The 57,671-nt window shown below is 35.9% G+C and carries 54 protein-coding genes, 1 tRNA gene and 1 pseudogene (2 of these 56 cut by a window edge); 7 read left to right on the top strand and 49 right to left on the bottom strand.

The features are described from left to right. The 9 genes from fabF to rimO form a co-directional block, all read right to left on the bottom strand. Window positions 1-355, bottom strand: the start of a protein-coding gene (gene fabF, locus GXX20_12435) for a beta-ketoacyl-ACP synthase II (GenBank protein HHW32454.1). 878 nt of this gene lie to the left of the window's left edge; 355 of the gene's 1,233 nt are visible here — the first part of the coding sequence; the start codon lies at window positions 353-355; its stop codon lies off the left edge, out of view. A gap of 299 nt (window positions 356-654) precedes the next feature. Then, complete coding sequence (gene acpP / locus GXX20_12430; GenBank protein HHW32453.1) at window positions 655-882, bottom strand: acyl carrier protein; 228 nt, start codon at window positions 880-882, stop codon at window positions 655-657. Window positions 883-967: 85 nt separating this feature from the next. After that, window positions 968-1,711: a 3-oxoacyl-[acyl-carrier-protein] reductase gene (gene fabG / locus GXX20_12425; protein HHW32452.1), complete on the bottom strand. Its 744-nt coding sequence runs from the start codon at window positions 1,709-1,711 to the stop codon at window positions 968-970. Between the two features lie 37 nt (window positions 1,712-1,748). Then, window positions 1,749-2,684: an ACP S-malonyltransferase gene (gene fabD, locus GXX20_12420; protein ID HHW32451.1), complete on the bottom strand. Its 936-nt coding sequence runs from the start codon at window positions 2,682-2,684 to the stop codon at window positions 1,749-1,751. 36 nt (window positions 2,685-2,720) lie between these two features. After that, entirely contained in the window at window positions 2,721-3,716 is a 996-nt protein-coding gene (locus tag GXX20_12415) for a ketoacyl-ACP synthase III (protein ID HHW32450.1), read from the bottom strand. Then, window positions 3,706-4,698 carry a phosphate acyltransferase PlsX gene (gene plsX / locus GXX20_12410; GenBank protein HHW32449.1) on the bottom strand — a complete coding sequence of 331 codons (993 nt, stop codon included), beginning with the start codon at window positions 4,696-4,698 and terminating at the stop codon, window positions 3,706-3,708. Before plsX ends, GXX20_12415 begins: the two co-directional genes overlap by 11 nt. Before the next feature lie 97 nt (window positions 4,699-4,795). Then, the gene (gene fapR, locus GXX20_12405) at window positions 4,796-5,356 is read right to left on the bottom strand and encodes a transcription factor FapR (GenBank protein HHW32448.1); all 561 of its coding nucleotides are present in this window, start codon (window positions 5,354-5,356) and stop codon (window positions 4,796-4,798) included. Window positions 5,357-5,611: 255 nt separating this feature from the next. Continuing rightward, window positions 5,612-6,235: a CDP-diacylglycerol--glycerol-3-phosphate 3-phosphatidyltransferase gene (gene pgsA, locus GXX20_12400; GenBank protein ID HHW32447.1), complete on the bottom strand. Its 624-nt coding sequence runs from the start codon at window positions 6,233-6,235 to the stop codon at window positions 5,612-5,614. Continuing rightward, entirely contained in the window at window positions 6,219-7,559 is a 1,341-nt protein-coding gene (gene rimO / locus GXX20_12395; protein HHW32446.1) for a 30S ribosomal protein S12 methylthiotransferase RimO, read from the bottom strand. Before rimO ends, pgsA begins: the two co-directional genes overlap by 17 nt. A gap of 253 nt (window positions 7,560-7,812) precedes the next feature. On the opposite strand from rimO, the gene GXX20_12390 reads away from it, so the two are divergent. From GXX20_12390 to GXX20_12375, 4 genes are all read left to right on the top strand, one after another. Then, window positions 7,813-8,970, top strand: coding sequence for an acyl-CoA dehydrogenase (locus GXX20_12390; GenBank protein ID HHW32445.1), 1,158 nt, complete (start codon window positions 7,813-7,815; stop codon window positions 8,968-8,970). A 21-nt stretch (window positions 8,971-8,991) separates the two neighbouring features. Then, window positions 8,992-9,786, top strand: coding sequence for an electron transfer flavoprotein subunit beta/FixA family protein (locus GXX20_12385; protein HHW32444.1), 795 nt, complete (start codon window positions 8,992-8,994; stop codon window positions 9,784-9,786). Between the two features lie 11 nt (window positions 9,787-9,797). Next, window positions 9,798-10,985, top strand: a complete 1,188-nt coding sequence (locus GXX20_12380; protein HHW32443.1) for an electron transfer flavoprotein subunit alpha — start codon at window positions 9,798-9,800, stop codon at window positions 10,983-10,985. An 87-nt stretch (window positions 10,986-11,072) separates the two neighbouring features. Beyond that, complete coding sequence (locus GXX20_12375) at window positions 11,073-11,516, top strand: cell wall hydrolase (GenBank protein ID HHW32442.1); 444 nt, start codon at window positions 11,073-11,075, stop codon at window positions 11,514-11,516. A gap of 80 nt (window positions 11,517-11,596) precedes the next feature. Here the strand turns inward: GXX20_12375 and GXX20_12370 are convergent, their stop codons facing one another. The 15 genes from GXX20_12370 to GXX20_12300 all read right to left on the bottom strand — a co-directional run bounded on the left by GXX20_12370 (window position 11,597) and on the right by GXX20_12300 (window position 30,240). Beyond that, window positions 11,597-12,208 (bottom strand): regulatory protein RecX, encoded by a 612-nt coding sequence (locus GXX20_12370; protein HHW32441.1) that lies wholly within the window; start codon window positions 12,206-12,208, stop codon window positions 11,597-11,599. Window positions 12,209-12,231: 23 nt separating this feature from the next. After that, the gene (gene recA / locus GXX20_12365; GenBank protein HHW32440.1) at window positions 12,232-13,308 is read right to left on the bottom strand and encodes a recombinase RecA; all 1,077 of its coding nucleotides are present in this window, start codon (window positions 13,306-13,308) and stop codon (window positions 12,232-12,234) included. 137 nt (window positions 13,309-13,445) lie between these two features. Continuing rightward, window positions 13,446-15,083 (bottom strand): murein biosynthesis integral membrane protein MurJ, encoded by a 1,638-nt coding sequence (gene murJ / locus GXX20_12360; protein HHW32439.1) that lies wholly within the window; start codon window positions 15,081-15,083, stop codon window positions 13,446-13,448. A 114-nt stretch (window positions 15,084-15,197) separates the two neighbouring features. Continuing rightward, window positions 15,198-16,445, bottom strand: a complete 1,248-nt coding sequence (locus GXX20_12355; protein ID HHW32438.1) for a competence/damage-inducible protein A — start codon at window positions 16,443-16,445, stop codon at window positions 15,198-15,200. Between the two features lie 351 nt (window positions 16,446-16,796). After that, the gene (locus GXX20_12350) at window positions 16,797-17,228 is read right to left on the bottom strand and encodes an ACT domain-containing protein (protein ID HHW32437.1); all 432 of its coding nucleotides are present in this window, start codon (window positions 17,226-17,228) and stop codon (window positions 16,797-16,799) included. Window positions 17,229-17,249: 21 nt separating this feature from the next. After that, complete coding sequence (locus GXX20_12345) at window positions 17,250-18,557, bottom strand: phenylacetate--CoA ligase (GenBank protein ID HHW32436.1); 1,308 nt, start codon at window positions 18,555-18,557, stop codon at window positions 17,250-17,252. A 151-nt stretch (window positions 18,558-18,708) separates the two neighbouring features. Next, window positions 18,709-19,287, bottom strand: coding sequence for an indolepyruvate oxidoreductase subunit beta (locus tag GXX20_12340; protein ID HHW32435.1), 579 nt, complete (start codon window positions 19,285-19,287; stop codon window positions 18,709-18,711). Beyond that, window positions 19,280-21,025 (bottom strand): indolepyruvate ferredoxin oxidoreductase subunit alpha, encoded by a 1,746-nt coding sequence (gene iorA, locus GXX20_12335; GenBank protein HHW32434.1) that lies wholly within the window; start codon window positions 21,023-21,025, stop codon window positions 19,280-19,282. The genes GXX20_12340 and iorA overlap by 8 nt, the downstream gene beginning before the upstream one ends. 314 nt (window positions 21,026-21,339) lie before the next feature. Next, a complete protein-coding gene (locus tag GXX20_12330; GenBank protein HHW32433.1) occupies window positions 21,340-22,836 on the bottom strand; it encodes a sodium/solute symporter in 1,497 nt (498 codons plus the stop codon). Window positions 22,837-23,051: 215 nt separating this feature from the next. Continuing rightward, window positions 23,052-23,525, bottom strand: a complete 474-nt coding sequence (locus tag GXX20_12325; protein ID HHW32432.1) for a DUF3788 family protein — start codon at window positions 23,523-23,525, stop codon at window positions 23,052-23,054. 304 nt (window positions 23,526-23,829) lie between these two features. Further along, window positions 23,830-25,464: an MBL fold metallo-hydrolase gene (locus GXX20_12320; GenBank protein HHW32431.1), complete on the bottom strand. Its 1,635-nt coding sequence runs from the start codon at window positions 25,462-25,464 to the stop codon at window positions 23,830-23,832. A gap of 94 nt (window positions 25,465-25,558) precedes the next feature. Next, window positions 25,559-26,545 (bottom strand): M42 family metallopeptidase, encoded by a 987-nt coding sequence (locus tag GXX20_12315; GenBank protein HHW32430.1) that lies wholly within the window; start codon window positions 26,543-26,545, stop codon window positions 25,559-25,561. Between the two features lie 135 nt (window positions 26,546-26,680). Next, window positions 26,681-27,721, bottom strand: a complete 1,041-nt coding sequence (locus GXX20_12310) for a M42 family metallopeptidase (protein HHW32429.1) — start codon at window positions 27,719-27,721, stop codon at window positions 26,681-26,683. Continuing rightward, window positions 27,718-28,767, bottom strand: coding sequence for a M42 family metallopeptidase (locus GXX20_12305; protein ID HHW32428.1), 1,050 nt, complete (start codon window positions 28,765-28,767; stop codon window positions 27,718-27,720). Before GXX20_12305 ends, GXX20_12310 begins: the two co-directional genes overlap by 4 nt. A 75-nt stretch (window positions 28,768-28,842) precedes the next feature. After that, on the bottom strand, window positions 28,843-30,240 hold the full coding sequence (locus tag GXX20_12300; protein ID HHW32427.1) for a UDP-N-acetylmuramoyl-L-alanine--D-glutamate ligase: 1,398 nt from the start codon (window positions 30,238-30,240) through the stop codon (window positions 28,843-28,845). Between the two features lie 143 nt (window positions 30,241-30,383). On the opposite strand from GXX20_12300, the gene GXX20_12295 reads away from it, so the two are divergent. Both GXX20_12295 and nifJ read left to right on the top strand, forming a co-directional pair. Then, window positions 30,384-30,470 (top strand) — tRNA-Leu (locus GXX20_12295). Window positions 30,471-30,762: 292 nt separating this feature from the next. Then, complete coding sequence (gene nifJ, locus GXX20_12290; GenBank protein ID HHW32426.1) at window positions 30,763-34,290, top strand: pyruvate:ferredoxin (flavodoxin) oxidoreductase; 3,528 nt, start codon at window positions 30,763-30,765, stop codon at window positions 34,288-34,290. Window positions 34,291-34,391: 101 nt separating this feature from the next. Here the strand turns inward: nifJ and GXX20_12285 are convergent, their stop codons facing one another. The 13 genes and pseudogenes from GXX20_12285 to GXX20_12225 form a co-directional block, all read right to left on the bottom strand. Then, window positions 34,392-35,171 carry a protein-glutamate O-methyltransferase CheR gene (locus tag GXX20_12285; protein ID HHW32425.1) on the bottom strand — a complete coding sequence of 260 codons (780 nt, stop codon included), beginning with the start codon at window positions 35,169-35,171 and terminating at the stop codon, window positions 34,392-34,394. A 23-nt stretch (window positions 35,172-35,194) separates the two neighbouring features. Further along, on the bottom strand, window positions 35,195-37,315 hold the full coding sequence (locus GXX20_12280; GenBank protein HHW32424.1) for a bifunctional 4-hydroxy-3-methylbut-2-enyl diphosphate reductase/30S ribosomal protein S1: 2,121 nt from the start codon (window positions 37,313-37,315) through the stop codon (window positions 35,195-35,197). Window positions 37,316-37,330: 15 nt separating this feature from the next. Continuing rightward, window positions 37,331-37,918: a 1-acyl-sn-glycerol-3-phosphate acyltransferase gene (locus GXX20_12275; protein HHW32423.1), complete on the bottom strand. Its 588-nt coding sequence runs from the start codon at window positions 37,916-37,918 to the stop codon at window positions 37,331-37,333. Window positions 37,919-37,924: 6 nt separating this feature from the next. Then, the gene (locus GXX20_12270) at window positions 37,925-38,605 is read right to left on the bottom strand and encodes a (d)CMP kinase (GenBank protein ID HHW32422.1); all 681 of its coding nucleotides are present in this window, start codon (window positions 38,603-38,605) and stop codon (window positions 37,925-37,927) included. Between the two features lie 36 nt (window positions 38,606-38,641). Then, the gene (aroH, locus tag GXX20_12265) at window positions 38,642-39,007 is read right to left on the bottom strand and encodes a chorismate mutase (GenBank protein ID HHW32421.1); all 366 of its coding nucleotides are present in this window, start codon (window positions 39,005-39,007) and stop codon (window positions 38,642-38,644) included. Between the two features lie 155 nt (window positions 39,008-39,162). Then, a complete protein-coding gene (locus tag GXX20_12260) occupies window positions 39,163-39,585 on the bottom strand; it encodes a hut operon positive regulator HutP (GenBank protein ID HHW32420.1) in 423 nt (140 codons plus the stop codon). 108 nt (window positions 39,586-39,693) lie between these two features. Next, window positions 39,694-40,173, bottom strand: coding sequence for a hypothetical protein (locus tag GXX20_12255; protein ID HHW32419.1), 480 nt, complete (start codon window positions 40,171-40,173; stop codon window positions 39,694-39,696). A 144-nt stretch (window positions 40,174-40,317) separates the two neighbouring features. Then, window positions 40,318-41,547 (bottom strand): annotated as a pseudogene (locus GXX20_12250) (NAD(P)/FAD-dependent oxidoreductase). Continuing rightward, complete coding sequence (locus GXX20_12245) at window positions 41,544-42,449, bottom strand: MurR/RpiR family transcriptional regulator (protein HHW32418.1); 906 nt, start codon at window positions 42,447-42,449, stop codon at window positions 41,544-41,546. The pseudogene GXX20_12250 and the gene GXX20_12245 overlap by 4 nt, the downstream one beginning before the upstream one ends. Window positions 42,450-42,592: 143 nt before the next feature. Further along, a complete protein-coding gene (locus GXX20_12240) occupies window positions 42,593-43,990 on the bottom strand; it encodes an oxaloacetate decarboxylase subunit alpha (protein ID HHW32417.1) in 1,398 nt (465 codons plus the stop codon). Between the two features lie 27 nt (window positions 43,991-44,017). Continuing rightward, window positions 44,018-44,449 carry a biotin/lipoyl-binding protein gene (locus GXX20_12235; GenBank protein ID HHW32416.1) on the bottom strand — a complete coding sequence of 144 codons (432 nt, stop codon included), beginning with the start codon at window positions 44,447-44,449 and terminating at the stop codon, window positions 44,018-44,020. Window positions 44,450-44,490: 41 nt separating this feature from the next. Beyond that, window positions 44,491-46,041 carry a methylmalonyl-CoA carboxyltransferase gene (locus GXX20_12230; protein ID HHW32415.1) on the bottom strand — a complete coding sequence of 517 codons (1,551 nt, stop codon included), beginning with the start codon at window positions 46,039-46,041 and terminating at the stop codon, window positions 44,491-44,493. A gap of 181 nt (window positions 46,042-46,222) precedes the next feature. Continuing rightward, window positions 46,223-46,795, bottom strand: coding sequence for a methyltransferase domain-containing protein (locus tag GXX20_12225; protein ID HHW32414.1), 573 nt, complete (start codon window positions 46,793-46,795; stop codon window positions 46,223-46,225). Between the two features lie 183 nt (window positions 46,796-46,978). Here GXX20_12225 and GXX20_12220 point away from each other — a divergent pair, with 183 nt between their 5' ends. Next, the gene (locus GXX20_12220) at window positions 46,979-47,422 is read left to right on the top strand and encodes a DUF5362 domain-containing protein (GenBank protein ID HHW32413.1); all 444 of its coding nucleotides are present in this window, start codon (window positions 46,979-46,981) and stop codon (window positions 47,420-47,422) included. Here GXX20_12220 and GXX20_12215 read toward each other — a convergent pair. From GXX20_12215 to rnhA, 12 genes are all read right to left on the bottom strand, one after another. Beyond that, on the bottom strand, window positions 47,412-48,131 hold the full coding sequence (locus tag GXX20_12215) for an rRNA pseudouridine synthase (GenBank protein ID HHW32412.1): 720 nt from the start codon (window positions 48,129-48,131) through the stop codon (window positions 47,412-47,414). The genes GXX20_12220 and GXX20_12215 overlap by 11 nt on opposite strands. A gap of 111 nt (window positions 48,132-48,242) precedes the next feature. Next, on the bottom strand, window positions 48,243-48,731 hold the full coding sequence (ytfJ, locus tag GXX20_12210; protein ID HHW32411.1) for a sporulation protein YtfJ: 489 nt from the start codon (window positions 48,729-48,731) through the stop codon (window positions 48,243-48,245). Then, window positions 48,724-49,413, bottom strand: coding sequence for a DUF2953 domain-containing protein (locus GXX20_12205; protein HHW32410.1), 690 nt, complete (start codon window positions 49,411-49,413; stop codon window positions 48,724-48,726). Before GXX20_12205 ends, ytfJ begins: the two co-directional genes overlap by 8 nt. 74 nt (window positions 49,414-49,487) lie before the next feature. Beyond that, complete coding sequence (scpB, locus tag GXX20_12200; protein HHW32409.1) at window positions 49,488-50,018, bottom strand: SMC-Scp complex subunit ScpB; 531 nt, start codon at window positions 50,016-50,018, stop codon at window positions 49,488-49,490. Beyond that, entirely contained in the window at window positions 50,019-50,819 is an 801-nt protein-coding gene (locus GXX20_12195; protein HHW32408.1) for a segregation/condensation protein A, read from the bottom strand. It lies immediately after the preceding gene. Window positions 50,820-50,833: 14 nt separating this feature from the next. Continuing rightward, window positions 50,834-51,820, bottom strand: coding sequence for a tryptophan--tRNA ligase (trpS, locus tag GXX20_12190; GenBank protein ID HHW32407.1), 987 nt, complete (start codon window positions 51,818-51,820; stop codon window positions 50,834-50,836). A 183-nt stretch (window positions 51,821-52,003) separates the two neighbouring features. Next, window positions 52,004-52,681 carry a site-2 protease family protein gene (locus GXX20_12185; GenBank protein HHW32406.1) on the bottom strand — a complete coding sequence of 226 codons (678 nt, stop codon included), beginning with the start codon at window positions 52,679-52,681 and terminating at the stop codon, window positions 52,004-52,006. A 58-nt stretch (window positions 52,682-52,739) separates the two neighbouring features. After that, entirely contained in the window at window positions 52,740-54,053 is a 1,314-nt protein-coding gene (gene lysA, locus GXX20_12180; GenBank protein ID HHW32405.1) for a diaminopimelate decarboxylase, read from the bottom strand. Between the two features lie 146 nt (window positions 54,054-54,199). Then, entirely contained in the window at window positions 54,200-55,417 is a 1,218-nt protein-coding gene (locus GXX20_12175) for a D-alanyl-D-alanine carboxypeptidase (GenBank protein HHW32404.1), read from the bottom strand. Window positions 55,418-55,643: 226 nt separating this feature from the next. Beyond that, entirely contained in the window at window positions 55,644-56,528 is an 885-nt protein-coding gene (gene xerD / locus GXX20_12170; protein HHW32403.1) for a site-specific tyrosine recombinase XerD, read from the bottom strand. Between the two features lie 171 nt (window positions 56,529-56,699). Further along, window positions 56,700-57,341, bottom strand: coding sequence for a stage II sporulation protein M (spoIIM, locus tag GXX20_12165; protein HHW32402.1), 642 nt, complete (start codon window positions 57,339-57,341; stop codon window positions 56,700-56,702). Window positions 57,342-57,410: 69 nt separating this feature from the next. After that, window positions 57,411-57,671, bottom strand: the 3' portion of a protein-coding gene (gene rnhA / locus GXX20_12160; GenBank protein HHW32401.1) for a ribonuclease HI. It continues 183 nt past the right edge of the window; only the last 261 of its 444 coding nucleotides appear in the window; its start codon lies beyond the right edge, outside the window; its stop codon occupies window positions 57,411-57,413.

The following is a 57,671-nucleotide window of genomic DNA, read 5'->3' as shown; positions in this document are numbered from 1 at the left end:
TATATTGTTCTTCCAAAGTTTCAATTCCACCGATGCCTGAACCAACAATTACTCCCATTCTATCATGATCTATACTGTCAAGATCAATGCCTGAGTTCTCTAGAGCCATTATGGCAGCTGCCACGGCATATTGGCAATATCTGTCCATTCTTCTTGCTTCTTTTTTCTCAATATATTTAGTCGGATCAAAATCCTTTATCTCTCCGCCAACTTTTGCTGGGTAATTTGTAACATCAAACCTGGTTAAATGGCTTATTCCTGACTTACCTGCCTTAATTGAATTCCAAAATTCCTCAACTCCTATGCCAACAGGTGAAATTACCCCCATACCAGTAACTACAACTCGTCTTTTCATGGTAACCTCCTGAATAATCTATGGATCTAATGATCTATCTTAAAGGGCATTGAACCACTCCCTCTAACAGAAAGTGGAGATTCTCGCTTCATACGCCTTGTTACCTAGTTACCTACTGCGTCCACCAGTCTCACACCGGGTAGTTCTTACCCTAGTTTATATTTAAAATCCATCTTCTACTTACAGAAGTGAGATTATTTTTGCTGTAATATAAAAAAATGTATATTTATATATTTATTAATTATATTAAATGGATAAAAATGTAAATTACTAAAAAAGTCCCTTTCAAAGGGACTTTTTTAAGTATTATTTTTAATATATTCTACAGCATCACCAACTGTAGTAATCTTTTCAGCCTCGCTATCAGGTATCTCAAGTTCAAACTCCTCTTCAAGGGCCATTATTAATTCAACAATATCTAATGAATCAGCACCTAGATCGTCTATGAAGGAAGATTCCATTGTAATATCGTCTTCATCAACACCTAACTGCTCAACAATGATTTTCTTAACTCTTTCAAAAATCATAATTTCACCTCCTCTCGAAAAGGGTACAATAATATAATGATTATTCCAAGCGTAAAAGTCCGTGCCTTTTACACTAAAGATATTATTACATTACCAGCCCACCGTCAATATGTATTACCTGACCTGTAATATAATTTGAATCATCTGATGCAAGAAAACCAACAACATTAGCCACATCTTCAGGCGTCCCGAACCTTTTGAGCGGAATGCTGTTCAAATAGTTTTCTTTGACCTTATCTGGTAATACATCTGTCATTTTACTTACAATAAGTCCCGGTGCCACAGCATTACATGTAATATTCCTTGAAGCCAGCTCCTTTGCTGTTGATTTAGTAAGCCCAATCAATCCTGCTTTCGATGCTGAATAGTTTGCCTGGCCAGGATTACCCATTACTCCGGCTACTGAGGATATATTGATTATTTTGCCACTTCTTTGCTTTACCATTATTTTTGCAGCTGCTTTTGTGCAAATGAAAGCACCTGTTAAATTAATGCCAATAACATCCTCCCAATCTTTTTCTGTCATTTTAAGTAAAAGAGTATCTCTCGTTATTCCTGCATTATTAACTAAAATATCGAGGCTTCCAAATACTTCAACAGTTTTCTTCATCATATTTTCAACATCTTCAGTGTTTCTTACATCCCCTTTTATTACAATTACATTATAACCTGCCTCAGTAAACTCTTTTGCTGTAGAATCAACAGAATCTGAATTTACAATATCATTCAGGACTATGTTTGCTCCCATTTGTGCAAGTTTCAATGCAATTGCTTTTCCCAAACCTCTTCCTGCTCCTGTAACAAGGGCTGTTTTCCCTTTTAAAGACATAGTATATTACCTCCTTAGGTAAATATTCATTTATCCTTTATATTCCCAGCTCACTAAATGCTTTCTCCAGCGACTCAACATCTCCTACATTTATAGCCTTAACCTTATTATCAATCTTTTTAATAAAGCCACATAAAGCTTTTCCAGGTCCTATTTCAATAAAAGTATCAACGCCCTGGCTAATCATATTAACAACAGATTTATGCCAAAGTACAGGATGATTCACCTGTTTGATTAAAAGATCTTTTACTATCGATTTATCATATATATATTCTGCGGTTACATTACTTACTACAGGAAAGCTCATATCATGAAATTGAATTTTCTCAAGCTCTACAGCCAGTTTTTCGCTGGCTTCGTTCAGCATGCTGCAATGGAAAGGTGCACTCACTGGAAGAATTAATGCTCTTTTGGCTCCTTTTTCCTTACTAAGTTCTGCAACCTTTTCAACAGCCTTTATTTCGCCAGATACGACCACCTGACCGGGGCAATTAAAATTAGCCGGCTCAACTACGCCTACAGAAGAGGCCTCCTTACAAAGTTCTATTACAGTATTATCATCTAATCCTATTATTGCTGCCATAGTCCCTACTCTCACAGGGACAGTTTCCTGCATTAATTTTCCTCTTATCCTTACCAGATTGACCGCATCTTTAAAACTGATAGTTCCTGCTGCAACATGAGCAGAATATTCTCCTAAACTTAAGCCCGCAGCTACATCAGGTATTATGCCTTTTTCAATGAATGGCTGAAGGCATGCTATACTTGTGGATAATATTGCAGGTTGTGTGTTCTCTGTAATCTTTAAAGTTTCTTCATCACTATCAAAAACAATTTTTTTAAGATCATAGCCCAATGCTTCAGATGCTTCGTCAAAAATTCTATCCGAAGCTTTATATTTCATTGAAATATCTTTACCCATTCCCACATACTGAGCTCCCTGCCCCGGGAAAACAAACGCTAATTTACCCATGCCTGTTACCTCCATCAAATCGTGGTAAATAATCAATCAAATCCATTTAATTAACATAGAACCCCATGTTAATCCTCCTCCAAAGCCAACCAAAATAATATAGTCTCCTTTATCTATAAGTCCGCCCTTATAGGCTTCATGCAATGCAACTGGTATAGAAGCAGAGGAAATATTGCCATACTTATGAAGATTAATAAATACCTTCTCAATTGGATAGTCTAAACGTTTTAAAGCGCCTTCAATTATCCTGATATTTGCCTGATGCGGAATAATTAGTTTGACATCATTCAGGGAAATGCCAGAATCTTCTAACAAAGTTTCGGTTGCTGTAACCATCACCCTTACTGCAAATTTAAATACTTCACCGCCGTCCATCCATAAAACGCGTTTATTCTCATGTTTTCGCTTAGATATTTCATCTTCGTTAATGTAGCAGCAGGGAATTGTGATGTTATGCCCCAGACTCCCATCTGAACCAAGATATGTAGCCATTATTCCATAGCCATTCTCCACCGGGCCAAGTACAGCAGCACCCGCACCATCTCCAAACAAAACAGCGGTATTTCTGTCTTCCCAGTCAACGACTCTGGACAGGCCTTCACAGGCAACTATTAAAATATATTTATAATATCCTGTTGTAATAAATTGTTTTGCTACTGTCATCCCATACATTGCGCCTGTACATGCGGCATTTAAATCAAAAGCAGCTGCTTTTGTCGCTCCTAAATATTTCTGTATTATGCATGAAGTTGCCGGCGTAAGGTAATCAGGAGCTTCCGTGGTAACAATTATCAAATCAATATCTTCAGGGGTTAAACCAGCATTCCTGATGGCTTCCTTTGCCGCATTAACTCCTAAAACATAAGCAGGTGTTTTTTCATCCAGTATCCGTCTTTCAGATATGCCAGTTCTTTTTTTAATCCATTCGTCACTGGTTTCAACGATTTTTTCTAGATCATAATTAGTCAGCACTTTACCAGGCACATCACTTCCCAGTCCCAGAATACCTACTGCTTTACCATTAATCTCCACTACTTATAACCTCCAAATTCTTTAATTCCTCTTTAATATGATCTAGCATGGATCCTTCGGCAAATTTATATGCCTTAAGCAAAGCATATTTTATAGTCCTGGCTTTTGAATTTCCATGACTTTTAATTACAAGGCCGTTAACTCCCAATATAGGTGCACCTGCCAAAACATCCGGATCTAACAAACTTTTTAAATTCTTTAAATTTTTCTTCAGCAGCAATGCAGAAAGTTTTGTGAAAATATTATGAGTAAAAATACTTTTTATTAAGCCAAAGAAAAACGTACCAGCACCTTCATAAAACTTTAATAAAACATTTCCCGTAAATCCATCGCAAACCGCAACATGTACTTTACCTTCAGGAATGTCCTTACCCTCTATGTTTCCTATGAAATTAAGATTTGAGTTTGATAGAAGCCCATAAGCCTGCTTTATTAACTCATTGCCTTTGCCCGATTCAGCTCCAACATTAAGCAATCCAACGGTAGGATTCTTTATATCATAAAGCTTTTTCATGTACAAGCTGCCAAATAATCCGAATTGAAGGTAATTAATTGGTTTACAGGAAGAATTCAAACCAGCATCAATAATCAATGCATTTCCGTTTTTAGCTGGAATAACAGCACCTAATGCCGGCCTGTCAACGCCCTTTATTCTGCCTAATATAAGTAATGCACCTGTCAACAGGGCACCTGAATTTCCTGCTGAAAGAAATACATCTCCTTCACCATCTTTCAGCAGTTTAAAACCAACAACCATGGATGAGTTTTGCTTTGTTTTAATGGCTTTAGTCGGAATATCTTCGTTTGTAATAACTTCATCGGTATGATAAATTTTAAGCCGAGGACTTGAAAATTTTTTCTTTCTGAGAACTTCATTTATCTGCTCACTATCACCAATAAGCATTACATCAAATCCATCTTTACTATTTATTGCATCAATACATCCATTTACAATCGCTTCAGGAGCATTATCTCCACCCATTGCATCAACTAATATAAGCACTTAATTCACTCCCGTATTCCATATTCCATAGATTATCATTCAAAAAATTATTTTTACTTTATAATTTTTCCTATTATTACTCAATTGAAACAAGTATAAACTTTCCCCTGAAAACTTCATTCTGCTTCTCAGTTATTTTAACCCATACAATATGGCTTTTTTCTCTAACCCTGCGTACTTCTGCTTTTGCAATAAGCTTGCTCCCTGCATAAACCGGTGTTTTATACTTAATATTTGCCACTCCCACCAGGGCTACATTAGCGTCTATTACAGCTATCGCCAGTGACTCTGCAAATGAATATATGTAATTACCTCTTACTATTTTACTTCTCTCAAAAACCATGTTTTCGTTTGTTTCAAGCATGGCTATTCCACTTTTACCTAGAACAATATCCAATAATTCCCCAATAATTTCTTTGCTTTGCAGGGACTTTACCTTACTATAGTTCTTCTCTGCAACACTTTTAATCCTCTCTCTTAGTTCGGGTATTCCAAGTTCAAGTCTGTCCAGCCTTATAGTTGGAACACTGACAGAGAAAAAGTGCGCCAGCTCCTCATCTGTCAAAAAAGGATCCTCTTTAATCTTTTGTGGGAGCAATCTTTGTCTATCTTTTTTTGTGTACGAAGACTTGCTCATAGCCTTACTCCTGATTATTTCCCGATCATTTATTACCAGCTACTAATTGCTGATAATAAAAGTATATATTAAACCGTCAAACTATGCAATAGTTTATTTACTTTTTGGAAAAATTATTTCCAGGTATTCCATTATAAATACCATATAAATAAATACAAAATGCACTCACAATATAATTAAATAAAGATGAGTGCACAAGAAATAATATAACTAAAATTAATCACAATTATACGATTTTACAGCATTCGAAAATAGTCACATATGATCCTCTAATCCGATAACCTTTAAATTTTTTGAAAAATAATCATACCCAGAATATATTGTTATAATAACTGCGATAAACATAAAATATTTATCAAATCTGAAATCAGTAATCAAACTAAGAGGATAGTTCTGAAGCAGGGAAGCCACAATTGCTATTATCTGGGTTACAGTTTTAATTTTCCCGAACTTGCTGGCAGCTATTACTATACCTTCACCTGCAGCTATCAGCCTGAGACCTGTAACCATAAGTTCCCTGCCTATTATTATCATAGCAGACCAACCTGATATATTGCCTCTTTGAAGAAGAGCTATTAAAGCCGCTGTAACCAATAATTTATCTGCAACAGGATCAAGAAACTTCCCGAACTTTGTTACAAGTTTTCTTTTTCTTGCTATATAACCATCTACCCCATCAGTGCTTGAAGCTATTATAAATATTACAGCAGCAATATAATTGCCAAAATTCATAATAAAATTATTCAAATAAATCAACTGCGGCTTTATAAATTCCAGCCAGCTACTTTGTAACACCCAGTCAGGAAATGGGATTACGAACAACATAAAAATCGGAACAATAAATATTCTTGATAATGTAATTCTATTTGGTAAATTCATTTGTAACCTCTCCTATTACATCGTAGTCTTCTGTGTTAACTATTTTTATATTTACAAACTCACCTATATTCAAGGGTTCACTGCTAGTGAAATAAGCCAGTCCGTCTATTTCAGGCGCTTCAAATGGAGTCCTTCCATAATAAAAGATTCCGTCATCGGCTACACCTTCTACTATGGTTCTATATTCTTTTCCAAGCCGCTTTTTATTCTTTTCCCTTGAAATTTTCTTCTGCAATGCCATTATCTTATTATACCTGCTGTTTTTAGTTTTTTCATCAACCTGGAAATCTAATTTGTCTGCAGGGGTGCCCTCTTCTCTTGAATAGGTGAATACTCCCAACCTATCAAATTTATACTCCTTAACAAAATTATACAGTTCCATAAAGTCCGTGTCATTTTCTCCGGGAAAACCAACCATTAAGGTCGTTCTCAAAACAACGTCAGGAATTCTGTTTCTTATTTTTTCAATCAGAGCCTTTATCTCTGCTGCGCTACCTTTTCTCCCCATCATCTTAAGAATTTTATCACTGATATGCTGTATTGGTATATCAAAGTAATTGCATACTTTTGTATTTCTTATCACTTCATCTATCAGCGCATCATCTACATCTTCCGGGTAGCAGTACAGAAATCTTATCCACTCAATCCCGTTAATTTTTTCTAATTCTTTTAAAAGGTCAACCAGCTTCTTCTGACCATATATATCAATCCCATATTTAGATGTATCCTGAGCAATAAGGACTAATTCCTTAACACCTTTTTGTGCTAAATCTTCAGCTTCCCTTAAAATACTCTCCATACTCCTGCTTCTATAGGGACCTCTGAGCTTCGGGATAATACAATAAGTACAGCAATTATCGCATCCTTCAGCAATTTTAAGATAGGCATATCCATTATTTGTAGAAATAATTCTTTTATTTTCCAGATAATCAAGCTCTGTGGAAATACCGTATATTACAGGCTTGTCCCCCTGATAAAGCCTGTTTACCACTTGGGCTATATCCCCATAATTCCCGGTTCCGATAACTGCATCTACCTCTGGAATTTCTTTTCTTATCTCATTTCTGTATCTCTCAGCAAGACACCCGGCAACTATCAGGAACCTGCATTTCCCTTTCTTTAGCTCAGCCATTTCAAGAATAGTGTTAATTGATTCTTCTTTTGCAGAATCTATAAAACCACAGGTATTAATAATAATCATGTCAGCATCATTTTTGTCATTTGTTACTTCAAAACCCTGTTCACTGAGTATCCCCAGCATTATTTCACTGTCAACAAGATTCTTTGAACATCCCAGTGATACAAGGCCAATCTTCTTAGCCAAAATTAACCTCTCCATTCCTTGATATTAAAATGCATAAACTTATCTGCTCAAGTTAATTATCAGCTTTCAAACAAGAGCTGTCAACTATTATTCTTTTACAATATCACTTTGAGAAAACAGCTGCTCAAGAAATATATTGCAATACAATAAAAATAATTCTATAATATAATTTATAATAATTATTACCAGATAATAATATCAAATAATAAATGCATATGATAAATATAAATATTTTATAAGAGGAGTGTGTTCTATGGAATATTTCTTAACTGAAGAACAGCAGATGATAAAAGAACTGGCTAAAAGGATAGCAGACGAAAAAATAGCACCTCTGGCAATTGAGTATGATGAAGCTGGTACATTTCCCCACGACATAGTAAAAATCCTCGCAGATTCAGATCTCTGTGGTGTGTACATACCTGAAGAATACGGTGGTTTAGGTGGCGGTATTCTGGAAATGGCCCTTGTAGTAGAAGAACTTAGCAGGGCTTGTGGAGGTATTTCCCTTGCTTTTGCAGGAACGGGCCTGGGAACATTTCCTATTATATTATTTGGAAATGAGGAACAAAAGCAAAAATATCTTCCTGATATTGCATCTGGTGAAAAATTAGCAGCTTTTGGTCTGACAGAAGCAAATGCCGGAAGTGATGCAGCTGGAATAGAGACTACAGCAGTTCTTGACGGAGACCATTATGTTCTTAACGGCACCAAGCAGTGGATTACAAACGGCGGAGAAGCTGATGTTTATACAATCATTGCATGTACTGACAGATCAAAAGGTGCCCGTGGTTTTTCTGCCTTTATAGTTGAAAAGGGGACTCCGGGTTTTTCCTTTGGTAAAAAAGAAAATAAAATGGGAATAAGGGCATCAAGTACAAGAGAATTAATATTTGATAATTGCAGAATACCAAAAGAAAACCTTCTTACCCGTGAAGGAATGGGCTTTATAGTAGCCATGAAAACCCTGGACAGAACAAGGCCAGGCGTCGCAGCGCAGGCATTGGGAATAGCACAGGGTGCTTTTGATGAGGCTCTTAAATATTCCAAAGAAAGAGTGCAATTTGGTCAGCCCATATCCTCTTTCCAGGCAATACAGCATATGCTGGCTGATATGGCTATACAGATAGAAGCTGCAAGATGCCTTTTATACCAGACTTGCAGGCACATTGACAGCGGAGCAAAAAATATATCTAAGGAATCAGCCATGGTTAAAGTATTTGCATCTGATACTGCCATGAAAGTAACAACTGATGCAGTTCAAATACTTGGTGGTTATGGATATATGAAGGAATATCCGGTTGAAAAGAGAATGAGAGATGCAAAAATAACCCAGATTTATGAGGGTACAAACCAGATTCAGAGGAATATCATAGCTCTGGAGCTAATAAAGGAGTTAAGCAGTAAGAAATAAACCCGGGAAGAGGTGTATGTATTGAACATAATAGTATGCATTAAGCAGGTGCCAGGTACAAATGAGGTCAAATACAATAAAGAAACCAATACTATTATACGTGAAGGAATAGAATCTATTATCAATCCTTTTGATACCCATGCTGTGGAAGAAGCCTTAAGAATCAGAGAAAAATGCGGAGGCAAGGTGACAGTGTTAAGTATGGGTATTCCAAGTGTAGCAAGCCTCCTGAAAGATACAATCGCTCTGGGTGCTGATGAAGCTGTTTTATTAAGTGACAGGGCTTTTGCAGGAGCAGATACCTTAGCTACAGCTTATACCCTGTCACTTGGAATTAAAAAAATAGGCAGTTTTGATCTGATTATTTGTGGAAAACAGGCCACTGACGGAGATACAGCCCAGGTTGGTCCAAGTCTCGCAGAAAAACTTGGAATTCCACATACAACATATGTCAGAAAAATCGAAGAAATCAATGAGAATTACATAAAGTGTCAAAGGCTTACAGATGATGGTTATGAAACAATAGAAATGCCTCTGCCGGCATTAATAACTGTTGTAAAGGAAATAAATACTCCGAGACTGCCCTCACTAAAAGGTATGATGAGAGCGAAAAAAGCCATAATCCCCGTATGGACTGCTGATGAAATAAATGCAGATAAGGATTTATGCGGCTTAAAAGGTTCTCCCACTCAGGTAGTGGAAACATTTATACCTGTACATGAAGTAAAAAGCATAATATTTGAAGGGACACCTGAAGAACAGGCAAAAAGCCTTGCGAAAGAACTGCTGTCCATGAGATTAAAAAATGTTGACTAGGGGGTGTTCATATGGCTAATATAAGAATTATTGTTGAAAAATGTATCGGGTGTAAACTTTGTGTTAAAGCATGTCCTTTCGGAGCAATTCAAATAATTGAAAAAAAAGCTGTAATACAGGATAATTGTACGCTTTGCGGTATATGCGCAACCTCATGCAAATTTAACGCAATAGATATTGAAAAGGATGAAGTTAAAAAAGAAGATATATCAGATTACAGGGGAGTTTGGGTATTCGCAGAGCAAAAAGAAAGTGTTCCTCTGAATGTAGTTTATGAATTACTTGGAGAAGGAAGAAAGCTTGCTGAAAAACTGAATGTAAATCTTACTGCCCTGCTATTTGGTAATAATGTCCAAAGTCAAGCCGGTAACTTAATCGCCAGAGGCGCAGATGAAGTTATATTAGTTGACAATCCTGTTCTTGATAAATATAACGATGAAGTTTATGCTGATATATTTGTACAATTAGTAAAGAAATATAAACCGGAAATTGTATTAATAGGGGCTACAACTTACGGGCGTTCTCTTGCCCCCAGAGTAGCTTCCAGGTTAAATACAGGATTAACGGCAGATTGTACCGGATTGGAAATTGATACAGAAAAGAGAATTCTTCTGCAAACCAGGCCTGCTTTTGGAGGCAATTTAATGGCTACTATTATATGCCCCAACCACAGGCCTCAAATGGCAACTGTAAGGCCAAAAGTAATGAAACCTCTTGAGGCAGACCCATTAAGAAGCGGAAAAATTACAATTCCTGATGTAACCATACCTACGGATACAAAAGTTAAAGTTATTGAAACCGTAAATACTTTTACCGAGACTGTTAATCTTACAGAAGCAGATATTGTTGTTTCCGGAGGCAGAGGTCTTTGTGATCCTAAAAACTTTGCACTTGTAGAAGAGTTGGCAAAAGTTCTCGGGGGAGCTGTAGGCGCATCAAGAGCTGCTGTAGACGCAGGCTGGATAGAATATAGCCATCAGGTAGGACAAACAGGAAAAACAGTTTGCCCCAAGGTTTATATCGCCTGTGGAATTTCTGGTGCAGTGCAGCATCTGGCAGGCATGTCCTCATCGGACATTATCATAGCAATAAACAAAAATCCTGATGCACCAATTTTCAAGGTAGCCACTTACGGAATAGTGGGAGATGTCCTTGAAATACTGCCTATCCTTATAAAAGAGTTAAAATCAAGGCTTTAAGGTATATAATGAGGAATGTCCCCATACTCACCTTTTCATGATTATGTAAATATAATAATAGTAAACTAGTGATAAAAGGTGATAGATATGTCTTTTTCCAGCAGAGAATTATTTGCCCGCTTATTAAAATGTGAGGCTGATGGTGAAGGTGTGGACGGTATGAAAGCTGTCGCTACAGTAGTAATGAATAGAGTTCATGTGGCATATGGAGAGTATTTAAGAGAATGTCAGGGAGATTTACGCAAGGTAATTGAACAGCCTTACCAGTTCACCTGTATGTTGTCCCAGGTTTATGGACAGATAAATCCTCAAACAGTTTGGGCAACACCTCCGGAAAGTATTCACTATGAAATAGTTGATTGGGCACTTGCAGGTAATAAACATCCTGGTGTTGCTGAGTGTCTGTGGTATATGAATCCATTTAGCCCGACATGTCCATCTATCTTCCCTTATAACGGAACAGGCTCTTTATTTAATAGAATAGGCCAGCACTGTTTTTACATGCCAACCCCTCTCTATGCTGAAACATAAAATATATTTTGCACCCTATATAAATAGGGTGCTATTTCTTTATATTTAAAGTTTATAAAGACTATAAAATTTCAGTTACATTATTTCATTTTATTCAAAACTTCATTTATCAGCTCAGTATTAAAGCCTCTGTAGACCAAAAATGAAAAGGCTCTTTTATATATTTTTGGATCGTTCAGGTCATATTTACCAAACTTTCTTTTAATAAGACTCTCAATAATATCCTGCTCATTCATTTTAAAGTCCGACAATACTTCTTCTATATCTTCTGTTGATATCCCTCTTTTCTGCAATTCAAATCTTAAAAGCCTTTTTGATTTTGGCTTTAATTTCATTCTGTCATATACATATTTCTGCGCATATAATTTATCATTAATATAACCTAAGGATTTTAAATCTTCTATCACCTTATCTATTGTACTCTGTTCATATCCGTCAGTTTTTAACTTATTTCTTACTTCACTTTCGCATCTTAACATTAAAGAAACATATCTGATAGCAGCAGACCTTGCAGAATTATAAAGGATATCGTTCCTTATTAACTCCAGTTCTTCTTGGGTTACTTCCTTTTTTTCATATAGGTTAAGCTTGAAATAATCTTCTTCACGGATTGAAAAAGAACGCTCTCCATCTATATAAATTAAATATTTATCTTTTTTCTTGCCAATCCTTTCAATCCGAGTGATTTTCATAATTCAACACCCTACTATTTGTCCTAAAAATCTGTATTTTCTCCATCAAAATTTATATATTCATCTTCAATTATTCCATTAGACCCCATACTCTGATTATCAGCAGTATTAGGCAAATTCTGACCTAAGATTTCTCTAATTTTCATTTCTATCTCATTAGCAATATTCGGGTTATCCCTGAGGAACTGTTTTACATTTTCTCTTCCCTGTCCTAATCTTTGACCATTATATGAGAACCAGGCACCACTTTTGTTAATTATATCATAATCTACACCAACATCTAAAATGTTGCCTTCTTTAGAAATACCTTGTCCATAAATAATGTCGAATTCAGCTTCTTTAAATGGAGGAGCAACCTTATTTTTTACAACTTTTACCTTGGTTCTGTTTCCGATCATTTCACTACCCTGCTTAAGAGTTTCAACTCTCCTTACATCAAGCCTAACACTGGCATAAAATTTTAATGCTCTGCCACCAGGTGTTGTTTCCGGATTTCCAAACATAACACCTACTTTTTCTCTAAGTTGGTTAATAAAAACCGCTGTTGTTTTAGACTTGCTTATTACACCTGCAAGCTTTCTTAAAGCCTGGGACATTAACCTGGCTTGTAAACCTACATGAGGATCTCCCATTTCCCCATCAATTTCAGCTTTTGGAACCAATGCTGCTACCGAGTCTACCACAATAATATCAATGGCTCCACTTCTTACAAGTGCTTCTGCAATTTCCAGAGCCTGTTCTCCTGTATCAGGCTGTGATACAATCAGATTCTCTATATCTACTCCCAGATTCCGTGCATAGACAGGATCAAGGGCATGCTCTGCATCAATAAATGCAGCCTCTCCACCAGCTTTCTGAGCTTCAGCTATCATGTGGAGCGCAACTGTTGTTTTACCAGAGGACTCAGGTCCAAATATTTCAACAATTCTTCCTCTGGGAACACCACCAACACCCAATGCTATATCAAGAGCCAGCGAACCTGTTGGAATCACTTCAACATTCATATGGGCATTTTCACCCAGTTTCATTACAGAACCTTTCCCAAATTGCCGTTCTATTTGACTTAGAGCCATTTCCAACGCTTTCTTTTTTTCCATCATAAATAGTATATCCTCCCTAATACATTACTTGCCGAACACTTGTTCTATAGATTAATTATATCTAACATAGCAATAATTGTCAACTAATAATTTGTATAATTTTACATTTTTATGTTGTATTTACATAATTATGCAAATTATTGTTTTGCACCAAGAATATTAATGTTTCTGATTTTGTTAATTATTGTCCTATAAACATTAATAGCTTCTTCAACTTTTAATAATATAGTTGCCAGGAAATATACCAAGCCACCAATTCCTACTTCAATTATTAGTGAAAATAGCTGCAATAACTTATGACTTAGATTAATGCCATAAATGTTAATACTTTTTCCAATTATATTATCTGCTACTAAAAGGATAATACCCATTATTGTTGAACACAAGAATATTTTTGTTATAAAATGCAAAAAGTTAGATAGATTTAATCTCTTTGCCTTTTTATCTAGTATTATTAGGAGAGCCAATGCATTCACTGTGGCCGACAAGGAATAAGCCAAGGCCATGCCTGCTACTCCAATATCAGTATAGTTTATAAATAATGTGCTTAAGATTACATTTATCATAATTGTACAGGTACCTAAATAAAGTGGGGTTTTTGTATCATTTATTGCATAAAAACATCTGTTTAAAATAGTAGTCATAGACTGAAAAACAAGTGCTATTGTAAAAAAAGTGAGTATATTACCTGTTAGCGAAACATCAGCTTCACTGACATTTTCTGAAAATCTGAAGATAGTTCTAACAATAGGCTTATTTAGCACCAGTATGCCGACAGCTGAAGGAATTGACAAAAACAATACTGTTTTTAATCCTTTCATTAATGTACTTTTATATTCAGATACTTCACCCCTGGCATACTCAGCAGATAAGGTGGGAAGAATTGCCACACCCATCCCCTGGGCAATTATGCCGAGAGGCATCTGCCATGTCCTGTCTGCCATACGCAGAGCCGTTACGCTGCCTTCATCAAAAAAGGTTGCAAATCTTGAAGATATTATTAAATTAATTTGTGCCACTGAAGAGGACAGCATGGAAGGAATGGCAAGGGAAAATAATCTCCTGAATCCTGAATGCTTTAATAATATAACAGGCCGGTAATTTCTTAAATTTTTAATAGCAAATAGCATCTGGAAGAGGAAATATGCCAGTGCGCTTAGCATTACACCTACTACAACTTTTTCGACACCATAATTGTCCTCAATATCATTATTACTTAGAAAATATATACTGGCAGCACTTAGCAGGTTATATACCGATGGCCCAAAAGCTGCCGCGGCAAACCTGTTATAAGAGTTCAATACACCGTTGCAAAGACCGGCAAGCATAAGAAAGGCAACAGAGGGAAAAAGGGTTCTTGTCAGCTTTACAACAAGTTCCATCTGATTAGATTCTATGCTCCAATTATAACCTGAAGAAACCAGTTTTATTAACTGAGGTGTAAATACTATACCAGCCAGACAGGCAAGAACTGAAGCAATAAAAATAACATTGATAAAAGTATTTACAGCCCTCCATCCTTCTTCTTCCTCATTTCTCCCCAAATATCCTGAAAGAATGGGAATTAATGCAGCTGATACCGCGCCTCCTATCAGGAGGCTGTACATAAGATCCGGTACCAGAAATGCAATATTATACATGTCCCCTATTTCGCTTACTCCAAACTTGGTAGGAATAAGCATTTCTCTGATAAACCCTGTTATACGGCTGACAACTACTGAAGACATTACAATTGCAGCAGCCGAAGAAAGACTTTTCTTTTGCAACTTACTCAATTTTTATCTCCTATCTATAAACACAGTATTAATTGTAAACATCATATTTATCTACATCATCAATGATTTACGTAAAACATCAATAATCTCTAATATTAATAAATTCTAGAGTAATTAATTTTGCTTTAACAGATTTAATACATATCTGCGCACCATGTCCAAAGCATGAAGAGAAGTAATATTCCGTATTTTTCTTCTTTCTCCTGAAAGCCGTATTTCTTTTACCTGTGTATTTTTTCCGTCTGAAAGGCCTATATACACAAGGCCAACAGGTTTTTCGGGAGTTCCGCCGTCAGGACCTGCAATTCCTGTAATTGAAAGGCCCAGATGAGTATTATGAATTTTTCTTATATTCTCTGCCATTTCAGTTGCGGTTTCCTTACTTACGGCACCATATTTTTCAATAGTTTCCTGTTTAACCTGAAGATTTTTTATTTTTGCTTCATTACTGTAGACAATCATACCTCCGAAATAAACAGATGAAATTCCCGGAATATCGGTGAGTTTGCCTGATACTATACCTCCGGTGCATGATTCAGCAATAGATATTGAAATATTATTGTCCATTAATAGTTTCGCCACTATGTTTTCCATGTTTTCATTCTCAGTGCTGTATATGTAATCTCCAAGCCTTGATTGAATATTGTTTATCACCGGTTCAATAATATCTACATCGTCACCGTTTCTATCATATTTTGCAGTAATCCGTAAAGTAACTTCGCCTTCTTTTGCATACGGGGCTATGGTAGGATTTGTCTGCCTGGAAACCAGATCTGAAATACGATCTTCCATGTCAGATTCACCAATGCCAAATATCCTTATGTATTTTGATTTAAGGTAACTACTGGACTTATCCATGAAATACTTCATTACAATATCATCAAACATTGGTTTCATTTCTGATGGAGGACCAGGAAGCAATACTATTATTTTATCTTTATGTTCTATGATACAACCTGGAGCCGTTCCGTTTTTATTCTTTACCACTATACAGCCTTCAGGAAGAAGGGCCTGCTTTATGTTATTAGGTGCCATAGTTCTGTTCAACCTTTGAAAGTAGGATTTCATTTCCTCTAAAATGTCTTCATGAAGCACTAATTTTAAACCAAGCTTTTCAGATACTGTTTCTTTTGTAATATCATCCTGAGTTGGCCCTAAACCGCCTGTTATTATAACCACGTCCGATCTTTCCAAAGCAATATCCAGCGATTTCATCAAACGGTTTCTGTTATCTCCAACAACAGTGTGAAAGTAAACATTTATTCCTGCTTCAGGAAGTCTTCCGGTTATGTACTGTGCATTTGTATTTGCTATTTGTCCCATTAGCAGTTCTGTACCTACAGCTAATATCTCTGCATTCATGTAATGCATCTCCCTATTATAGAATAATCCCACTTTTTTACTATCTTTTTATTATATCAATTATATATTTCCTTAATCAATAATTTCAGATATTATTCTGTGATTAACCTGTTATGATGTCATTACGTTATTTCTTCCAATAATAAAGCATAATAAAGCAAAGAAAAATCCTGAAGGAATAAGCTATTCGTCTATTCCCCCAGGTTCTTTATAATTTTAACCAGGCATCAAGAAGTCTCTCGCTTCTATAAGCTGGAGCTGGATTGATGCAAAATATAATAACAACCTTCTTCAGTGGGGGACTGCAAGACCCCCACTGAATCCCCGAGCAAAGCGAGTTTGTTACAAGTATTATAAATCGTAAACGAAATTAGCAGGCAAAACTTTAATATCATTCTTTGTTAAAATATCAACAACAGATTCAGGGTTTTCAACCCTTAGAATAACCATAGCTTCATTGGTACATTTCCCGACAAAAGCGTACATATACTCAATTCCAATATTGTGTGAAGCAATTACTTCCAAAGCTTTTGCCAATCCTCCGGGTTCATCAGGAACAGCTATTGCAATAACACTGGTACTGCTAACAGCATACCCGTTGGCAGTTAAAATTTCTTCTGCCTTTTCAGGATCATTGACAATGATTCTTAGAATACCAAAATCAGTGGTGTCGGCAATGGAGAGTGCGCTTATGTCTATATTGTTGTCACCTAGTATCTTAGTAACTTCTGCTAATCTCCCTGACTTATTTTCAAGGAATATAGAAATCTGTTTTACTAACATAGTTTTCCCCCCTCCATATATTTAGACATTTATTTTTCTTTTATCAATAATCCTTTTGGCCTTACCTTCAGATCTTTCAATTGACTTTGGCTCAACCAGTCTGACTTTGCAGCTGATTCCCAATGTACTTTCAATTTCATGTCTTATCTTTTTCTCAAAATCTTCAATACTTCTTACCTTATCTGAGAACAATTTGTTGGTCATTTCAACCTGGACTTCCAAAGTATCCATTGTACCAACTCTGTCAACTATAATCTGATAGTGTGGAGCCGTTTCCCCAAATTCAAGCAATACACTTTCTATTTGAGTGGGGAAAACATTTACTCCTCTTATTATAAGCATATCATCTGTTCTTCCGGTTACTTTCCCCATTCTTACACTAGTTCTGCCACAGGCACATTTTTCATAAGTCAAATAGGATATATCCCGGGTTCTGTATCTTACTAACGGCAATCCTTCCTTGGTTATTGTTGTGAATACAAGCTCTCCTTTTGAACCGGGAGGAAGTACCTCTTCAGTATTTGGATCAATTATTTCAGGTATAAAATGATCCTCTTGTACATGAAGTCCACATTTTTCCGAACATTCACTGGCAACTCCAGGACCTATTATTTCACTTAATCCATAGATATCGATAGCCATGAGGCCAAGGCGTTCCTCAATCTCATTCCTCATATTCTCAGACCAGGGTTCAGCACCAAATACTCCGGATTTTAAATTAATTTCTTCTTTCTTAATACCCATTTCTTCCATAACTTCAGCAATATATAATGCATAAGAAGGTGTACAAGCAAGTACTGTTGTACCAAAGTCCTTCATAATCTGGATTTGTCTTTTCGTATTACCTCCGGATATGGGAATGACTGATGCTCCAATTCTTTCAGCCCCATAATGTACTCCTAAACCACCAGTAAACAGGCCATAACCATAGGCAACCTGAATAAAGGAATCTTTTCCCGCACCTGCGCTTACAAGAGTCCTTGCCATTACTTCCGCCCATATATCCAGGTCTCTTCTGGTATATCCTACAACTGTCTGTTTTCCTGTTGTACCCGATGAAGCATGAATTCTTATTATTTCACTAAGTGGTACCGCAAACAAGCCATAAGGATACGTATCCCTCAGATCCTGTTTGTATGAAAAAGGTAATTTCTTTAAGTCTTCAATAGTTTTAATATCTCCAGGTTCAATTCCCAACTGCTGCATTTTATTCCTGTAAAAAGGTACATTATGATAGACTCTCTTTATCGTATTTATAAGTCTTTCGTTCTGGACTCTGGTCATTTCATCCCGCGACATGCACTCGTACGTGGGGTTCCAGCAATTCATAAATCCGACCTCCCTAAAAATATATTGTATATATCATATGAAGCCTATACACCTCTCCACAGAGATGGCTTTTAGGGATTACGGGTACTCCCGCCCCACACAAAAGCAAAAACAGGCTAGAAGACTAATTATTTTGTATAATTGTATTTTATTATTGTTGTAAAGAATAGCCCAATTCGAAAGCTTTCATGTTAACATCCAAGAATCTTTCAGGAACAACTTCCTTTAAGGATTCCAACCAGATATCTTTACTAATGTCAGTTTTGCTAGCAAGCAATCCCAATAAAACAACATTTACAGCTTTAATATTTCCACTTTGTCTGGCCAGTTCCAGAGCATCAATGGATACAGTTGACTCATGGAGTTCTTTAATCTTGCCAATAATATTTTCCGGATATTTGGCTTTGCCTATTATTACCGGCATAGGACTAATCATTTGGTCATTTATTATCATTTTACCATTTGGTTTAAGATAATCAAGCCATCTTAATGCTTCCAACTGTTCAAAAGCAATTATTATATCCGCTTCACCCTTTTCAACAAGGGGTGAGTATATCTTTTCACCAAACTTCACATGAGTTACAACGCTACCGCCTCTCTGAGACATTCCATGAACCTCTGAAAGCTTTACATCATAAGACTTCTTGAGAGCGACATTGCCAAGCAACCTGCTCGCTAAAAGCGTTCCCTGGCCTCCAACTCCTACTATCAGAATATTTAGGCTATTCACAAATATCACCTGCTTTCTCAAAAGAGTGGAACTTACATACTTTTGTGCACAGTTCACAACCTACGCACAAAGCCTGATTTACTTCTAAATATGAACCTTTCTCTACTATCGCAGGACATCCTATTCTCATGCAGGCTCTACACTTTTTACACTTTTCAGTATTTATTCTTAAAGGCTTACCATATTTTACATGTTTCAACAATGCACAAGGTCTTTGAAAAATTATGACCGATGCTTCATCACTTTTTATCTCTTCTTTAATAGCTTTTTCAGTTTCGTGCAGATCAAAGGGATCAACAACTCTTACTCTTTCCACTCCTATTGCATTACAAAGCTTTACAAGGTCTACCTGCTTTGTAGGTTCACCCTTTATAGTGAATCCGGTTGCAGGGTTATGTTGGTGCCCTGTCATACCAGTAATAGAATTATCCAGAATCAGCACGGTAGAATTACCTTTATTATAGACAATATCAATTAATCCTGTTATACCTGAATGAATAAAGGTTGAATCTCCAATAACAGCAACAGTCTTTTTATTTAATTCTTTTCCTCTGGCTTTTTCCATTCCATGGACAATTCCAACACTTGCTCCCATGCAAACGCAGGTGTCAATTGCCTCGTTGGGAGGAAGCGCTCCAAGAGTATAACACCCTATGTCTCCGCTTACTGTCAGCTTAAGTTTATTAAGCACATAAAAAACCCCTCTGTGAGGACATCCTGGGCATAGAACAGGCGGCCTGCCAGGAACCTGCACATCAATGGAATATCCTTCAGGAGCTTTCGTGCCAAGAAGTTTTTCTCTTATTAAGTTGGCGCTCAGTTCCCCTAAAACAGGAAGTTTGTCTTTACCTGTTACTTTTATACCTAGTTTTTTTACATGGTTTTCTATAAATGGCTCTAACTCTTCTATAACGTATACATTTTCGACTTGTTCACAAAATCTGGTTATCAGATTATCAGGAAGGGGGTATACCATGCCCAGTTTCAAGAATGATGCCTCTCCAAATGCTTCCTTGGCATATTGATATGATATGCCGCTTGTGATAATACCGATATCTTTTCTACCCCACTCAATAACATTTAAATTTGTAATGTCTGAATAGCTCCTTAATGCAGCCATTCTTTTTTCAACTTCAACATGCCTCATCCTTGCCATAGCCGGCATCATGACATATTTGCCTGCATCCTTTTTGTAGTCTTTCAATTTATATTCAATTTTTTCTCCTAATTCTACAACACTCTGGGAATGTGCAATCCTTGTTGTAAGCCTTAATATAACCGGCGTATCAAATTTTTCACTTATCTCAAAAGCTCTTTTTACAAAATCTAAACACTCCTGACTATCAGAAGGCTCAAGCATAGGAACCTTGGAAGATAAGGCATAGAACCTACTGTCCTGCTCATTCTGAGAACTATGCATCCCTGGGTCGTCGGCAACTGCAATAACCAGTCCTCCGTTTACTCCTGTGTAGGATACAGTGAAAAGTGGATCAGCAGCTACATTTAACCCAACATGTTTCATTGAACAAATTGCTCTTGCGCCACTAATAGCTGCTCCTATTGCAACTTCAAGGGCAACTTTTTCATTAGGTGACCATTCAGAATATATCTCATCATATTTAGCAATATTTTCAGTTATCTCTGTACTAGGTGTACCAGGATAAGCTGTAGCTACTGTAACGCCAGCTTCATAAGCCCCCCTTGCCACAGCTTCGTTGCCCAGCATAAGTTTCCTCACTAATTTTTCCCCCATTCTATTTGTCTTTTAAGTATTCTTTTTTATTTTAAACATAATAATCATACTTGTAAATCCAAAAAAACCTAAAGAACTATTTTGCATTAACAATACTAATTGGGAAACATCTTATCCGTTAATGAAATAACGGATAAAACGTTTCCCTGCAAACTTATTCCTGCTTATTTATTTATATCTTTTACTCAATAGCAATTACTGTAAAAAACTATTTAATTTAAGATATCCAACTATTTTATTGAAATATCTATATATAAATTTATGCTTTAATATTCATCTATTTATTACAATACTATATACTATGCGCCAATTTTTGATAGCGAATCACCATATGCTTTTTCTTCGTATTTTTCTTCCTGCCTGGCAGTTAATAAACTAACTATAGGCACAACTACAATTGATGCAGCCATTGAAACTGCGCCAATATTGGGAGCAAGGCTTGCATTCATTCCAAATAATATAGCACCTCCCAAAGAGCATACCAGGCCTGTAATTATGCCAGACCAGGCACCAGCTTTTGTAGTTTTCTTCCAGTATAGTCCGTAGATAAAAGGTGCAAGAAAAGATCCGGCTACCGTTCCCCATGAAAAAGACATCAATGTCAGAATAGCATTTGGAGTAACTGCCACCAGGAATGAGGCAAGCACAAATACCGCACAACAAACTTTCATAAGAATCATTACTAAATTATTGCTTATTTGCTTAAATAAGCTTCCCTTAATAAGGTCAAGCACTATTGCAGAGCTTGATACCAAAACTAAAGATGACAAGGTGGACATGGATGCAGATAAAACCAGCAGCATAATTATACCCATCAATGCTTCTGGAAGGGCTATTCCCAACATCTGTGGTATTACCATATCAGCATTTGGCATGCCGTTTGAACCTACAGGTAAAGTGTTGTTAAGGAAGAGTCTACCAAAAGCTCCTGTAAAATAGGCTGTTCCACCAATCAGTGCTGCAAATAAAGTAGATATGATGGTTGCTTTCTTTATGGCATCTTCATTCCTTATAGCATAGAATTTGTGAACCATCTGAGGAAGTCCCCATGTTCCGAGACTTGTTAAAACTATAAGTCCAAGCAGGTTTGCAGGTTGTGTACTAAAAACACTGACAAGGCCAGGTCCATCACCGGGAATTGACGAAAGTTTTTCAATACCTCCTGCCAGTCCTCCTACCATGGGGTGAGATATTATATAATACAACATTAATATAACACCCACAATCATGATAATTCCCTGTACAAAATCGTTTAATGCAGTAGCAACGTAGCCTCCCAACAATAAATAAACAGCAGTTATTAGTGCCATTGCAGCCATGCAATACACAAAGGGTATTCCAAAAATACTTTCAAAAAGGTATCCAAGTCCCTGGTAAACTGATGCTGAATAGGGTACAAGGAAAATAAAAATGATCAGGGCTGTAACTATTTTAATAGCTTTGCTTTCGTATCTCTTTTCAAAAAATTCAGGCATTGTGGAAGCATTTAACTCGTGGGTCATTTTGCGGGTTTTCTTGGCAAGTATTAACCAGGCCAGCAAACTACCGATTATTGCATTTCCAATTCCTATCCAGGTAGCTGAGATTCCGAATCCCCACCCAATCCTTCCTGCATAACCTATGAATATAACTGCAGAAAAATAAGTGGTTCCATACGCAAAAGCAGATATCCATGGACCCATGTTGCGGCCACCCAGATAAAAATCATTAATATTATTAATCTTTTTTCTGCTGTAAAGTCCGATAGCCACCATTATGGCTACAAAAATACTAACAATAAGGAATTTAACTGACATGTTCTACCATCCTTCCATTCTTCAAATTCTGATTTTAAACTTGTTTAATTAGTTTGTTAACTGCTTTGCTACCTTGCTACATGCTACATACTATTTTAGTATAATATGAAAATTTAATTATTTCAACTGTTATTTTCCAAAACTTCAATTCGTAATTTGAACAACAACCATTTCCCCATGCTATACTTTAGCCAGAATCGGATCCAGGTACTGCTTCACTTCTGTGCTGCATGACGCATACAACTGAATAAACTCCAGGAAGCCGAAGATGGTATACTCTCCGAAAAATCTTGAACCACAGCTTCTATCCCGGTTACAAGAATGGCTTTACTTTTGTTGGTAACTTTACTGTTAATTTTTTTATAATCTTCAAGAGTAGTTGAGTCATTAATTTGTAACATAATCCATTTACCCATTTTCATGTAATCACCAGCTTTATTATAAAGCTCAGCCGTTGCAGGACTCAGATCCGGTAAAATTGACTGCATTAGCGAGTCGAGCTTATAACTGATTATGATTATAACTGAAAAGGCATTTTTTTCAGGGTACAGAGTACCAAATGACTGACCATTTTTCTGAAATTTTACATTCCACCAAGGTTTTGCTGCACAGGCACTATAGGACAATTTAGGTTTTGCATTATAAGCAGATTCCATATATTTTATTAGTGACAGCCATAACTCTTTCATATCACCTCCAATATAATCAGCAATTTCATCTATTTACGGTTGTTTAAATGATGGGAATATTTCTTTCCATTGCATAATTTAGTTCATCTCTCAAAAACATTTTACAGTTTTCCCTAACGTTTATGTCAATAACTATTTTAATTTTTCTTCAATTTTATGCTAATTATTAGTAAAGTTGTATTACTACTATGCAAATTTGCTCTTATACAGCAAAATGAATTACATGTTTCTGATTTCATTTCAGCCAATAATATGAGGCAACTCAGTAAATACTGCTTCCAAAGGGCAATTTGATGTAAAAAGATTACCTTAACACATTGACCAACTCTTTTTCCAGTTTGTTCAGTTTTTCAATCAATTGTTGAACTTCCTGGTCATCTGTTTCTTTTTTCAAATCCTCCGTGAGAATACTAGCAACCTCATCAAATTCATCCTTTAATTTATCAAGCATTGTAAGTACTTCAAGCCTCTTGAATGAATAAACTACCCGGGAATTTTCTGAAGTAACTATGCTGCTGATAGGTGTTTTTTCGGGTGTAATCTTATATGTCTCACCTAAAGAAGGAATTACTGTATCAATTTTAAGTTCGTTTTTAATAATTTCCGCGAATTCTTCTATTTGTTGGTTTTCCCCGTGTACAATAAAAATCTTCCGGGGTTTTTTACTAAATGCTTTAATCCAGCTAAGAAGGCCTTCTTTATCAGCATGTCCTGAAAAACCCTCCAGCATTTCAATGTGTGCGTTAACAGAAATTTCTTCTCCGAATATTTTTACTTTTTTTGCTCCGTCAAGCAATTTTCTTCCTAACGTTCCTTCAGCCTGATAACCAACAAATATTATTGAAGATTCCTGCCTCCACAAATTATGTTTAAGATGATGCTTTATCCGGCCTGCTTCACACATACCACTAGCAGAGATAATGATTTTACTTTCAGTATTATTGTTAAGTTTTTTAGATTCTTCCGCTGTTCTCGTGAATCTCAAAGTTGGAAAATCCAGCGGATTATCCCCGCTTTCTATATAACTTCTTGCCTCTTCATCATAGCAGTCCAGATTATTTCTGAAAACCTCTGTAGCGGATATTGCCAGGGGACTATCCACAAATACGGGCAAATTCATAATCTTCTGATATTTCGGGTCATTTTTTCCAAGCTGCTTGTTTAATTCATAAATAATCTCCTGGGTTCTGCCTACAGCAAAAGAAGGTATAACAATATTTCCTCCTCTTTTAACTGTATTCAGGATTATTTCTGCAAACTTATCAGCTTTCTCACTTTTACCCATATGCAGCCTGTTCCCATATGTAGATTCAATAATAAGATAATCAGCGTCTTCGATTATTTCAGGATCTCTAAGTATAGGCATTCCTTTGTTTCCCAAATCACCAGAAAACACCAGCTTTGTAATTCTATCGTTTTCCTCAGCCCACAACTCTATTATTGCTGAACCAAGCATATGACCTGCATCATTAAATCTCACTTTAATGTTTTTATTTATCTGCACCAATTCACCATAAGATACACTTCGGAACAATTCCATACAGTTTATAGCATCCTGATGGGTATACAGAGGTTTAACAGGTGGTTTTCCGGCTCTTAATCTCTTTCTGTTGAGCCATTCATTTTCAAACTCCTGAATATATCCTGAGTCTGGAAGCATTATTCTACACAGTTCACAAGTTGCTTTTGTTGCTATTACTTCACCTTTAAAACCCTCAAGAAAAATTTTGGGTATTCTTCCGCTATGGTCTATATGAGCATGTGTAAGCAGTATAAAATCCAGTTTTGATGGATCAAATGGAAATGGGTCTTCATTTAAGTTACCATCTTTATAACCCTGGAAAAAGCCACAATCAACTAAAAATTTATTATCCTTGGTTTCTATATAAAAACATGAGCCGGTAACGGTTCTTGCAGCTCCCAAAAATGTGATTTTCATGGGACCCCCTCCTTAATTACCCAGAAGCAAGGGGACGGTTCTCCTGCTTCCGGTGGCAGAAGCAAGGGGACGGTTCTCCCGCTTCCGGGAATGTTTATTCTTTGTTACAAAGTGCTTTTACCAGCAGTTTTACAGCATATTCAAGATCTTTAAGGCTTACCATTTCCACAGGAGTATGTATATATCTGCAAGGTATGGAAATTGCCCCGGAAGGAACTCCTCCAACAGATACATGTATAGAGCCTATATCAGTTCCCCCGCCGCTTAAAACCTCAAGCTGGTATGGAATATTTATTTCTTTTGCACATTCTTCAAGAAGCTTCCTAACCTTAGGATGGGATATAACTGAGCTGTCCTTAACTTTGATTGCCGGCCCTGATCCACATTTTACTTCCATTACCGGACTTTCCGGCGTATCACCAGTAGCGGTTACATCAATTGCAATAGCCATATCAGGTTTCAATTGGTAAGCGGCTGTCTTAGCGCCTCTTAAGCCTACTTCCTCCTGGCTTGTAAATACATAATATATTTCATTCTCTGTTTCGGGCATATTCTTTATTGCCTCAATAACAACCGCACAACCACTTCTGTTATCCAAGCTTTTGGAAATCACCATGTCATCTGCTTGTATAGTTTCCCCGACAAAACATGCTGTATCTCCTATTCTAATTTTTTTATCAGCTTCTTCCTTGTTTCCTGCACCGATATCAATATACATATTAGATAATTTTAGCTTCTTTATATCTTCTAATTTCTTTTCATAATATACAGAGCCAACTACTCCGTTAGAAAATCTCACCTTCTGGGCTAATAAAGTATAAGGCCATAGTCCGCCCACGTTGGAAAACCTTATAAAACCTTTATCGTCAATATGAGTTGCAATAACTCCAATTTCATCCATATGGGCAGCTACCATTATTTTTTTGCCCCTTCCTTTTTTTACGGCAATGAGATTCCCCATAACATCTGTTCTTACTTCATCAACTAAATCCTTAATTTCATCCTCTATAACTTTTCTTATCTGAGTTTCGTTGCCTGAAACACCAAAAGCGTCAACCAGCCTTTTCAACAAATCCAACATATCTTTACCCTCCATTTTTTGTATCGTTCAATCAAGATACTCCTTCATCTGTTTGTCCTTTGGAAGCACGAGAACCGTCCCCTTGCTTCCATCGAAGCACGAGAACCGTCCCCTTGCTTCGCCCTTGCTTCTGCATTACTTCAGTCCCGGACAGTCCTTGATTTGTTTAAGAAATAATTTCATTATATTAAGGCAGCTAAAAAGGTCATTCTTGTTTATCAGGGAAACAGGTGAATGTATATATCTGCAAGGAATGGAAATAGTGGCAACTTTTACACCTTCTCGTGTACGTTGTATAGGTCCTGCATCATTTCCTCCAGATACAGTCTTTTTTAGCTGGACTTTAATGTTGTTTTTTATTGCAATATTATAAATAAAATCTACTAGATTCCGGTCATATAAAGTGGTTTTATCCATTAAGCTAATGGCGGCTCCTTCTCCGTAAATAGTTGAATAATCATATTCTTCAACATCAGAAACATCGGAGCAGGTAGTTGATTCTATAATGACTGCGATATCCGGGTTAACTGCATAAGCTGCTACCTCTGCGCCTCTTAAGCCTACTTCTTCCTGTACGGTAAAGCAGCCATATAAATCAAAATCATAAGTATTTTTCAGCAATTCCATAATTACTGCACAACCAGCCCTGTCATCCAAAGCCTTGGCTTTAATACTATCCCCTTCCAGTTCTGAATACTGTGTATTAAACACTATATATTCTCCTAGAGGAGCAAGTGCTTCTGCTTCATCTTTCTTATCACAGCCTATATCTATATACATTTTTTCCAGTTTAACATTAGATTCAAACTCATCATCATTTTGCATATGGATAGCTTTTGAGCCAATAACTCCCGGAATTTTTTTATCACCTAAAAGAACTCTTTTGCCTGGGAGAATCCTGTCATCAATCCCCCCGACTTTTTTAAACTTTATATATCCTGCATCGGTATATCCTGATACCAAAAAGCCAACTTCATCCATATGTGCTGCCAGCATCACCTTTAATTTTGAAGAACGGCCTTTCTTGTATGCAATCAGGTTACCAATGGAATCAACCGTAATATTGTCAACATACTGCCTTATTTTTTCTTTAATATAAGCTCTGACATTGTCTTCGCTGCCTGACACACCTGCTAACTCAGTTAGATTTTTGATATGTACTAAAACATCTTCTATAGACACAAAACCGCCTCCATTTCTTTTTCCGCAGATAAAATAAATCTGGCCACAAGCTTTCCGGTATTCCTTATATCATCCAAATGGGCGGTTTCTACCGCTGTATGCATATATCTTACAGGTATTGAAACAAGAACTACAGGTATTCCGTTCCGGGAAACCTGTATACCCCATGCTTCTGTTCCTGAGTCCCCGGATAATACTTCTGTGTTATAAGGAATGTTTTCAGCTTTGGCAGTATCAATAAGCTTCTTTGTAGCTTTTTTGTGCATATTTGGTCCCACTGCAATTACAGGACCTTTCCCAAGTGCGAAGGAATTATCCTTTGAAGTGTCGGGAGTTTCCCCATGAGTTGCATCTATTACAATAGCCAAATGAGGTTCAATATTATATGCTGCAGATACTGCTCCTGCCATGCTGAACTCCTCCTGAGTGGTAGTAATAAAGTAAATATCTGAATCATGTTTCATAGAAACTATCTCTTTCATTGCTTCCAGAAGTGCGGCAACCCCGCAACGGTTATCCAGAGTCTTTGAGCTGATTTTATTTTTTTCTAGCAAAAGAGGACTAGTATAAAAAGTTACCATATCTCCTACAGATACATATTCCTTTACTTTATCAGCCTTTAATCCAGTATCAATGCATAAATCTTTCATTTTAACGGCTTTTTTTCTTTCCTCAGAATTTAACAGATGAGGCGGTTTTGCTCCTATAACACCGTATACTTCTTTTTTACCATGTATAATTACTTCCTGCCCAAGAAGAATTTTGGGATCAACCCCGTTTAATCCTGAAATTTTAATAAACCCTTTGTCATCTATGCTTGTTACGATCAAAGCAACTTCATCTATATGAGCTGTAACCATTATCTTTTTATTGTTGTTACCTTTACCTTTTATTAGACCTGTTACGTTATAAAACTTATCAACTTCAACAATGTGGCAGTATTTCTGAAAAATATCTTTAATAAACAGTGTCATTTCTTCTTCATAGCCTGTAACAGCATTACGTTGTGTCAATTCTTTCAACAAATCCACCTGTTCCACAGAATCCCTCCATTCTTTAAACTGATAATATAGCATTTACAAATATTTAAAAAAACAATTCAAATCTTTATCCAATTACAACATATTTACCAGTTCCTTGAACTTATTTCCTCTTTCTTCAAAATTCTTAAACATATCAAAACTTGCACTTGCCGGAGAAAGCACAACAATATCTCCCTTAACCGTATCCCTGTAAGAATTTTCTACAGCTTCTTCATAAGTCTTGCAAAAAATCACGGGAATATCTGAACCTTTACCGGTTCTTTTAATTTCATTTTCCAGAGCAGCTGCAATTTTAGGTGCGGTGGGTCCCAGAAGAATAAGCTTCTTCACTTTATCCACAATAATTGTGCCCATGTCTTCGTAAGAAATGTTTTTGTCATATCCTCCTGCAATTAATATAACTTTTTGTTTGAAAGCCTTTAATCCGGCAATTGTTCTTGATGGGCTGGATCCTATAGAGTCATTATAGAACTTTACACCTCCCACTTCCCTTACAAGTTCCATTCTATGCTCAACGCCCTTGAATGTTTTGGCTACCTTTTCAATATCACCAGGCTCCACATAGTCTATTACAGCAGCAGTGGCAGCCAGGTAATTCTCAACATTGTGCATACCAGGAAGCAGTATGCTCTCTATATCAACAATATATTTTTCACTGTCTGAATCTCTATAAACAATATATCCGTCTTTTAGGAACGCTCCCTCTTTCAGTGTATTACTGCTACTGAAAAACACAGTTTTACCTTTTGCATCGTCTGCGAACTTCCTGGTAATCTCATTGTCATAATTAACCACTAATCTGTCTGCTGAAGTCTGGTACCTGAAAATATTTTTCTTGGCATCTGTATATTCTTCCATTGACTTATGTACATCAAGATGATTGGGAGATACATTAGTAACCACCGATACATCCGGACTTGATTTCATGGTATGAAGCTGAAAACTGCTAAGTTCAAGGACTACCTTGTCAGTTTCCCTTATTTCGTCAATTTTATCAAGCAGCGGAGTTCCTATATTTCCACCCAGCCAGCAATTATATCCCTTTTGCTTTAAAATATTATATATAAGGGTAGTCGTCGTGGTCTTTCCATCGCTACCTGTAACACCAAATACCTGGGCCGGGCAGAGTTCAAGAAACACTTCCATCTCTGATGTTATTACTGCACCCCGCTCTCTCTCACGGACAAGCTCTGGTATGTCAAACCTTACCACCGGCGTTTTGAAAATAATATCAAAGCCCTTTAACTGATCCAGGTAGTTCTCTCCCAGACTATATCTGATATTTAAACCTTCCAGATTCTTAAGAGTAGGTTCCAGTTTGTTTCTGTCAGCTCTGTCAAATACGGTTATATCTTTTACTCCGATACTATTCAGATATTTTGCCAAAGGTGTGTTACTTATTCCGATTCCCAGTATAGCAACTTTTTTATCTTTAATTTGGTTTTTAAATTCAGCTAGTTTGTTGTTCAATAAGGTTCCTCCCTTACAATAATCTTTTATATAATTTAATATAATATTAAATAAATAATACTGCCTTAATTTTAATTGTACAAAAAAAATAATACTTGAAATTTTTCTTACTTTCTAGTACAATATGTTATGCACTTGGTTTTGCGAGAATGGCGGAATTGGCAGACGCGCTAGATTCAGGTTCTAGTGTTCGCAAGGACATGCAGGTTCAAGTCCTGTTTCTCGCACCAAAAGCTTTCAAGGTTTATCTTTGAAAGCTTTTTTTCTGTCATCACTCCTATTATAAACTTTAATTTTAACAACGTAAATGAATAACTATGTTTCCATGTTTTAATTTTTGCTGTTGTTATATATAAATTTTAACCATATCCATAATTGTTAAACCGTAGAAAAAAAATAGTTCATTTTACGCCAATATATGATATAATATCTGTGTATACAATATGCAAATGCATTTTTATCTAGAACATAGCGCTTATTAAGGTGCTTTAGACGGAATAAACAATTAGGGGGGCAAAAAGTATGAGTAAAGTAATGAAAACAATGGATGGAAACACTGCCGCTTCTCATGTCGCATATGCTTTTACAGAAGTAGCAGCTATTTATCCGATTACTCCGTCATCTAACATGGCAGAAAATATTGACCAATGGTCTGCTCATGGTAGAAAAAATATTTTCGGACAAGAAGTAAGAGTAGTAGAAATGCAGTCTGAAGCCGGTGCTGCAGGAGCAGTTCATGGTTCATTGGCAGCAGGAGCTCTTACAACCACTTTCACAGCATCTCAGGGACTTTTATTGATGATCCCGAATATGTACAAAATAGCCGGTGAATTACTTCCGGGTGTATTCCATGTATCTGCACGTGCAATAGCAGGACATGCGCTTTCAATTTTTGGAGATCACTCAGACGTTATGGCATGCCGTCAGACAGGCTTTGCCCTGTTGGCTTCATCTAATCCGCAAGAAGTTATGGATTTAGGCGGCGTTGCACATTTGAGTGCAATTAAAGGAAGAGTTCCTTTCTTACACTTCTTTGACGGATTCAGAACTTCCCATGAAATTCAGAAAATTGAAGTTATTGATTATGATGATTTCGCAAAGCTTGTTGATTACGAAGCTCTGAATGCTTTCAGGAATAATGCGCTAAATCCGGAAGCTCCAAAGATAAGAGGTACTGCACAGAATCCTGATATCTTCTTCCAGGCCAAAGAAGCATCCAACAAGTTCTATAACAATTTGCCGGAAGTTGTTGAATATTACATGAACGAAATTAATAAGTTAACCGGAAGAAATTACGGCCTGTTCAACTACTATGGTGCCCCGGATGCTGACAGAATAATTATAGCCATGGGCTCTGTATGTGACACAATAGAAGAAACTATTGATTACCTTATGAGTAAAGGTGAAAAAGTCGGACTTGTAAAAGTGCGTCTTTACAGACCTTTCTCAGTAAAACATCTATTGGCTGTAATTCCTTCTACAGTTAAGAAGATTGCAGTACTTGACAGAACAAAAGAACCTGGTTCTGTTGGTGAACCCTTATATGCTGATGTTTGTACTGCATTCTTTGATAGAGACGACAGACCGGTAATAGTTGCAGGACGTTATGGACTTGGTTCAAAAGATACAACTCCTGCTCAGATTATCGCAGTCTACAATAATCTTTTATCAGATAATCCGAAGAACCATTTTACAATTGGTATTGTTGATGATGTTACATTCACTTCTCTTGAAGTTGGTGAATATGTAAATACAACTCCAGAAGGAACAATAAGCTGCAAATTCTGGGGCTTTGGATCAGACGGTACTGTTGGTGCCAATAAAAATGCTATAAAGATTATTGGCGATCATACAGATATGTATGCTCAAGGATATTTTGCATATGACTCTAAGAAATCCGGTGGAGTTACCATCTCCCACTTAAGATTTGGAAAGAAGCCTATAAAATCAACATACTACATTAAGATGGCAGACTTTGTTGCATGTCATAATCCTTCCTATGTCAATAAATATGACATGGTTTCAGATGTTAAAGAAAACGGTGTGTTCCTGCTGAACTGCTCATGGGATGAAAAGGAACTTGAAGAACATCTTCCTGCCAAAATGAAGAGGATTCTGGCAAAACGTAAAGTTAACTTCTATACAATTGATGCTGTAAATATTGCAAAAGAAATAGGCCTCGGTGGAAGAATCAACATGATCATGCAGGCTGCTTTCTTTAAGCTTGCTAACATCATTCCTCTTGATGATGCTGTTAATTATATGAAAAAAGCTATTAGTGACACATACGGGAAAAAGGGCGAAAAAGTTGTTAACATGAACTATATGGCAGTTGATAAAGGTATTGACGCCCTTAAGAAAATTGATATACCAGAATCATGGCTTAATGCACAAGATGAACCTGAACAGGAAAGGAACGTACCTGATTTTATCAAGAACATTCTTGAACCCATGAACAGACAGGAAGGAGACAATCTGCCTGTAAGCGCATTTACAGGAATTGAAGACGGTACTTTCCCAAGCGGTACTTCAAAATATGAAAAACGCGGAATTGCCATTGATGTTCCTGAATGGCAGATTAATAATTGTATCCAGTGCAATCAGTGTTCATTTGTATGTCCACATGCTGTAATCAGGCCGTTCCTGTTAACTGAAGAAGAAGCCAATAATGCACCTCAAGGATATGAAACCAAGAAAGCAATTGGAAAAGGCCTTGAAAACTATAAATACCGTATACAGGTATCAGTTCTGGATTGTACTGGTTGCGGAAGCTGTGCTGATGTTTGTCCTTCCAAACAAAAGGCATTAATTATGAAACCAATTGAAACACAAATGTCTCAGGTAGAAAACTGGGAATACAGCATGAGCCTCTCAGAGAAAGAGAATCCTATGAGTAAGGATACAATAAAAGGAAGTCAGTTTGAAGTTCCTTATCTTGAGTTCTCCGGCGCCTGCGCAGGTTGTGGTGAAACTCCTTATGCTAAGCTGGTTACTCAGCTGTTTGGTGACAGAATGATGATAGCAAATGCTACGGGTTGTTCTTCAATCTGGGGCGGAAGTGCACCATCAATGCCTTACACAACAAACAAAAAAGGCTGTGGACCATCCTGGGCAAACTCTCTCTTTGAGGATAATGCAGAATACGGATATGGAATGTACCTTGGTGTAAGCCAGATTAGAAATAAAATCTATGCTTGCTGCCAGGAAGCATTAACTCTTGATATTGATGAAGATATTAAAGCAGCTTTAAAAGACTGGATGGATAATAAAGACGATGCTAAAGGATCAAAGAAAGCTTCTGTAATATTAGTTGAAAAACTTGAGTCTTATTCCGGAAATAATGAAAAAGCTAAGCAACTGTTCAAAGAAATCCTTGACAGAAAACGCTACCTTATTAAAAAATCCCAATGGATATTTGGTGGAGACGGTTGGGCATATGATATAGGCTTCGGCGGTCTTGACCATGTATTAGCATCAGGTGAAGATGTAAATATTCTGGTATTTGATACTGAAGTATATTCCAATACCGGCGGTCAGTCCTCCAAGGCTACTCCAACAGGAGCAGTAGCTCAATTTGCTGCATCAGGTAAGGTTACCAAGAAGAAGGACCTTGGACTTATAGCAATGTCCTACGGTTATGTTTATGTTGCTCAGGTTGCCATGGGTGCAAACCCGAATCAATTGATAAAAGCACTTATAGAAGCAGAAGCATATCCGGGACCATCACTTATCATTGCCTACGCTCCTTGTATTAACCATGGTCTGAAACTTGGAATGGGTTCAACCAAGCAAGAAGAAAAGAGAGCAGTTGAAGCCGGTTACTGGCATCTGTACAGATACAATCCTCTGCTCAAAAAAGAAGGCAAGAATCCGTTTATTCTTGATTCTAAAGAACCCACAGCTTCCTTCAGAGATTTCATCATGGGTGAAGTAAGATATTCATCACTAACAAGGACATTCCCTGAAAATGCTGAGAAGCTGTTCGAAATAGCTGAACAGAATGCAAAAGAAAGATACGAAACTTATAAGAGACTTGCAGAAAATGGCTAATTAATAATCAGTTTAGGAAACAGATCAAACAAAAATTGGGTTGGTAATAAACCAACCCAATTTTTTGTTATAATAATATAATTATATTTGGCCAAAAAGTTCTATATATCCCTTTCCTTCTTATAGAAAAACGTCCTTATAGACCTGAATCCATACTTTGCACTTGAGAGAATCTGTTCAGTGCTTCCTACAAACAAAATACCACCTGTTTTCAGTGATTTATTAAACTTTTCGTAAATCTGGTTTTTTGCTTCTTCTGTAAAGTAAATCAACACATTTCTGCAAACAATCAAATCTAAACCTTTCGGATAATCATCTTTAAGCAAATCATGCTGCTTAAAATTAACACAGTTTTTAACTTCATCTTTAATCCTGTAATTATGCTGTTCCTTAATGAAGTACTTACTCACATGGTCTTGAGGCAGCTTTTCAATACTCTTGCTACTATAGATACCTTCCTTTGCTTTTTTGAGAACATTATTGTCGATATCAGTAGCAAGAATATTGATTTTATTAAAAGGTAAATGCCTGTTTAAAACCATTACAAGAGTATAAGGTTCTTCCCCTGTCGAACATGCAGCACTCCAGATTTTTAAATCTTCTTTTGATTCTTTAAAAAGCAATGGTATTACTTCTTTTCCTAATATATCCCATTGCTCCGGATTTCTATAAAATTCAGATACGTTAATAGTTATATAATCAAGAAATTCACTAAAGAGATTAGTGCTGCCTTTTAAAGCCTGCACATAATCTCTGTAGTTATTATACTTATTTTTGCTAATAAGAGAATCAATTCTTCTCTTCATCTGTTTTTCTTTATAGAAGTCCAGATTAATGTCAAATAATTTCAGTATCTCAGCCTTAAACTCTTTGTAATCCATACCTCAACAAAATACAGCCATTTCTAATTTGAATTATTATAATCTTTTAATAAATCACCTATTTTTAAATCTAATTCTTCCTTATGTTCAGTTGGAAGTTCTTCTTCAGAATTACTTTCAGATTTATTCTCCCTTTTATCATCTGCTTTATTATCTGCTTTATTTTCAACTTTTTCCTCTGCTGACGGCTGTGCTTCCTTTGGCTCAGGGTCAATAGGATTTACTTCTTTAATACTTAAGCTTATTTTTTTATTTTCAATATCAGATTCTATTATTTTTGCTTCGACCTTTTGACCAACTTTTAAAACATCACCGGGCTTTGCCAATCTAACATTTGAAATCTGTGAAATATGAACCAGCCCGTCAACACCTTTTTCCAACTCAACAAAAGCACCAAAGGGTACCAGACGGACAACAGTACCGCTTACAATATTACCTACCTGGTACTTCTCTTCGGCTTTATACCAGGGGTTGTCCTCAGGCTTCTTGTGTGTCAGTGAAATTTTCTTTTTTTCTTTATCATACTCGAGAACGGTAACTTCAATATTGTCTCCCACTTTCAAAACTTCGGAGGGATGTTTGATTCTGTTCCAGGATAATTCTGATATGTGTACAAGCCCATCTATGCCGCCTAAATCTACAAATACACCAAAATCTGTAATACTCTTTACAACTCCATTATAAGTCTTTCCTGCTTCTATGTTATTCCAGAAATCAGCTTCAAGTTTGTTTCTTTTTTCTGTAAGTATTACTCTTTCAGAACCTACAATTTTTTTCTTTTGCTTATTAAATTCAATTATTCTTATTTCAATGGTTTGCATAAGGTATGAGCTTAAATCTTTAACAAATTTTTCTCCTACCTGAGAAGCAGGAATAAAAACTCTTAAACCTTTGGCGTTGGCAATTAATCCTCCATTGGTAACCTCAATAACTTTTACTTTTATAGGCGTTTTGTTCTCATAGGCTTCTTCAATGATATCCCAACTCTTTAAAGCATCTGCTTTCTTTTTTGAAAGCAAAACATTTCCTTCTCCGTCATTTACCCTAACTATAAAAGCTTCAATCTCCTGCCCGACTTTTAGGGAATCCTTGCTGAAATCAGGTTCATCTGTAAATTCTTCCATAGGTATTATTCCATCAGACTTATAACCCATGTCTACAAAAACTTCATTATCATTAAAACCAATAATTTTTCCTTTAATTACTTCACCTGAATGGAGTGTAACCAGTGACTTCTCAAAAGCCTCCTTAAAACTTAATTCACTAGATTGATCATTCATTTCCTCCATTGGTTTGTTATTCATTTCTTCCATTTTGTGTATAACCTCCTTGATTATCCAGTCCGGTGTTGAGGATCCGGCAGTAATTCCAATTTTATTGTATTTACTTATATCAACCGGCGGGAAGTCACCGGATGTTTCAATATTATAACACTCAAGGCAGTACTTTTTGCAAATTTCAAATAGTTTTTGGGTATTTGAACTTTTTTTACTGCCTATAACAAACATTAAATCAACCTTTTTTGCAATCTCCTCTGCTTCCCTTTGGTTATTGCTTGTTGCATTACATATTGTATCATAAATAACTACATTTCTAAACTTATTATTTATAGCTTCTTTAATACTATTCCATCTATCTTTTGACATTGTTGACTGGGATAGCAGACAAATTTTTTCCAGATCATCAGGCAGATTATCTACATCTCCAATATCGTTGATAATAAATGCCTTATTTTCACACCATCCATCAATGCCTACTACTTCAGGATGTTTCGGGTCACCTAACAATATGATACTAAATCCTTCCTCGTGTTTTTTCGCTGCCAGATTTTGAATTCTTTTTACATAAGGGCAGGTGGCATCTATTATCTTTAAATTCTTTTCTTCAAGTCTTCTATAAACCTCCGGGGCAACTCCATGAGCTCTTATAATAACATACCCATTTTCTTCAATTTCATCAATATGGTTGACCTTTTTAACTCCTTTTGATGAGAGATCTGCCACAACCTGTTCATTATGAATCAAAGATCCAAGAGAATATATATTTTCTGAGGAATTGACGTTATCAGCTATTTCATATGCTAATTTTATAGCGTTATTTACCCCAAAACAAAAACCGGCATTTTTTGCTAGCAAGATTTCCAATCAATATACCTCCAATCAGTGCCCCTCCATCAATAAATAAACCTTATTCATAATGTCTTGGCTTATAGATTGCAATTCTTCCTTACTGTACTTTTTATTTTTATCAACATCCAAATAAAATGGTTTACCGTAAATAACCTTCATAGGACTAAAAAGTTTATAGTTTCCCACTATGGCGGCAGGAATAATTGGAACCTGGGCATTCACGGCTATTAAAGCCACCCCGGATTTAACTTTATACTCACCTTTTTTCTTTTTACTTACTCTTGTGCCTTCGGGAAATATGCCTAAAATATGTTGATCTTCCAGTATTTTTAATGATGCTTTTATTGAGCCAATATCGCCTTTCCCTCTCTTAACAGGGAAGGCTCCATAATTAACTAAAATACTCTTCAGAATAGGAATTCTGAATAACTCCTCTTTTGCCATCCAATGTATCCATCTCTTAATCCTATACCCCAGCAAGAACATATCCAATAAACTTTTATGATTTGCGCAAAGAATGGCCGGGCCTTTTTCAGGGATATTTTCTCTTCCGATTATTTCTATTCTATATAATAAACTAAGTATAATTACTGAAAGGATCCGTCCCAGTGTCCTCAAAGGAATTCACTTCCTCACAATAGATAAAATTTTATTTACAACATCAGAAATGCTCATGTTTGTAGTATCTATTTCTATTGCATCCGGTGCCTTTTTTAATGGTGCAAACTTTCTGCTGCTGTCATTTTTATCTCTATAATTAATATCTTCAAGTATCTCCTGGAAGCTTACATTCTTTATGCCTTTATCAATTTGTTCCTTGTACCTTCTTCTGGCTCTTTCTTCTACAGATGCTGTAAGGAAAAATTTATAATCAGCATTAGGCAATACATAGGTGCCAATATCTCTGCCATCCATAACCATGCTGTTATTTAAGGCAAAATTTCTTTGAAGTTCTACCATTTTTAGTCTTACCGCGGGTATTGTTGCCACATTCGAAGCTCCAATTGATGCCTGGGGGGTTCTTATATCTTCACTCACATCTTTACCATCGAGAAAAATCTTCTGCTCATTGTTTGAATATGATATTTTAATATCAATATTTGAAACCATTTTTGACAGCTTTTCTTCATCAAGAGTATCTATACCTTCCTGTATGGCTTTAAGTGCTACAGCTCTGTACATTGCTCCTGTATCAAGATACACTATACCCATTTCTTTTGCAACTGCTTTTGCTACAGTACTTTTACCGGCACCTGCAGGGCCGTCTATTGCAATATTAATAGTAGACAACAGACACTCCTCCATTATCTATATAAAATTACTTGACTCATGCTATAAAATCTATTCATTTTGCAGATCAGGTCTTAGAGTCCTGGCTTTTTTAAGGTATATATGCTTAATATCTTTGTTACTCTTATCAGTGTTAATATGCATCAATACTCTTATACATTTTTCAAGGCTTCCTGGAACATTGATTTCATTGGTACACATAAGTGCAATACTTGTCCATCCCATTTCCCTGGCGGCAGCAGCAGGAAAAGCGGCATCAAGATCATTTGTTACTGAAAAAATTATACTTATTATATCATCCTCGCAAATATTATTTGCTTCAACTATTTTTTGCAAAAGTTCCTTTGTGCCTTCTATAATTAAATCTTTTTTATTTACATCAACGGTAATTGCACCTCTAATTGCTCTCACCAAGATATTATACCTCAACTTTACCCAAAATTATTATTTACCTAAAACTATTATAAAATAAAAATATAATTTAACTGCCTGAATGCCGTTTATTGGCAAACAAGTAAAAAGGCATTAAATCATATACCCTGAATGAAAATTAAATCTATTTAATAATTGATTTAAATAACCCTATGCCCTAATCCTATAGAAACATCATTTAAGTGCAGAAGGCCTATACCTGAAAAGATGGCAACGCTTACATGGTCATTATACCTTGCTATGCCTATTTTACCTCCAACATTCAGTCCTATAGCTTTTGGCATAATCTGCAAAAGAGCTTCATGAGTTGCACCTGCAACCGCTCCCTCTTCTCTATGGGTATCTGATATGACACCTTCTCTTTTTGAGGACACCACAGCTCTTTCTATTATTTTCATTACTGATGTTATAAATTCCCCGCCGAAGTCTACTGCAGCCGTGCGAATGCCTATTCGTGCAAAATCAGCCTGAAATCGCTTTTCTTCTGTCCTGTCCGATGTTAATGCCAATTTTATTGCAGAAATAGCAATGTCCCGGCTGCCAAAAGTTTTTTCGCTATTCATATAAATAACCTCTTTAATATTAGTATTCTTTTAAAGAGAGTACTCGCGGAGTTACTTTTTCATTATATAAAAAGATTTTGTTTAAGACAATATTAATTTCTAATTATTTTACTTAATTCTAATCCTTGCCAGCTTTTTAATGGAAGAGTCTATCTTGAACTGTCTGTATATAGAATCTAGTAAAATGTTTGAACTGGTTGATTTGATTCCAACTTCCAGTGAATATGGTACCTGGCTTCCGTCAGCTTCAATAACGTCTCCGTCTTTAACAGTAATTATTAATTCATTTTCAGTAAATCTTGCGATTTCTGTGCCGTTTACCAGTATTTTCAGGTCAGGACATGTATCCTGGCTTAATAGCTTTAAAACAACTATACCATCCTTATATAAGTATTCCTCCGCCTCCAGGGGCGTACCTTCCAAACCTGCATCAACATCTAAAAAAATTCTGACATCCTGGTTTAATAAAGCAGCCTGGACTACTACCATAAGTGCAAAAGATACTGAAAAAATTAAAAACAGTATTTTTTCAATATTAATTTCAGATCTTTTCTTCTGAGTATTAAATCTGCAAATAAGCACTTTCATTAAACCAACTCCAAATAAATCATATTGCTATAACATATTGCTATAATTATACGGGAGAAATCTGTGTTTTCTCGTTATTATTAACAATTTTGGAAGCATATATAAAATAATATGCTCAATCTGCCAATAAAATACTCATTAATCTCAGCAACTATCACCTGCAAGATACCCGGTTGAAAATGCTATTGTCAGATTAAAACCACCAGTATATGCATCAACATCTATTATTTCACCGGCAAAAAATAAACCCTTTATTATTTTTGATTCCATTGTTCTTGGATTTATTTCATTTATGGATATTCCCCCTGCTGTTACAATTGCTTCGGCTATTGGCCTTGAACCTATGATTTCCAGTTCAAGATTTTTTAGAAGATAAACCAGTTTCATTCTTTCTTCTTTTTTTATTTGATTAACGTGTTTTTCAGGATCAATACCTGAGAGTTCAATTATAACCGGTATTAACTTATTTGGTAAAAGGTCTCCAAGTGAATTCTTAAACTGCTTCCTTGAATATTTTTCAAAATCCCTTTGAATTCTTTCGTCCAACTTTTCTATACTCAAAGCAGGTTTTAAATCAATAACCAATTTAATACCTTTGTAATTATATTCTAGAATATGACGGCTGCAGCTAAGTATTAAAGGACCTGATACACCAAAATGAGTAAAGAGCATTTCTCCAAAATCACTATATATCTTACTGTCTTGTTTATTAAAAAGTGTAATAGACACATTTTTTAATGAAAGCCCCTGTGCACTCTTTACCCATTTTTCTTTTGTGATTAAAGGAACAAGAGAAGGTTTTAAATCAGTAACTGTATGTCCTAAATTTTTTGCAATTATATGGCCTTCCCCTGTTGATCCAGTACCAGGATAGGATACTCCTCCTGTGGCAAGGATTACTGAATCGCATTGAAATATTTTCCCATTTGAAAGTACCACTTCGGTAACTTTGTTTCCTGATACATTAATATTCTTAACCTGGGCATTTTTATGAATTTTTACTCCCTTATCCTTGTTATATTTTATTAATGTATTTAACACATCTTTTGAGTCATCGCTTTCAGGAAAAACCCTGCCGCCCCGCTCTATTTTGGTTGCTAATCCATTTCTGTTAAAGAAATCAATCTAATCATAATTAGAGAACTTGTAAAAAGTAGAATACAGGAAGTTTCCGTTTCCAGGTATATTTTCAATTAATTCTTCAATGTCACAGGCATTGGTAATATTGCACCTGCCCTTTCCAGATATGAGCAATTTCTTACCCAGCCTGTTATTTTTCTCCAATAAGATTACTTCATTATTTCTTTCTGCTGCTCTTCCTGCCGCCATTAATCCGGCAGCACCCCCGCCTACCACGACAACCCTTTTTCTCATAATGGTTCAACCTTTCTATGAGTTTGATAATCTTCATCATATTTCTCATATACTTGGTATTCATCCCATATTCTTTCCAATTTATCAAATACTTGATAGATTTCATCTTTTTTCTTAATTCCTATTGCTACAATAAGGGCATTTATAACGCTTAGCGGAGCAACCAGGGAATCTACGAAAGAAGCCATATCGCTCCTTGCAATTAGTAGTTCATCAGCATAATTGGCCAATGGAGAGTCCTTGCTGTCAGTTATTGCAACCACTGTGGCTCCCTGACTTTTTACATACTGGACTGCTTTTACAGTTCTTTTTGAATACCTGGGAAAACTTATACCTACCACCACATCCCCCTCAGAAGCCCTCATAACTTGCTCAAACATTTCACTTACACTGGTGGTATGTATCAATCTGACATTATCAAAAAGCAGATTAAAATAAAAGCCCAGAAAACTTGCCAATGCCGCTGAACTCCTCACTCCAAGAATATAAATCTTTTTTGCTTTCAATAGCTTCTCCACTGCTCTTTCAAAACTTTCCTTATTTATTTCTTCCATTGTTAGCTTTATTTTTTCCATATCCAGTTGCAATACACTCTTTAAGATATTTTCTTCACTTATTCTGCTGGATGCCATTTCAAACCTTTGAAGAGAAGTTAGTCTGCTTTTTACCATTTCCTGCATTTCTTTCTGAAGTTTCGGGTACCCTTCAAATCCAAGCTCAACAGCAAATCTTACAACTGTAGACTCGCTGACACCTACTGCCTCTCCTAGTTTTGCGGCAGTTAAATATGCAGCTTTGTCATAGTTATTTAATATATAATCTGCTATCATCCTCTGGCCTTTACTGAAGTCTCTCATCCCATTTTTTATTTTTGCTACTAAATCCTGGGTTTTATTCTCCATAAGAGTCCCTTATCTCCTCTCAGTATATTTTTTATAAAAAAACTTTATATATGTATTATTGCATATATTTATCTCAAAAATCAAATAAAAAGGGGCTAGTTCAAAGAACTAACCCCTTTTTTCCTATAATCTTTTAAATTTATTTAGACGGGATGCACTCTATTTTCATAATCAACTAAGCCACTATCTATTTTATATTTTTGGGCCTGACGATCCTTGAAAAATTTCTCAGCAACCTGAGGGAATAAAGCATATGTTAAAACGTCTTCGTCCTGCTCCATGTAACCTTTCATTTTCTCTTTTATGCTATCCAGTTCAGGCTCTATTAAATCTGCAGGTCTGCAAGTAATACGCTCTTCTCCCTTGAGTATTTTATTTACTATTTCTTCGGGAATAGGAGCAGGAGTCTTGCCATATTCCCCTTTTACAAGAGCTTTGGACTCTTTTGGTACCATCTTGTATCTTTCACCGGTTATTACATTCATAACAGCCTGAGTTCCAACAATCTGGCTGGTAGGTGTAACAAGCGGAGGATAACCAAAATCTTTCCTTACTCTTGGTACTTCCTGCAATACTTCATTGAATTTATCTTCTTTATTAGCCTGCTTTAATTGTGATACCAAGTTAGACAACATACCTCCGGGAACCTGGTATCTGAGTGTATTAATGTCAACTCCGATTACCTTTGTATTAAGAAGCCCGCTAGCCAGATATTTCTCCCTTAACGGTCTGAAATAGTCTGCAATCTCACTTAACAAATCAAGATCCAGCCCTGTATCATAGGGTGTATCTTTCAATGTGGCAACAAGAGGCTCTGTGGGAGGCTGTGAAGTTCCCATTGCCATAGGTGATATAGCGCAATCAACAATATCACAACCAGCTTCAATTGCCTTTAGATATGTCATAGAAGCAACTCCACTTGTATAATGGGTATGAAGCTGAATGGGTACTTTTACATTTTCTTTTAATGCTTTTACAAGGTCGTATGCTACATAAGGTGTAAGGATTCCTGACATATCCTTAATACAAATAGAGTCAACACCCATTTCAACTAACTGCTTGGAATCTTTTACAAAAAGTTCAAGATCATGAACGGGACTTATGGTGTAGCTAAAACAGCCTTGAGCATGTCCTCCCTCTTTTTTACATGCTCTTATTGCAGTTTCCAAATTTCTTAAGTCATTCAGCGCATCAAAAATTCTGATAATATCAATACCGTTTGCAACTGCTTTCTGCACGAAATATTCTACCACGTCATCAGCATAGTGCTTATATCCAAGAAGGTTCTGACCTCTTAATAACATCTGAAGTTTAGTATTTTTTACTGCACTTCTTATTTTCCTTAATCTGTCCCAAGGATCCTCATTCAAGAACCTAAGGCAAGCGTCAAAAGTTGCCCCACCCCAGGCTTCTAAGGAAAAATATCCGACCTTGTCCAATTTTTCCAGGATGGGAAGCATTTCTTCGGTTCTCATTCTAGTAGCTATCAAAGATTGATGAGCATCCCTAAGGACTGTTTCTGTAATTCTAACCTTTGCCATGGCTTTCGCCTCCTTCTTTATCTTAATTTAGGAAATAGATACCAGAACATCTCCTGCATTAACAGTAGCTCCCTTTGATGTATTAATTGAAGCCACTGTACCTTCAAAAGGTGCAACTATTTCATTTTCCATCTTCATAGCTTCAAGAATAAGCAGAACCTGACCTTTCTTTACTTTATCACCAACATTTACGTTGATATCCAATATTGTTCCAGGCATTGGTGCTGTAATTGTCTTAGCCCCAGTTGGTACAGATTTGCTTGCTGATTCTGCTTTTGGAGCCGCTGGTGCAGGCTTTGGTGCAGCAGCCGGTTCTGGTACGGCTTTTGGTGCTGGTGCAGGTGAAGGCATGGATGCTCTTGCTTGACTTACAATATCTATATTACTACCTTGTTCTCTAATCTCCTCAACTTCTACTTCATATTGAGTGCCATTAACTTTTATCAAAAACTTTTTCATAATAAACCTCCTAAAATTATAATCACTTTATAAACCTAATCTTAAAGCGGAATATTTCCGTGTTTTTTTGCAGGCCTGTTTTCACGTTTTCCGGAAAGCATTTCCAGAGCGCTTATTACTCTTAATCTTGTAGTTGCTGGTTCAATAACATCATCAACATATCCACGTGCTGCAGCTACATAGGGATTTGAGAACTTATCCCTGTATTCCTGAATCTTTTGATTTCTCATTTCAACTGGATCATCAGCTGAAGCAATCTCCTTCTTGAATATAATGTTAGAAGCTCCTTCTGGTCCCATTACCGCAATTTCTGCAGTTGGCCATGCAAATACCATATCGGCGCCTATAGTTTTGCTGTTCATTGCTATATAGGCCCCACCATAAGCTTTTCTTACTATAACATTTACCTTTGGAACCGTAGCTTCAGAAAAGGCATATAGTAATTTGGCTCCGTGCCTGATTATACCTCCATGCTCCTGTCCAACTCCCGGAAGAAATGCCGGAACGTCTGTAAAGGTAACAATCGGAATGTTAAAAGAATCACAAAAACGGACAAATCTGGCTGCTTTATCTGATGAATTTACATCTAATGAACCTGCCAGTACATTTGGCTGATTTGCTACAATACCAACCGTCTTGCCATTCATTCTGGCAAAAGCTATGATTATATTCTTTGCAAAATCCTTTTGTATTTCAAAAACTTCACCATTATCAACAACTCTGGAGATAATATCGAGCATGTCATATGGTTTATTTGAATCAGAAGGAATTATCTCGTTTAACTCTTCAGAAATCCTGTTAATATCATCATTGCTTACATATACAGGAGGATCTGATAAATTATTATCCGGTAAGTAGCTAAGGAGCTTTTTAATGCTGGCTATACATTCTTCTTCATTGGATGATTTGAAATGAGCAACACCGCTGACAGAAGTATGTACTGACGCTCCACCTAGTTCTTCGAGAGTAACTTCTTCACCGGTAACTGCTTTTATTACCTGAGGTCCTGTTATAAACATCTGGCTTGTTTTATCAACCATAAAAATAAAATCTGTAATTGCAGGTGAATATACTGCTCCTCCGGCACAAGGTCCCATTATAACTGAAATCTGGGGTATAACTCCTGATGCAAGAGTATTCCTGTAAAAGATATCCCCGTAGCCAGACAATGAGTCCAATCCTTCCTCTATTCTTGCTCCACCTGAGTCATTAATACTAATAAACGGAGTACCGGTTTTCATTGCCATATCCATAACTTTTATAATCTTTCTGGCATGCATCTCACCAAGAGATCCGCCTATTACTGTAAAGTCCTGACTAGCAACAAAAACAGGCCTTCCATCAATAGTACCATAGCCTGTAACAACACCATCACCAAGAACTTTTTTCTTCTGCATATCAAATTCGGTACTTCTTGTTTCTACAAATGCATCTACTTCAACGAAGCTATCCGGATCAAAAAGCAGTTTAATTCTTTCTCTGGCAGTTAACTTGCCTCCCTCATGCTGTTTGGCAATCTTATCAGAACCGCCGCCCTGTTCGATCTGTTCAATCTTCGCGTAGAGTTGATTTATTTTGTCACTCGTTGCCATAGGTCACCCACCTCGTATTATTTTTAGTATTGTTGCATATATTTTGTTACAAATATAAGTCTCTTCATTTAGCAAAAAAAAAACAAATTTATCTCTGTTGTAACTCATAAAATATTAATATTTATTAAAACATTGCCACTAAATCAACAAAATATCCCATTATATTTTAATTTAAAAATTTTTAATTTGCAACATTAATTTTTTCTATACAAACAAGTATTGGGGGACAATTTGGTTGGTTAATAAACTCAGTCTTCATTACTGTATATTGCTTGCTGTTAATGGTTGGCAAGAAATCCAGCAATATATCCTTCTCTTCAAAACCACTGTCACCCCCATAATAAATAACAATGGTGATTATTCCTCCAATCATCAGAAGTTCCATGGCTTTTTTCAAAGCTATAATTGTTGTTTCTCCTTTCGTGGCAATATTATGATCTCCTCCAGGAAGATAACCTAAGTTAAACATGACTGCTTTTACACTGTCTTTAACATATTTGTCCATATTCTGATGTCCATCTTTAACCACGCTGACTCTGTTGAGCAGTCCATTTTCCTGCAGTTTTTTTATAGTATTGGAAATGGCTTGGTCCTGTATATCAAAGGAATAAACTTTTCCCTCATCACCTACAAGCTGTGCAAGCATAAGAGTATCATTTCCGTTTCCTGCAGTCGCATCAATAACCAGGTCGCCCTTTCCAACTACATTTTTTATAATATCATGAGATTGTTTAAGCGAATTTTTAATTACCATAAATACTCCTTAAATACTCCTCAAATACTTATTACCCACTATATTTTCGCAAAAACAATAATGTATTAAAATACATACAATTATATTTTAAACTTTTATTTTAAGTTTGTCAAAAAAATATCAATATATTAGTATAAATTTTTATGATATAATTTTTATGTGTAATATTAAGGGGGTAATATTATGGAAGATATGAATTTTAATTACGGTATGTTTAATGATGAACCTCATAATGTATTCACTATACCATTGAATATGGCAGATATTAAATCTTTGGTAAAATGGGCTACCTTTAAGGCAATAATAGATATTATCACCGGAGCAATTACATGCTTTGGTATAATAACTGCAGTAATCGGTATACCACAGATTATAGCAGGTATTAAACTGCTTAATGCTGCCGATGAACTAAACAGATACATTTCTGTCAGGAATACCAATCATATTGCCATGGCTTTATACAACATGAACAGGTTTTTTAAGTTTTCAGGTGCGGCAATTATTGCAAAAATCTGCTATATTATAATAATTATTGTACTATACACCTTATTAGTTAGTTATATGTTATCTAATGGGCCAGATATTTTTCCAGATATTTTTAGAGATATGCCGAATATTAGATTTTAATTTTTTTTAATGAATCTATTTCTTTTGAAGTCAAATATCTCCACGAACCTTCAGGGATATTTCCTATTTGCAAAGGACCCATGGCTATTCTTTTGAGGGCTATTACAGGGTGCCCTATTTCATTGCACATTTTTCTTATCTGCCTGTTTCTTCCTTCACTTATGGCAATTTTTACAACAGAAGAATTTTTCTTTATTTCTATTATATCCATTGATGCCGGAGAAGTCAGAATCCCATCAATGACAATGCCCCTCTGAAAACTATCTATATCATGACATTCTATCTTACCCTTTACTTCAGCAATATATACCTTCTTAATTTCATGTTTTGGGTGAGTGAGTTTATATGTCAAATCACCATCATTGGTGAGTAATAAAAGTCCGGAAGTATCATAATCCAGTCTTCCTACAGGATATACCCTTTCTTTTACACCTTTTAAAAGATCCAATACAGTTTTTCTGCCAAACTGGTCTTTCACAGAAGTAATATATCCTGTAGGTTTATTTAACATAATATATATATAGTTGGTTTTAAAGGATACAATTTTGCCTTTAACTCTTACTTCATCCCATAAATTTACCTTGGTACCAAGTTCTTTCACCACAGCCCCATTTACTTCAACTTCACCATTTAGTATCATTTTTTCCGCATGTCTTCTTGATGCTACTCCGGCCATTGCCAGATATTTCTGTAGTCTTATTTCCCCCATTTTCTCTCCTGCATTATTGATTTTTTCCTGAATAATTTTAAACAAATAATGCTAAATGCAACTTTAATTAAATTCTTCTAAAATAATACTATAATTCAGATCTTAAGACAATTATTGTTTTACGTTTTCAGGAGCAGCTTCTTCTGTTGCTGTAGTTACTGAATTTACGTTCTTTTTGGCTTGTATCCTTTTTTTCATTGCTTCATTAGCCTTGTTTAATAATTCAGGAATAATATCAAGTATCTTATCCACTGAAGAATTAATGTTCACAGGAAGCAGTTTCATTTGTCCATTTCCTACTACCATAAATGCCACTGGATTTATACTTACTCCTGCACCGCTACCTCCAGCAAATGGAAATTTCTCCTGACTATATTCATCCTCTTCCTCAGATTTGGATCCATCCCTGTCTTTATTATTGCGGTACTGATTGTATTCACCCCCTCCTGACGCAAAGCCAAAAGATACTCTTGATATAGGTATAATCACCGTTCCGTCAGGAGCCTGAACCGCATCTCCAACTATTGTGTTTACATCTACCATTTCTCTAATACTTTCCATAGCAGTTTTCATTAATCCTTCTATAGGATGTTCAGACATAAGTATCCACTCCCAATACTTTTTTTATTCTTTGTTTGGATTTAATATAAAATTTTAGTATTTTGAAACTTATATTTATAATATTGGCAACTTTAGCATTAAATATACAATATAAATTAATGAGCAAACTCTTTCTATCAAAATTTGCATAAACATTAACATCATTAAAAAACTTATTATAATTTCCATTATTTATGTAATACAGGTAACTTTCAAATAAACCATATGCAGCCCAGATCAACCCTGTTGTCAAAGCAGTATAATAGGCTTCCCCGGCTCCAATTTCTATCTCCAGCTCATATCCTACAAAACGTACTCTTCCTGTCATATATTCTATTAACTCATGAATAAATGCATTTTCACTTTTTATTAACCTGTATAATTTCAGAAATATATCCAAGAGATCCTTTATGCTAAAATCTTTTCCTTTCTCTTTCTCCAACAGATGATGTCTGCCTAATTCTGTCTTTTTAGGCACCCGAATCTTAGACTTTGCTTCACCGTATTTTGATAAGGGAATGTCTAATTTTAATCTGAATATTCCTGATAAGGCAATAATTAATATGGACATTAGGTCGTCATTACCTGTTCGGATATATTCAATACCAATTTCTGCTTTTGAAAAAAGCAAAAATAGGATGAGAATGGTTAAGATCAGTGTAAAAATAACTAAATAAAGCATTATTTCACCTCATTAATTATTTTTACCTGATTTAACAAAAATACTCAATATCAAGTTATTTGAAAGGGAAAGTTCTATATTTCCTGGCTATCGCCATCAGTATCAAGGGCGGGAAGATCTTTCAGGCTGCTGTAACCAAAGCATCTTAAGAATTCTTCCGTCACCTCATACAGAATAGGTTTACCAGGAGCGTCCATTCTTCCTGCTTCTCTTATCAGATTCCGCTCAATCAGTGTAGCAATTGCACTATCTGAATTAACTCCCCTGATAGCTTCAATCTTGGCTCTGGTAATAGGTGAATTATATGCGATTATTGATAATGTTTCAAAAGCAGCCTGGGATAATTGTTGTTTTTGCCTGGGTTCCTGGAGCTTGGTGAAATATTCATAATACTTGGAATTTGTGCATAGCTGATAGGCATTATTTATTTTACGTATCATAATGCCTCTGTCCGAATTATTTATCTTTTGAATCATATTATCAATGATTCCCTTAACTACTTTTTGGTCTATTTCAAGTATCTCTGATATTTTTCCTAAGGGAAGCTCATCACCCGACACGAAAAGCAGCCCTTCAATAATGCCTTCTAACTCTTCTGTCCTCATCTATAAATCCTCCACATTGGAATAGGTATATACCATGTCCATGGCAGGTAAAGATTCTTTTACCTTTAGAATTGTGATATCTGAAAAATGGGTTTTCTGTTTCAGGGTGACTTTTTTAATCTTAGCCAGCTCCAGTATAGCCAAGAATCCTAATATAACCTCTGATTTGGTATTTTTTTTAAAATTAAAGAGCTGTGAAAATTTAATATTTGGCTTTATTTTCAAAAATCTCAATATTTCTTTTATTTTACTCTTTATTGAGAATTTCTCCCTTTTAATAATCTCTGATAATTCTCCTGCTCTCTGGTTTGTCCTTTCTTCTTTTCTTTTTATCAGGTTTTCATATATCATTTTTAAATTATAGGAACAAAGGTCAAGTTCCTGAGAAGCAATCTCACGCTCAATTAACTCAGGTAATTTATAAAAAACTTTGCTCCATTCAATCTCTCTACTTCTTAACACATTTGCAAACTCTTTGTACTTTTTATACTCTATAAGCTTTTGTATTAGCTCTTCCTTAGGGTCAGAAGTGTTTTCTTCTTCAGGTTTATTCTTTTCAGGAAGAAGAAGCCTGGACTTTAGATGGAGCAGCGTAGCAGCCATAACAATAAATTCGCTGGCTATTTCAAGATTCATTTCCTGCATAGAAAATAAATAGTCCATATATTGGTCGGTTATTTCACTTATAGAAATATCATATACTTTCATGTTATTTTTTTCTATAAGATGAAATAATAGATCAAATGGTCCTTCGAAACTTTGAACCTTAACTATATATCCATTACTTATAAAGTTCTCTATTTGAGAAGCCCTCCCTACCAGTCAATTTTCATTGCACTTCTTACTTCTTCCATAGTTTTCTGAGCAACCGACCTGGCATTCTTGATTCCTGTATCAACAATATCCCTGATAGTATCAGGTCTTTTAATTAATTCCTGTCTTTTTTCGTAAATAGGTGAAAGAGCACCGATCATTTTCTCAGCCAGATTGCGTTTACATTGTACGCAGCCAATACCTCCCTTACGGCAAAGGGATTCAACTTCTGTAACTCCATCTTCATTGAATACTTTATGGAATGCAAATACCGTACATACTTCCGGATGGCCTGGATCATCCTTTCTTATTCTGGCCGGGTCCGTAACCATGGAACTTACCTTCTTCTTTATTGTATCAGGTGAATCCGATAATGAAATAGTATTTCCATAACTTTTGCTCATTTTCCTTCCATCAGTGCCTGGCAATACTTTAGCTTTTGTCAGGATAGCCTGGGGTTCAGGAAAAACTTCTTTGTATAGGTTGTTAAACCTTCTTGCAATTTCCCTGGTCAATTCAAGATGAGGAAGCTGGTCCTCTCCCACAGGAACTAGGTCTGCTTTGTAAATTAAAATATCAGAAGCCATAAGGCAAGGATAGCCTAAAAAGCCATAGGTTGTAATATTTTTTTCCTTCATCTGATTCAGCTGGTCTTTATAAGTGGGACATCTATATAGCCAGGACAAAGGTGTACTCATAGAGAACAGCAGATGTAATTCGGCATGTTCCAAAACCTTTGATTGAAGGAAGATATTGCATTTATCAGGATCTAGGCCTGCGCTGAGCCAATCAACAGTCATTTCGGTAATATTATTCTTTATTTCCGATGTATCTTCATACCCAGTGGTAAGTGCATGCCAATCAGCAATAAAAAAATAACATTCATATTCATGCTGTAGTTTTACCCAATTCTCCAAAGCCCCGAAATAATTTCCCAGATGTAGCTGACCTGTAGGTCTCATTCCGCTAAGTATTCTTTTTCCACTCATCAGTAAAAACTCCCTCCGGCGACTTACAATTTAATTATTCCAGATTGTTAATAAATATTGTAAATTGCAAAAATAATAACAATTCGCTAACACATTCTAATTCTAAATTTCAATTCAGAATGTGTCAACTCTCTGTTCTTGTTTTGCATGTTCCTTCCCTTTATTGATTAAACAAAAATATATTTAGTGGAACAAACCTATTACCGAATTAGTAATCATATTTATTGCAGTCTGAAAAAACCATATAAATGGTGAAAGTAAGGTATTTAAAGCACGGGGTGCAATAAGTATTAACATCATAAAACCAATCGAAATATAGCTTTGGTACTGATGCATCTTATAGTTATATTTCGGAGGTAAAATTCCCTGCAATATATTTGATCCGTCCAAAGGAGGAACAGGCAAAATATTAAAAGCAGCCAGACCTATATTTATCATATAAAACATAAATGAAAAATTATATAAAATTGCAATAGGATTAAAGGATGTAAAAAAGCTGCCGTTAACAATACCGTATTTCCTCTCCAGGTAAATCATAGGAAATGAAAATATTAAGGCAAGTAATATATTGGATAACGGCCCTGCCACACTTACAATCATTGTTCCTTTATTTCTGTCTTTATAATACATGGGATTTATAGGTACTGGTTTTGCCCATCCGAATCTGGAGAATAAAAACATTAATGTACCAAGTATATCCAGATGTTTCAAAGGATTCAAAGTTAATCTTCCTGCATACTTTGCCGTTGGATCTCCCAGCCTGTAAGAAGTGTAGGCATGAGAAAACTCATGAAATGTCAGTGAAATAAGTACTACCGGTACCAAATAAATCAATATTATAGGTGGATATAGAAATAGCATCATTTACCCCTTTCAATAAAATTCTTTAGGGTGTATACTCCCTTTATAATACATTCTACTATAAATCCTCAGGAATTATATCATTTCTTATAATATCTTCATACCCTTCTCTCTTCACTATTAAACGGGCTTTTCCTTTATTAACCAGCACAACTGGAGGTCTCGGAATACGGTTATAATTACTTGACATTGAATAATTATAAGCTCCGGTAGCCAGGATGGCCAAAATATCACCACTTGAGATCGGAGGCATGTAAATATCTTTTACCAATATATCTCCCGATTCACAGCACTTTCCTGCAATTGTAACCTTCTCAACCTTCTTGGCATCGGGTTTGTTTGCAATGAGGGCATCGTATTGAGATTGATAAAGGGCATACCGTGGATTATCTGTCATTCCACCATCAACAGATACATATTTTCTTACTCCTTTTATGTCTTTCACTGCACCAACAGTATAAAGAGTAATTCCTGCAGGGCCTACAATGGATCTTCCAGGCTCGAATATAAGCAACGGTAATTCTAAATTTTTTTTGCTGCATTCTGATTTAATAAATTTTGTTACTGCTTCAATAGAAGTATCATATTGAATGGGTTCGTGCTCAGGCAAATATCTTATGCCAAAGCCTCCTCCAAGATTTAACTCTTTTATAACTATACCCAGTTTGTTTTTTAATTCTGCAATAAAATCCAGCATTACTTGTGCAGCCAGTTCATAAGGAGCAATATCAAATATTTGTGAACCTATATGGCAATGAACTCCCACAACTTCTACAGCATCCAGTTCAGAAGCAATCTTTATAATCTCAAAAGCTTCACCGTTCTCTAAAGCTACTCCAAATTTAGAATCAATCTGACCTGTTCGGATAAAATCATGGGTGTGAGCTTCAATGCCAGGTTTTATTCTGAAGAGTATCTTTATTTTTTTCCCTTTTGATTTTGCTATGCTGTTTATGGACTGGAGTTCTTCCCTATTGTCAACGATAAATCTGCCTATATTATTTTCAATGGCTAATTCAATCTCTTCAATAGTCTTATTGTTTCCATGGAAAAAGATTTTTTCTGCAGGAAATCCGGATTTTATGGCAGTATACAGTTCTCCTCCCGATACTACATCAATACCGAGTCCTTCCTGTTCTGCAATTTTGCACATAGCCATTGAACAGAAAGCCTTGCTGGCGTAAAGGATCAGTCCTTTACCAGGATAATATCTGTCAATGGCATCCTTGTAAAACCTGCAACTTTTCCTTATTGTTTCTTCATCCATTACATATAAAGGAGTGCCAAATTCTTTTACTAAATCTAAAGTATCACAGCCTCCTATTTCAAGGTTGCCCTTGCTGCTAATTGATAATGCATCCAAAATAAACATATTTCTATCACTCCTGCAATAATTAAAGAAGGCTAACACTAATAATTTACAATAAATAACATTATCCTGTAAATGATATGATTATGGTAACATTAATTATTGCAGGAGTCAACAATTCAAAATCATATAATGGCGTAAATTATTATTTACCTGCCAACCTTAAACCAATCTATTATCATTCTATACATCACCTTAAGAAATGTTGCCCTTTCTATGGTATTATCAGCAACCAGGTCAGCTTTTCCTATAACGTTCCCATCAATTGTATATATGACTTCTCCTACAGACTTACCAGCATATACAGGAGCTTCAATATTATCCGGCAACTTTACTTCTTTTGTAACTTTCTCTTTCTGCCCTTTCTTCAGAAGCAAATTGACATCATCCCTGAACTTTATATTAACCCTGCTTTTTAGTCCTTTTTTCACCTCAATTGAACCGACAATCTCATCTCTGGAATTTGCATGATATGGTTCAAAATTTGAGAATCCATAATCAAGTAGCTTTCTTGCCTCTGCAAACCTGGTGTTTGAATCTGGTTCACCTAAAACTACAGAAATAAGGTTTAAACCGCTCTTTGTAGCTGAAGCTGAAAGACAATATCCCGCTTTGCTTGTATATCCGGTTTTAATTCCGTTAACCACCCCCTGGTAGTATCGAATTAACTTGTTAGTATTATCCAACGAAAATGTACCGTTTCTGAAAGTATCATGCCAGATTGAAGTATACTCCAATATTTTCGGATGCTTTAGCACAAGTTCCCTTGACATCAGGGCAACATCATATGCAGTGCTATAATGACCTTCATCTGTCAAACCGCTGCAATCAAGAAAGTTTGTATTATTCATTCCCAGTTCTTTTGCTTTTTTATTCATCATGTCTACAAACACTTCTTCGCTGCCTGCTACTTTTTCTGCCAGAGCAACAGATGCATCGTTAGCAGAATGAATGGCTACAGCTTTTAGCATCTCATCCACAGTAAATTGTTCCCCTGGTTCCAGATAAACTTGCGATCCTCCCATTCTATATGAGTTCTCCGTAACATAGACCATATCTTCGAAGGTCAGCCTTCCTTGCGCAATCTCTTCCATAACTAAAAGCATGGTCATAATTTTTGTGACACTCGCTATAGGTAACTTCTCATGAGCATTTTTTTCATACATTACCTCACCTGAGTTTACATCCATTAGAATTGCAGATTTGGCTTTTAAATCCATTACACTTGTTGTAGTCATTATTTTCCCGACAGTCAGGGCATCATATTCGGCATCTTCTACATCCTCATTAGCCAAAACTGGATTAAAAAATAAGCAAGAAAAACAAAAGGTAATAATCAGAAGAATTGTAATACCTTTATTACGCATTATAAATTACACTCCTTTACAAAGATTATCTAACATATAAAATTTTTCCTCAATTCCGGTAATATATGCATATATAAACAGGTATTCCATATTATTTATAGATAATTAAAAAGGACATTTCTCTTTATATTCCGTAACGGAATTAATCAAGAACTGTCCTAAATAATTACCCTTCATTATTAATACTTTTTTGCATTTTAGAATATACTTATGCCGTGAAATAAAATTATGCCCTTGGATGGGTTTTCTTATATACTTCTTTTATCCTGTTTTTTGCTAACTGGGCGTATATTTGTGTAGATGAAATATCTGAATGGCCCAGCATTTCCTGTATTGACCTTAAATCAGCCCCATTCTCAAGCAAGTGTGCCGCAAAGGAGTGCCTAAGAGTGTGAGGTGTTATATCCTTATTTATCTTTGCCTGGTTTTTGTAAAGTTTTATAATCTTCCAGAAACCCTGCCTGGTAAGCCTGCCTCCATTTACGTTGACAAAAAGTGCTTGATTGTTGCTGTCTTTTACTAAATGCACTCTTGCCTTTTCTATATACTCCTGCAAGGCTTCTGCGGCAATAGAACCTATTGGTATCGTTCTTTCCCTTGCTCCCTTATTACACCTTATATATCCACCCTGGAGGTTGATATCAGATAGATCAAGAGATATCAGTTCAGACACCCTGATACCCGTTGCATAAAGAAGTTCCAGCATTGCCTTATCTCTGTATCCTTTTAAGTCTTTGCATTTAGGCTGTTCCAGAAGAAGTTCCACTTCCTGGGTTGATAATATTTGCGGGAGCTTTTTCTCTACTTTAGGTGATTCAAGATCAGAAGTAGGATCATGGTCTATTGCTTTATTCTTTGCTATGAACTGATAAAACGATCTGATTGAAGCTAAGTTTCTGGATACTGTCGATGTAGCCCTGCCCTTTTTCTGCAAATACATCAGATAAGTAAGTATTGTTGTTTTGGTTGTATTTGAAATATTATTTAGATTTATCTGCTGTAGATATGTAAGGTATTGTTCTATATCTCTCTTGTAGGACTGCAGTGTATTATGTGACAGTTGCTTATCCTTTTCCAGAAAATTCATGTATTCTTTTATCAAAGCTTCCATCCTTCAACTACCCCTTCTTTCCAATTTGTATAGCAGCTAAACTGTATAATAGTTTAATTCCTTATATAATTATACATTTAATTCAAAAATTTACTATATTTCCTAATTATTAATTATTTAAACTTATTTGTTTTCAGTTATATTATTAACAATAAATAACATAAATATACATTATTTAGTAAATATTGGTGATATTATTCTAATCAGTACCGGGGTTATGTAAGCTTCCACCAAGGTGCCCAATACTATAAATAACGAAAAAAATAAAGTAACAAAACAATAGGCAAAAAAATCTGCTTTAAGATTTTCTTTAAACATATGTTTTATCGACTTATTTTTAATAATGTTTATAGAAAAGTTCATTCCATTTACTCCGATAGCAATTAATGCAGGTAATATCAGAACTTCTTTCGGAAGTAAAGCAAATAGTGAAAACAAAATACCTTTAAATCCCAGAGTTTTGATAATAATACCTGAACTGAATCCGACAATGAAACCTTTAATACCAATGACAGCAAAAATAAATGGTATGCCAATTATCATGACACCCAAAGTCCATAAAATCAGGACAATTTTTGCATTCTCCAACATTGCCAGCCTCAGGAGCTCATTACTATCAATAACCTGATTATCCATAAGACTAAGAAATCCATGTATATAATTTGTAAGTTCTTCCCTTTGTATTGCACTTAACCCGTTTACAGTAAAAGCTCCTGCTGAAATACCTGTAACTAGAGCCATTATAAGCATTATGTATCTGTTAGAATAGTTCTTTATATGTACTGCAATTACTTCCTGTATTCTGTACAACAAAGCTTTACTCCTTCATAAACCTCTTTACTATGAATACTATGCAGTACATACAAAAAAAATTACTATAAACTATTTATTGCGGTTTTTTGATATTTCGTTTGTAGCAAGTTTATCACATCTGTTATTATACTCATTATCGGCATGTCCTTTTACTTTTATCCACTTTATGTTATGTATTTTATTCAGCCTGTCAAGCTCCATCCATAATTCTACATTTTTTACATCATCTTTGGATGATGTTTTCCATCCATTTGCTTTCCATTTATCCAACCATTTTTCAGTGAACCCATTAATCAAATAGGAACTATCGCTATATAACTCAACCTCACA

This window comes from Clostridiaceae bacterium (assembly GCA_012840395.1).
GTDB lineage: Bacteria > Bacillota > Clostridia > Acetivibrionales > DULL01 > DULL01.
The sequence above is the reverse complement of the archived record's forward strand: the minus strand, read 5'-3'. Positions and strand labels throughout refer to the sequence as shown.

Excerpts from the sequence above, each read along its gene's own strand:
- acpP (HHW32453.1), bottom strand. The coding sequence starts at position 882 with ATGATTTTTGAAAGAGTTAAGAAAATCATTGTTGAGCAGTTAGGTGTT.
- fabG (HHW32452.1), bottom strand. The coding sequence starts at position 1,711 with ATGTCTTTAAAAGGGAAAACAGCCCTTGTTACAGGAGCAGGAAGAGGT.
- fabD (HHW32451.1), bottom strand. The coding sequence starts at position 2,684 with ATGGGTAAATTAGCGTTTGTTTTCCCGGGGCAGGGAGCTCAGTATGTG.
- plsX (HHW32449.1), bottom strand. The coding sequence starts at position 4,698 with ATGGGTGGAGATAATGCTCCTGAAGCGATTGTAAATGGATGTATTGAT.
- fapR (HHW32448.1), bottom strand. The coding sequence starts at position 5,356 with ATGAGCAAGTCTTCGTACACAAAAAAAGATAGACAAAGATTGCTCCCA.
- pgsA (HHW32447.1), bottom strand. The coding sequence starts at position 6,235 with ATGAATTTACCAAATAGAATTACATTATCAAGAATATTTATTGTTCCG.
- GXX20_12390 (HHW32445.1), top strand. The coding sequence starts at position 7,813 with ATGGAATATTTCTTAACTGAAGAACAGCAGATGATAAAAGAACTGGCT.
- GXX20_12380 (HHW32443.1), top strand. The coding sequence starts at position 9,798 with ATGGCTAATATAAGAATTATTGTTGAAAAATGTATCGGGTGTAAACTT.
- GXX20_12375 (HHW32442.1), top strand. The coding sequence starts at position 11,073 with ATGTCTTTTTCCAGCAGAGAATTATTTGCCCGCTTATTAAAATGTGAG.
- GXX20_12370 (HHW32441.1), bottom strand. The coding sequence starts at position 12,208 with ATGAAAATCACTCGGATTGAAAGGATTGGCAAGAAAAAAGATAAATAT.
- recA (HHW32440.1), bottom strand. The coding sequence starts at position 13,308 with ATGATGGAAAAAAAGAAAGCGTTGGAAATGGCTCTAAGTCAAATAGAA.
- GXX20_12355 (HHW32438.1), bottom strand. The coding sequence starts at position 16,445 with ATGAATGCAGAGATATTAGCTGTAGGTACAGAACTGCTAATGGGACAA.
- GXX20_12350 (HHW32437.1), bottom strand. The coding sequence starts at position 17,228 with ATGTTAGTAAAACAGATTTCTATATTCCTTGAAAATAAGTCAGGGAGA.
- GXX20_12345 (HHW32436.1), bottom strand. The coding sequence starts at position 18,557 with ATGAATTGCTGGAACCCCACGTACGAGTGCATGTCGCGGGATGAAATG.
- GXX20_12330 (HHW32433.1), bottom strand. The coding sequence starts at position 22,836 with ATGTCAGTTAAATTCCTTATTGTTAGTATTTTTGTAGCCATAATGGTG.
- GXX20_12325 (HHW32432.1), bottom strand. The coding sequence starts at position 23,525 with ATGAAAGAGTTATGGCTGTCACTAATAAAATATATGGAATCTGCTTAT.
- GXX20_12320 (HHW32431.1), bottom strand. The coding sequence starts at position 25,464 with ATGAAAATCACATTTTTGGGAGCTGCAAGAACCGTTACCGGCTCATGT.
- GXX20_12315 (HHW32430.1), bottom strand. The coding sequence starts at position 26,545 with ATGTTGGATTTGTTGAAAAGGCTGGTTGACGCTTTTGGTGTTTCAGGC.
- nifJ (HHW32426.1), top strand. The coding sequence starts at position 30,763 with ATGAGTAAAGTAATGAAAACAATGGATGGAAACACTGCCGCTTCTCAT.
- GXX20_12285 (HHW32425.1), bottom strand. The coding sequence starts at position 35,171 with ATGGATTACAAAGAGTTTAAGGCTGAGATACTGAAATTATTTGACATT.
- GXX20_12270 (HHW32422.1), bottom strand. The coding sequence starts at position 38,605 with ATGGAGGAGTGTCTGTTGTCTACTATTAATATTGCAATAGACGGCCCT.
- GXX20_12260 (HHW32420.1), bottom strand. The coding sequence starts at position 39,585 with ATGAATAGCGAAAAAACTTTTGGCAGCCGGGACATTGCTATTTCTGCA.
- GXX20_12255 (HHW32419.1), bottom strand. The coding sequence starts at position 40,173 with ATGAAAGTGCTTATTTGCAGATTTAATACTCAGAAGAAAAGATCTGAA.
- GXX20_12245 (HHW32418.1), bottom strand. The coding sequence starts at position 42,449 with ATGGAGAATAAAACCCAGGATTTAGTAGCAAAAATAAAAAATGGGATG.
- GXX20_12240 (HHW32417.1), bottom strand. The coding sequence starts at position 43,990 with ATGGCAAAGGTTAGAATTACAGAAACAGTCCTTAGGGATGCTCATCAA.
- GXX20_12235 (HHW32416.1), bottom strand. The coding sequence starts at position 44,449 with ATGAAAAAGTTTTTGATAAAAGTTAATGGCACTCAATATGAAGTAGAA.
- GXX20_12230 (HHW32415.1), bottom strand. The coding sequence starts at position 46,041 with ATGGCAACGAGTGACAAAATAAATCAACTCTACGCGAAGATTGAACAG.
- GXX20_12225 (HHW32414.1), bottom strand. The coding sequence starts at position 46,795 with ATGGTAATTAAAAATTCGCTTAAACAATCTCATGATATTATAAAAAAT.
- GXX20_12220 (HHW32413.1), top strand. The coding sequence starts at position 46,979 with ATGGAAGATATGAATTTTAATTACGGTATGTTTAATGATGAACCTCAT.
- GXX20_12215 (HHW32412.1), bottom strand. The coding sequence starts at position 48,131 with ATGGGGGAAATAAGACTACAGAAATATCTGGCAATGGCCGGAGTAGCA.
- ytfJ (HHW32411.1), bottom strand. The coding sequence starts at position 48,731 with ATGTCTGAACATCCTATAGAAGGATTAATGAAAACTGCTATGGAAAGT.
- GXX20_12205 (HHW32410.1), bottom strand. The coding sequence starts at position 49,413 with ATGCTTTATTTAGTTATTTTTACACTGATCTTAACCATTCTCATCCTA.
- scpB (HHW32409.1), bottom strand. The coding sequence starts at position 50,018 with ATGAGGACAGAAGAGTTAGAAGGCATTATTGAAGGGCTGCTTTTCGTG.
- trpS (HHW32407.1), bottom strand. The coding sequence starts at position 51,820 with ATGAGTGGAAAAAGAATACTTAGCGGAATGAGACCTACAGGTCAGCTA.
- GXX20_12185 (HHW32406.1), bottom strand. The coding sequence starts at position 52,681 with ATGCTATTTCTATATCCACCTATAATATTGATTTATTTGGTACCGGTA.
- lysA (HHW32405.1), bottom strand. The coding sequence starts at position 54,053 with ATGTTTATTTTGGATGCATTATCAATTAGCAGCAAGGGCAACCTTGAA.
- GXX20_12175 (HHW32404.1), bottom strand. The coding sequence starts at position 55,417 with ATGCGTAATAAAGGTATTACAATTCTTCTGATTATTACCTTTTGTTTT.
- xerD (HHW32403.1), bottom strand. The coding sequence starts at position 56,528 with ATGGAAGCTTTGATAAAAGAATACATGAATTTTCTGGAAAAGGATAAG.